At 67.0% G+C, this 57,327-nt stretch carries 46 protein-coding genes and 1 tRNA gene (2 of these 47 cut by a window edge); 16 read left to right on the plus strand and 31 right to left on the minus strand.

All coding sequences use genetic code 11. From position 1 onward, the window contains the following. A protein-coding gene (locus KK131_RS13975; protein ID WP_214557308.1) for a phospholipase crosses the window boundary here: on the minus strand, positions 1-377 show its 5' portion. It extends 1,063 nt beyond the left edge of the window; the window shows 377 of its 1,440 coding nt (coding positions 1-377); its start codon is at positions 375-377; the stop codon falls past the left edge of the window. A gap of 132 nt (positions 378-509) precedes the next feature. Here KK131_RS13975 and KK131_RS13980 point away from each other — a divergent pair, with 132 nt between their 5' ends. Continuing rightward, entirely contained in the window at positions 510-1,271 is a 762-nt protein-coding gene (locus KK131_RS13980) for a YdcF family protein (RefSeq protein ID WP_214557309.1), read from the plus strand. Here the strand turns inward: KK131_RS13980 and KK131_RS13985 are convergent, their stop codons facing one another. From KK131_RS13985 to KK131_RS14000, 4 genes are all read right to left on the minus strand, one after another. Next, positions 1,272-2,702: an aldehyde dehydrogenase family protein gene (locus tag KK131_RS13985; RefSeq protein WP_214557310.1), complete on the minus strand. Its 1,431-nt coding sequence runs from the start codon at positions 2,700-2,702 to the stop codon at positions 1,272-1,274. A gap of 13 nt (positions 2,703-2,715) precedes the next feature. Then, positions 2,716-4,359, minus strand: a complete 1,644-nt coding sequence (locus KK131_RS13990; protein ID WP_214557311.1) for an acetolactate synthase large subunit — start codon at positions 4,357-4,359, stop codon at positions 2,716-2,718. Positions 4,360-4,426: 67 nt separating this feature from the next. Further along, positions 4,427-5,776 carry an exodeoxyribonuclease VII large subunit gene (xseA, locus tag KK131_RS13995; RefSeq protein WP_214557312.1) on the minus strand — a complete coding sequence of 450 codons (1,350 nt, stop codon included), beginning with the start codon at positions 5,774-5,776 and terminating at the stop codon, positions 4,427-4,429. 97 nt (positions 5,777-5,873) lie between these two features. Beyond that, positions 5,874-7,340, minus strand: a complete 1,467-nt coding sequence (locus KK131_RS14000; RefSeq protein ID WP_214557404.1) for a phospholipase D-like domain-containing protein — start codon at positions 7,338-7,340, stop codon at positions 5,874-5,876. A gap of 66 nt (positions 7,341-7,406) precedes the next feature. Between KK131_RS14000 and KK131_RS14005 the strand changes: the two genes are divergently transcribed. Next, on the plus strand, positions 7,407-9,350 hold the full coding sequence (locus KK131_RS14005) for an acetyl-CoA hydrolase/transferase C-terminal domain-containing protein (protein WP_214557313.1): 1,944 nt from the start codon (positions 7,407-7,409) through the stop codon (positions 9,348-9,350). 15 nt (positions 9,351-9,365) lie between these two features. Here the strand turns inward: KK131_RS14005 and ccoS are convergent, their stop codons facing one another. From ccoS to ccoN, 7 genes are read right to left on the minus strand one after another with little or no spacing between them, the layout of a single operon-like run. After that, positions 9,366-9,560: a cbb3-type cytochrome oxidase assembly protein CcoS gene (gene ccoS / locus KK131_RS14010; RefSeq protein WP_214557314.1), complete on the minus strand. Its 195-nt coding sequence runs from the start codon at positions 9,558-9,560 to the stop codon at positions 9,366-9,368. After that, on the minus strand, positions 9,557-11,818 hold the full coding sequence (locus KK131_RS14015; protein ID WP_214557315.1) for a heavy metal translocating P-type ATPase: 2,262 nt from the start codon (positions 11,816-11,818) through the stop codon (positions 9,557-9,559). Before KK131_RS14015 ends, ccoS begins: the two co-directional genes overlap by 4 nt. Beyond that, entirely contained in the window at positions 11,815-12,054 is a 240-nt protein-coding gene (locus KK131_RS14020) for a hypothetical protein (protein WP_214557316.1), read from the minus strand. Before KK131_RS14020 ends, KK131_RS14015 begins: the two co-directional genes overlap by 4 nt. Further along, positions 12,038-12,946 (minus strand): cytochrome-c oxidase, cbb3-type subunit III, encoded by a 909-nt coding sequence (ccoP, locus tag KK131_RS14025; protein WP_214557317.1) that lies wholly within the window; start codon positions 12,944-12,946, stop codon positions 12,038-12,040. Before ccoP ends, KK131_RS14020 begins: the two co-directional genes overlap by 17 nt. After that, positions 12,943-13,140, minus strand: coding sequence for a cbb3-type cytochrome c oxidase subunit 3 (locus KK131_RS14030; protein WP_214557318.1), 198 nt, complete (start codon positions 13,138-13,140; stop codon positions 12,943-12,945). Before KK131_RS14030 ends, ccoP begins: the two co-directional genes overlap by 4 nt. Then, a complete protein-coding gene (gene ccoO / locus KK131_RS14035; protein ID WP_214557319.1) occupies positions 13,137-13,787 on the minus strand; it encodes a cytochrome-c oxidase, cbb3-type subunit II in 651 nt (216 codons plus the stop codon). The genes KK131_RS14030 and ccoO overlap by 4 nt, the downstream gene beginning before the upstream one ends. Positions 13,788-13,800: 13 nt before the next feature. After that, positions 13,801-15,267 carry a cytochrome-c oxidase, cbb3-type subunit I gene (gene ccoN / locus KK131_RS14040; RefSeq protein ID WP_214557320.1) on the minus strand — a complete coding sequence of 489 codons (1,467 nt, stop codon included), beginning with the start codon at positions 15,265-15,267 and terminating at the stop codon, positions 13,801-13,803. 228 nt (positions 15,268-15,495) lie between these two features. Between ccoN and ispG the strand changes: the two genes are divergently transcribed. Next, entirely contained in the window at positions 15,496-16,755 is a 1,260-nt protein-coding gene (gene ispG / locus KK131_RS14045) for a flavodoxin-dependent (E)-4-hydroxy-3-methylbut-2-enyl-diphosphate synthase (protein WP_214557321.1), read from the plus strand. 105 nt (positions 16,756-16,860) lie between these two features. Then, positions 16,861-17,661, plus strand: coding sequence for an HD domain-containing phosphohydrolase (locus tag KK131_RS14050; protein ID WP_214557322.1), 801 nt, complete (start codon positions 16,861-16,863; stop codon positions 17,659-17,661). On the opposite strand, the gene aat is transcribed toward KK131_RS14050, so the two are convergent. The 3 genes from aat to trxB form a co-directional block, all read right to left on the minus strand. After that, a complete protein-coding gene (gene aat, locus KK131_RS14055; protein WP_214557323.1) occupies positions 17,642-18,391 on the minus strand; it encodes a leucyl/phenylalanyl-tRNA--protein transferase in 750 nt (249 codons plus the stop codon). The two genes, KK131_RS14050 and aat, sit on opposite strands and share 20 nt — an antisense overlap. After that, on the minus strand, positions 18,388-19,548 hold the full coding sequence (locus tag KK131_RS14060; protein WP_214557324.1) for a GNAT family N-acetyltransferase: 1,161 nt from the start codon (positions 19,546-19,548) through the stop codon (positions 18,388-18,390). Before KK131_RS14060 ends, aat begins: the two co-directional genes overlap by 4 nt. Positions 19,549-19,624: 76 nt before the next feature. Next, the gene (gene trxB / locus KK131_RS14065; RefSeq protein ID WP_214557325.1) at positions 19,625-20,590 is read right to left on the minus strand and encodes a thioredoxin-disulfide reductase; all 966 of its coding nucleotides are present in this window, start codon (positions 20,588-20,590) and stop codon (positions 19,625-19,627) included. 212 nt (positions 20,591-20,802) lie between these two features. Between trxB and KK131_RS14070 the strand changes: the two genes are divergently transcribed. The 4 genes from KK131_RS14070 (at position 20,803) to KK131_RS14085 (ending at position 25,714) form a co-directional block, all read left to right on the plus strand. Further along, positions 20,803-21,867: an alanine dehydrogenase gene (locus KK131_RS14070; RefSeq protein WP_214557326.1), complete on the plus strand. Its 1,065-nt coding sequence runs from the start codon at positions 20,803-20,805 to the stop codon at positions 21,865-21,867. A 26-nt stretch (positions 21,868-21,893) separates the two neighbouring features. Further along, the gene (locus KK131_RS14075) at positions 21,894-24,218 is read left to right on the plus strand and encodes a DNA translocase FtsK (RefSeq protein ID WP_214557327.1); all 2,325 of its coding nucleotides are present in this window, start codon (positions 21,894-21,896) and stop codon (positions 24,216-24,218) included. A gap of 130 nt (positions 24,219-24,348) precedes the next feature. Then, positions 24,349-25,014 carry an outer membrane lipoprotein chaperone LolA gene (gene lolA, locus KK131_RS14080; protein ID WP_214557328.1) on the plus strand — a complete coding sequence of 222 codons (666 nt, stop codon included), beginning with the start codon at positions 24,349-24,351 and terminating at the stop codon, positions 25,012-25,014. 7 nt (positions 25,015-25,021) lie between these two features. Then, positions 25,022-25,714: a YoaK family protein gene (locus KK131_RS14085; protein ID WP_214557329.1), complete on the plus strand. Its 693-nt coding sequence runs from the start codon at positions 25,022-25,024 to the stop codon at positions 25,712-25,714. A gap of 12 nt (positions 25,715-25,726) precedes the next feature. Here KK131_RS14085 and KK131_RS14090 read toward each other — a convergent pair whose 3' ends face one another. Continuing rightward, the gene (locus tag KK131_RS14090) at positions 25,727-28,783 is read right to left on the minus strand and encodes a ligand-binding sensor domain-containing diguanylate cyclase (protein ID WP_214557330.1); all 3,057 of its coding nucleotides are present in this window, start codon (positions 28,781-28,783) and stop codon (positions 25,727-25,729) included. 198 nt (positions 28,784-28,981) lie between these two features. Between KK131_RS14090 and KK131_RS14095 the strand changes: the two genes are divergently transcribed. The 5 genes from KK131_RS14095 to KK131_RS14115 all read left to right on the plus strand — a co-directional run bounded on the left by KK131_RS14095 (position 28,982) and on the right by KK131_RS14115 (position 32,916). Then, positions 28,982-30,319: a replication-associated recombination protein A gene (locus KK131_RS14095; RefSeq protein ID WP_214557331.1), complete on the plus strand. Its 1,338-nt coding sequence runs from the start codon at positions 28,982-28,984 to the stop codon at positions 30,317-30,319. Positions 30,320-30,397: 78 nt separating this feature from the next. Next, positions 30,398-30,976 carry a hypothetical protein gene (locus KK131_RS14100; RefSeq protein WP_214557332.1) on the plus strand — a complete coding sequence of 193 codons (579 nt, stop codon included), beginning with the start codon at positions 30,398-30,400 and terminating at the stop codon, positions 30,974-30,976. Between the two features lie 143 nt (positions 30,977-31,119). After that, positions 31,120-32,400: a serine--tRNA ligase gene (serS, locus tag KK131_RS14105; protein WP_214557333.1), complete on the plus strand. Its 1,281-nt coding sequence runs from the start codon at positions 31,120-31,122 to the stop codon at positions 32,398-32,400. Beyond that, on the plus strand, positions 32,397-32,780 hold the full coding sequence (locus KK131_RS14110) for an LrgA (protein WP_214557334.1): 384 nt from the start codon (positions 32,397-32,399) through the stop codon (positions 32,778-32,780). Before serS ends, KK131_RS14110 begins: the two co-directional genes overlap by 4 nt. Before the next feature lie 46 nt (positions 32,781-32,826). Next, positions 32,827-32,916, plus strand: a tRNA-Ser gene (locus KK131_RS14115). Positions 32,917-32,998: 82 nt separating this feature from the next. Here the strand turns inward: KK131_RS14115 and KK131_RS14120 are convergent. Beyond that, entirely contained in the window at positions 32,999-33,415 is a 417-nt protein-coding gene (locus KK131_RS14120) for an addiction module antidote protein (protein WP_214557335.1), read from the minus strand. Between the two features lies 1 nt (position 33,416). Continuing rightward, positions 33,417-33,710, minus strand: coding sequence for a type II toxin-antitoxin system RelE/ParE family toxin (locus KK131_RS14125; protein ID WP_214557336.1), 294 nt, complete (start codon positions 33,708-33,710; stop codon positions 33,417-33,419). Positions 33,711-34,310: 600 nt separating this feature from the next. On the opposite strand from KK131_RS14125, the gene KK131_RS14130 reads away from it, so the two are divergent. Next, complete coding sequence (locus tag KK131_RS14130) at positions 34,311-36,974, plus strand: TonB-dependent receptor (RefSeq protein ID WP_214557337.1); 2,664 nt, start codon at positions 34,311-34,313, stop codon at positions 36,972-36,974. Between the two features lie 124 nt (positions 36,975-37,098). Here KK131_RS14130 and KK131_RS14135 read toward each other — a convergent pair whose 3' ends face one another. The 3 genes from KK131_RS14135 to KK131_RS17755 all read right to left on the minus strand — a co-directional run bounded on the left by KK131_RS14135 (position 37,099) and on the right by KK131_RS17755 (position 40,141). Beyond that, on the minus strand, positions 37,099-38,109 hold the full coding sequence (locus KK131_RS14135) for an NAD-dependent epimerase (RefSeq protein WP_214557338.1): 1,011 nt from the start codon (positions 38,107-38,109) through the stop codon (positions 37,099-37,101). Positions 38,110-38,124: 15 nt separating this feature from the next. Further along, entirely contained in the window at positions 38,125-39,402 is a 1,278-nt protein-coding gene (gene tviB / locus KK131_RS14140) for a Vi polysaccharide biosynthesis UDP-N-acetylglucosamine C-6 dehydrogenase TviB (protein ID WP_214557339.1), read from the minus strand. 616 nt (positions 39,403-40,018) lie between these two features. Continuing rightward, on the minus strand, positions 40,019-40,141 hold the full coding sequence (locus KK131_RS17755) for a hypothetical protein (RefSeq protein ID WP_284731481.1): 123 nt from the start codon (positions 40,139-40,141) through the stop codon (positions 40,019-40,021). Positions 40,142-41,130: 989 nt separating this feature from the next. Between KK131_RS17755 and KK131_RS14145 the strand changes: the two genes are divergently transcribed. Continuing rightward, the gene (locus tag KK131_RS14145) at positions 41,131-42,159 is read left to right on the plus strand and encodes a polysaccharide biosynthesis/export family protein (RefSeq protein ID WP_214557405.1); all 1,029 of its coding nucleotides are present in this window, start codon (positions 41,131-41,133) and stop codon (positions 42,157-42,159) included. Positions 42,160-42,763: 604 nt separating this feature from the next. Further along, positions 42,764-43,966 (plus strand): undecaprenyl/decaprenyl-phosphate alpha-N-acetylglucosaminyl 1-phosphate transferase, encoded by a 1,203-nt coding sequence (locus KK131_RS14150; protein ID WP_214557340.1) that lies wholly within the window; start codon positions 42,764-42,766, stop codon positions 43,964-43,966. A 58-nt stretch (positions 43,967-44,024) separates the two neighbouring features. On the opposite strand, the gene KK131_RS14155 is transcribed toward KK131_RS14150, so the two are convergent. From KK131_RS14155 to KK131_RS14200, 10 genes are all read right to left on the minus strand, one after another. Then, positions 44,025-45,521 (minus strand): glycosyl hydrolase family 28-related protein, encoded by a 1,497-nt coding sequence (locus KK131_RS14155; RefSeq protein WP_250887263.1) that lies wholly within the window; start codon positions 45,519-45,521, stop codon positions 44,025-44,027. Between the two features lie 90 nt (positions 45,522-45,611). Next, entirely contained in the window at positions 45,612-46,769 is a 1,158-nt protein-coding gene (locus tag KK131_RS14160) for a glycosyltransferase family 4 protein (RefSeq protein WP_214557341.1), read from the minus strand. A 49-nt stretch (positions 46,770-46,818) separates the two neighbouring features. Further along, on the minus strand, positions 46,819-48,786 hold the full coding sequence (asnB, locus tag KK131_RS14165) for an asparagine synthase (glutamine-hydrolyzing) (RefSeq protein ID WP_214557342.1): 1,968 nt from the start codon (positions 48,784-48,786) through the stop codon (positions 46,819-46,821). Beyond that, a complete protein-coding gene (locus KK131_RS14170) occupies positions 48,786-49,871 on the minus strand; it encodes a glycosyltransferase family 4 protein (RefSeq protein ID WP_214557343.1) in 1,086 nt (361 codons plus the stop codon). The genes asnB and KK131_RS14170 overlap by 1 nt, the downstream gene beginning before the upstream one ends. After that, positions 49,868-51,187 carry a hypothetical protein gene (locus KK131_RS14175; protein ID WP_214557344.1) on the minus strand — a complete coding sequence of 440 codons (1,320 nt, stop codon included), beginning with the start codon at positions 51,185-51,187 and terminating at the stop codon, positions 49,868-49,870. The genes KK131_RS14170 and KK131_RS14175 overlap by 4 nt, the downstream gene beginning before the upstream one ends. Then, a complete protein-coding gene (locus KK131_RS14180) occupies positions 51,184-52,461 on the minus strand; it encodes a glycosyl transferase (RefSeq protein ID WP_214557345.1) in 1,278 nt (425 codons plus the stop codon). The genes KK131_RS14175 and KK131_RS14180 overlap by 4 nt, the downstream gene beginning before the upstream one ends. A gap of 126 nt (positions 52,462-52,587) precedes the next feature. Beyond that, positions 52,588-54,045, minus strand: a complete 1,458-nt coding sequence (locus tag KK131_RS14185) for an oligosaccharide flippase family protein (RefSeq protein WP_214557346.1) — start codon at positions 54,043-54,045, stop codon at positions 52,588-52,590. Positions 54,046-54,077: 32 nt separating this feature from the next. Then, positions 54,078-55,298 carry a glycosyltransferase gene (locus KK131_RS14190; protein WP_345777255.1) on the minus strand — a complete coding sequence of 407 codons (1,221 nt, stop codon included), beginning with the start codon at positions 55,296-55,298 and terminating at the stop codon, positions 54,078-54,080. A 77-nt stretch (positions 55,299-55,375) separates the two neighbouring features. Further along, entirely contained in the window at positions 55,376-56,479 is a 1,104-nt protein-coding gene (locus KK131_RS14195) for a hypothetical protein (RefSeq protein WP_214557348.1), read from the minus strand. Then, on the minus strand, positions 56,476-57,327 hold the 3' portion of the coding sequence (locus tag KK131_RS14200; protein WP_214557349.1) for a DegT/DnrJ/EryC1/StrS family aminotransferase. 270 nt of this gene lie beyond the right edge of the window; the window shows 852 of its 1,122 coding nt (coding positions 271-1,122); its start codon lies beyond the right edge, outside the window — the gene reads right to left on this strand; its stop codon occupies positions 56,476-56,478. Before KK131_RS14200 ends, KK131_RS14195 begins: the two co-directional genes overlap by 4 nt.

Below are 57,327 nucleotides of genomic sequence, written 5' to 3' on the forward strand. Positions count from 1 at the left end.
CCCAGTTGCGCCAGCGCCGAGCCGAAGTTCGCCGGCGTCAGCATCACCAGGTGGCTGAGCTTGATCGTGCTGTGTGTGGCCGGCTTGTCGCGCTGCGCACGCAGCCATTCGCGCACTACCGGCCCGCCGGTGGAGTGGGTGATGCAGGCGAAGCTGGCGTCGAGCAGGTGCAGGTCGCGCAACGCATGGTCGAACGCGCGCACCAGGTCGGGCATGGTCACCGCATCGTCGAAGCTCACGTATTCGGACAGCCAGATGTCGGCCAGGCTCAGCGTGAGGCCGGCGGCGGCCGCCTGCTGCTGCAGCTGCTGCGGCAGCTGGCCGTAGGTCGAGGTGTTGGTGACGCTCCAGCCGTGGACGAAGACGAGGGTGGTCATGGCTCAGCTCCCGTGCAGTGGCCCGGTCCGACAAGGGGCCGCGCGGCAGCGGCTGAGATGCATGGCGATCCTGCCCGTGCGGCGCATCGGCATAATGGCACCAGCGTCCCGCCATCTCCACCGGACTCGCCCATGACCGTGAACGTGCTGCTTGTCCTGATCGTGCTCGCCCTCGTACTGGCGCGGTTGAAGCGGCGCCGCTGCAGCCGCGCGCTGTGGGCGTTGGCGCTGATCCTTCTGCTGGCCGCCGGTTGCGGGCCGTTGCCGATCTGGCTGCTGGCGCAGCTGCAATCAGGCTACGCAACCCCCGCGCCGGTCAGCTGGGGCCAGCGCAATGCGATCGTGTTGCTGGGCGCCGGCAGCGTGCGCCTGGCCGGCAGCAGCGAGGTCGAGGCGAGCCTGTTTGCCTATGGGCGCATCAGCAAGGCCGCGGAGTTGTATCGCGAGTGCCGGCGAGCCGGGCGCGAGTGCAAGGTCGAGGTGAGCGGCGGCGATGCGCGCTGGCTCGGCCAGCCGGAGGCGGCGATCTACGCCGGCGACCTGCAGCGGCTCGGTGTCGATGCCGCCGACCTGCTGTTGGAACCGCGCAGCATGAACACCTGGCAAAACGCGCAATTCAGCGAACCGCTGCTGAAGACCTACGGCGCCGACCGCGTGCTGCTGGTCTCGTCCGGCTTCCACCTGCGCCGCGGCATGCTGTACTTCGCGCACTTCGGCATCCATGCCGCGCCGGTGCGCGCCGACTACGTCGGCGGCGAGCTGTCCTGGCTGCCGCTGTCGTACAACCTCGCCATGGCCGACCTGGCCCTGCACGAATACACCGGCATCGTGCGCTATCACGTGTACAACGCGCTGGGCTTGAACGTGCAGGCGACGCGCGCCGGTGCGCCCTGATTACGCTTCGCGCATCACCATCAGGCGGATCTCGCTCATGTCCTCGATCGCGTAGCGCACGCCCTCGCGGCCCAGGCCGGACAGCTTGACGCCGCCGTACGGCATGTTGTCCACGCGGAAGCTGGGGATGTCGTTGACGATCACGCCGCCCTGTTCCAGTTCGTTCCACGCGCGCATCGCGTGGGCGAGGCTGTCGGTGAAGATGCCGGCCTGCAGGCCGTAGTCGGAGTCGTTGACCATCGCGATCGCCTCGTCGAACCGCCGGAACGGCGCGAGCAGGGCGAACGGGCCGAATGCCTCCATGCGATTGGCCTTCGCGTCGGCAGGCACGTCTTCCATCAGCGTGGCGTCGAGCATGTTGCCGTTGCGCTTGCCGCCGCAGAGGATCCTGCCGCCGGCCTTCTTCGCGTCCAGGATCCAGCCGTGCAGGCGCTCGGCGGCAGCCTCGTCGATCATCGGGCCGAGGAATACGCTCCTGTCTTTCGGATCGCCGGCCTTGAGTTTCTTCGTGGCGGCGACCAGCTTGCGCTTCAGCGCATCGTAGATGTCGGCATGCGCGTAGATGCGCTGCACGCCGATGCAGCTCTGGCCGGACTGGTAGAACGCGCCGAAGATCAGCCGTTCGACCACGCGGTCGAGCTGCGGATCCTGGTCGGCGTCGACGATGCACGCGGCATTGCCGCCCAGCTCCAGCGTCACCTTCTTGTGCCCGGCGCGGGCCTTCAGGTCCCAGCCGATCTGGCCGCCGGTGAACGAGAGCAGCTTGAAGCGCGGGTCCTCGACCAGCGGACCGGCGTGTGCGCCGTCCAGGGTGAGGATCGAGAACGCGCCTTTCGGCAGGTCGGTCTCGGCCAGCACCTCGCCGATGATCAGCGCGCCGATCGGGGTCTTCTCCGATGGCTTCAGCACGAACGGGCAACCGGCGGCGATCGCGGGCGCCACCTTGTGCGCGACCAGGTTCAGCGGGAAATTGAATGGCGTGATGAACGACACCGGTCCCAGCGGCACGCGTTTCGTGTAGCCGTGATAGCCGTCCAGACGGCTGGCCAGTTCCAGGTTGATCGTCTCGCCGTTGATGCGCACGGCCTCCTCGGCGGCGATGCGGAAGGTCTCGATCAGCCGGGTCACTTCGCCGGCCGCATCCTTGATCGGCTTGCCGGCCTCGATGCACAGCGCCTCGGCCAGTTCGTCGCGGCGCTCGGCGAAGCGCTGCGCGCAATGCTGCAGCACGGCCTGGCGCGCCCACGGCTTGTACTCGCGCATCGGCCTGGCCGCCTTCACCGCGGCGGCGATCGCCTTCTCGGTGGCCTTCGCGTCCGGCACGGCGACGCGGGTGGCGAGCTGGCCGCTGTACTTGTCGCGCACGTCGAGCATGTCCTTCGACGTCTGCGGCTGGTTGGCGAGGTAGTAGGGGTAGGTCTTGGCGAGCATGGGAATCTCCGGGTCAGACAGCCGCGCTCAGTCGACGGATTTCCTCGTCGAGGATGCGGTGGTTGTCGCTGTAGTCGATGGCAAGGTCGATCAGGTGCACGCCGCCTTGCGCATAGGCGCGCTGCAGGGTCGGCAGGAACTCGTCGGCGCTGGCCGGGCGGTGGCCGTGCGCGCCGTGTGCCTGGGCGAACAGCACGAAATCGGGGTTGCCGAACTGCATGCCGTAGTCGGCGTAGCCCATCTCGGCCTGCTTCCAGCGGATCATGCCGTAGGCGTCGTCGCGCAGCAGAAGGATCACCAGGTCGAGCTTCAGCCGCACCGCCGTCTCCAGCTCCTGCGCATTCATCATGAAGCCGCCGTCGCCGCAGATCGCCAACACCTTGCGCTGCGGGTATGCCATCTTCGCCGCCATCGCCGAGGGCAGGCCGGCGCCCATGGTGGCCAGCGCGTTGTCCAGCAGTACGGTGTTCGGCTGGCGCGCACGGTAATAGCGGGCGTACCACAGCTTGTACATGCCGTTGTCCAGGCACAGCACGCCGTCGTCCGGCATGCAGCGGCGGGTATCGGCGACGATGCGCACCGGGTGCATCGGGAAGCGTGCGTCGTCCGCGTGCTCCCTCAGCTGCGCGTGGAAGGCCTCGCGCACCTTGTCGAACCTGGCGAAGTCCCAGTGCGGCTGCGGCTCCAGCGCGTCGGTGAGCCGTTCGACCGTATGCGCGATGTCGCCGACCACCTCGATCTGCGGGAAGTACACCGTGTCCACCTCGGCCGAGGCGAAGTTGATGTGGATCACCGTGCGCCGGCCTTTCTGCATGAAGAACGGCGGCTTCTCCACCACGTCGTGGCCGACGTTGACGATCACGTCGGCGGCGTCGATCGCGCGATGCACGAAGTCGCCGTCGGACAGCGCGGCGTTGCCCAGCCACAGCGGATGGTCCTCGTCGACCACGCCCTTGCCCATCTGGGTGGTGAAGAACGGCAGGCCGAGCTTGTCGATGAACGCGCGCAGCGCCACCGCGGTGCGCTGCCGGTTGGCGGCGGCACCGATCATCAGGATGGGTTTTCTCGCATTGCCGATCGCCTCGGCTGCCTGCACCAGCGCGGCGTCGTCGGGCGAGGGGCGCCGCGCGTATTCGGTGGGCAGCAGGATCGCGTCCTCGACCTCGTCGCGGGCGATGTCCTCCGGCAGCTCCAGGTGCACCGCGCCGGGGCGTTCCTCCTCGGCGCGGCGAAACGCCTCGCGCACGCGCGCCGGGATCGTCGGCGCGGAAACCAGCTGGCGCGTGTACTTGGTCAGCGGCTGCATCATGTCGACCACGTCGACCAGCTGGAACAGGCCCTGCTTGTGCGTGCGGATCGGTTTCTGGCCGGTGATCATCAGCATCGGCATGGCGCCGAGCTGGGCGTAGGCCGCCGCGGTGACCAGGTTGGTGGCGCCGGGCCCGAGCGTGGCCAGCGCCACGCCGGCTTCGCCGGTCAGGCGGCCCCAGGTCGCGGCCATGAAGCCGGCGGCCTGTTCGTGGCGGGTCACGATCAGCCGGATCGAGGACTCGCGCAGGGCTTCCACCAGGTCGAGGTTTTCCTCGCCGGGCACGCCGAAGATGCAATGCACGCCCTCGGCTTCGAGGGCCTTCACGAACAACGCCGCCGCCTTCATGCATCGCCTCCGCGGGAAAGGCGTGAAGGATGCGTGCCGCGACGTTCAGTTTGCGTGAGCGGAGCGGTCAGTCGTCGCTGACCCGCAGCGGCAGCTCGCCGTCGGCGAGGCGCGCGCGCAGCCGCGTGTCCACGGCGACACCCTGGGCCGAGCGCAGCACCTGGCCATCCGCGTCGAACAGGATCACGTAGCCGCGCTCGAGCGTGGCCAGCGGGCTGACCGCGTGCAGCGCATGACCGGCGTGGCGCAGCGTCGTCTGCCGGCGTTCGAGGATGTGCGTGATCGCGCGGCGCAGGCGCTGATCCTGTTCGACCAACTGGCGTGCCAGCAGCGACAGGCGCGCGCGCGGATGTTGTGCCAGCAGGCGTGCATGCAGGCGCTCCAGCCGCGTGTGGCGCCGCTGGCTCTGTTCGCGCAGCACCACCGTCAGGCGGCGTTGCAGGTGCTGCAGCCGTTCGCGGTCGCGCTGCAACCGGGCCTGTGGCCGCTGCGCCTGCAGTCGCGCCAGCAGGTGGTCGACGCGCTGCGCGTGCGCCTGCAGGCGGCGTTGCTGCAAGGTGGCCAGGCGCTGCTGCAGCTGCCGCAAGTGGCGATCGACCGCCACCGCGTCGGGCACCAGCAATTCGGCGGCGGCCGACGGCGTGGGCGCGCGCAGGTCGGCGACGAAGTCGGCGATGCTGAAGTCGATCTCGTGGCCGACCGCGGAAACCACCGGCACCGCGCTGGCGTGGATCGCCCGCGCCACCGCTTCCTCGTTGAACGCCCACAGATCTTCCAGCGAGCCGCCGCCGCGGGTCAGCAGCAGCACGTCGTAGCGCGCGCTGGCCGATGCCTTGCGCAGCATCGCCACGATCGCCGGCGGCGCCTCGCGGCCCTGCACCGGCACCGGCAGCACCTCGACGTCGGCCAGCGGCCAGCGCCGCGCCAGCACGCTCAGCACGTCGCGAACCGCCGCGCCGGTGGCCGAAGTGATCACGCCGATGCGCCGCGCGTAATGGGGCAGCGCGCGCTTGCGCGCCGGGTCGAACAGGCCTTCGGCGTCGAGCCTGGCCTTGAGCTGCTCGAACTCGCGCTGCAGCGCGCCTTCGCCGGCCGGTTCCATGTACTCGGCGACCAGTTGGAACTCCCCGCGCGGTTCGTACAGGCCGACCTTGGCGCGCAGCAGCACCTGCATGCCGTCGACGGGGCGGAAGCGCAGCGCGGAAGCTTTCAGCTTGAACATGGCGCAACGCACCTGGGCGCCGCTGTCCTTCAGGGTGAAGTACAGATGCCCGGAGGTGGGCCTGGCCACGTTCGAAAGCTCGCCCTCGATCCACACCTGCGGCAAGGCGTCGCCCAGCAGGTCGCGCACCAGCCGGTTGAGCAGGGTGGGGGTGAGGACGTGGCGCGGCGTGGCGTTGTCGAACGGCTCGGGCATAGGGGCGCGAGCCTAGCATGCGGCTGGTATCAAGTTGTGAGAAAACATCCGCTTGAGGCTGGAAGCGCATGAAAAGCATCAACAGGAAAAACCGGCTTCACTCGTCGCCTGCATCGCGCAGTTCGCGCCAGCGGCGTTTGCGCACGCGCCAGCTGCGGATGCCCAGGTTCAACGCGAACCAGGCGGCGATGGCGCCGAACGGCCAGCCGATCCACGCCGGCCACAGGAACGCGACCACGGCCAGCGCGGCAAGCGCCACGGTACCGATCACCAGCGGACCGCCGCTGGTGTCGCCGAGCACGCGGCGATTGCTCAGCGCGGCGCCGACGCTGTTGGCGATGCGCAAGGCGCCGGCGGCGGCGCGGCCGGAACTGCCGCCGGCGTGGCGCACGCGCGGCGGTCTCACCTCGCTGCTGCGTACTCGCTCGCGGCTGCCGTTGCCGTGCCGGCGGCGACGCGAAGCCAGCACGATCTCGGTGGCGTTGCCCAGGTCTTTCTCGTATTGCGCGGCGAGCTGGCCGGCGAAGCCGGCGTCCTCGACCGCCACGTCGAGTTCGCGGTTGCCGAGCCAGCTGGCGATGTTGAGGTTGGACGAACCGACCCGCGCCCATTGGCCGTCGGCCACCGCGGTCTTCGCGTGCAGCATCGAACCGTTCCATTCGAACACGCGGATGCCGGCCTTCAGCAAGGGCCGGTAACCCGAACGCGACATGCCGGCCACGATCGGGATGTCGCTGCTGCCAGGCACCAGCAGGCGCACGTCCACGCCGTCGCGCGCCGCTGCCACCAGCGCCTGCACGTACGGCGCGAGGCCCACGAAGTAGGCGTCGGTGAGCCACAGCGTCTTGCGCGCCATCGCGGCGATCAGCTGGTCGAGCCGGTACATGCCGGCGGTGGCCGGCTGGGTGGCGATCAGCCGCAGCGCCACGTCGCCGGCCGGCGCGGCCGGTTCCGGCATGGCCGAAAACGGCCGCAGTGCGGTGCCGATCTCGCCCCAGCTTTGCGCGAACGCGGCTTCCAGCTCGGTCACCGCCGGGCCGCGCAGCGCTACGCCGGTGTCGCGCCAGGGCGGCACGCCGCGCTTCGGGTTGCCCAGCCATTTGGCGCTGATGCAGACGCCGGACAGGAAGCCGAGGTTGCCATCGACCACCAGCAGCTTGCGGTGGTCGCGGCTGATCCAGCCGAACGGCTGGCCCAGTTGCGGCGGATTGAATACCCGCACCTCGCCGCCGGCCGCACGCAGCGGCGCCCAGAACGCGCCGCGCGACTGGGCGAGGCAACCGAACCAGTCGGCCACCACCGCGACGAACACGCCCGCCTGCGCACGTTCGACCAGGGCGTCGCGAAACGCGCGGCCCACCTCGTCGTCGCGGATGATGTAGTTCTCCAGCAGCACGCGCTGCCGCGCGCCGCGGATCGCGGCCAGCCAGGCGTCGTAGTGCGCGGCCGCGTCGATCAGCAGCTCCACCGCGTTGCCGTTGAGCAGCGGAGCGCCGGCGGCACGGCTCAAGGCCTGTTCCGCGAGCAGGCGGCTGGGGGTGGTCGGGATCAATGGCGTGGGCATCGGTCGAGTGTAGGCGATGGCCTGTGCGCGCGCCGTCATCACGGGGCTTCTGGCATCATCCGGCGCATGCCGATCGAGCACCGCTACGCCGACACCGATGCCTGCGCGCGCTACCTTGCCGACGAGCTGGGGCCGGACCTGCGCATCGCCGCGCCGCTGGGCCTGGGCAAACCGCACGGGTTGCTCAACGCGCTGTATCGGCTGGTTGCCGCCGACAGCGGGCGTTCGATGCGCCTGTATACCGCGCTGTCGCTGACCCGGCCGCAACCGGCGCCGGGGCTGGAGCAGCGCTTCCTCGGGCCGTTCCTCGACCGCCACTTCGGCGCCGATGCGGTCGACCTGCACTATGCGCTGGACCAGGCGCGCGATGCGTTGCCGGCGAACGTCGAGGTGCACGAGTTCTACCTGCAGTCCGGCGCGCTGCTGCGTTCGGCCAGCGCGCAGCGCAGCTACATCAGCCAGAACTATACCCACGTGGCGCGCGACCTGGCGGTGCAGGACATCAACCTGCTGGTGCAACTGGTGGCGCGCCGCGAAGGAGCGGACGGCGTGCACTACAGCCTGTCGTGCAACCCGGACCTGACCCTGGATTTCCTGCGCCAGGTGCAGCTGGCCGGCCGGCCGCGGCCGACGTGCGTGGCGGTGGTGCACCCGGACCTGCCGTACCTGGGCGGCGATGCCGAGGTGGCGGAAGCGTATTTCGACGTGGAACTGCGTCCGGACGCGTCGCCGCCGCTGTTCGCGCTGCCGCGCTCGCCGGTGGGTCTGGCCGAATACGCGCTGGGCCTGCACGCCAGCGCGCTGGTCAAGGATGGCGGCTGCCTGCAGATCGGCATCGGCGCGCTGTCCGACGCGCTGGTCAAGGCGCTGCTGCTGCGCCAGCAGGACAACACCCCATGGCGCCGCGCGCTGGTGGCGCTGGACCCGGCCGGCGCCACGCACGCACTGGCCGGCCAACTGGGCGGCCTGGCACCGTTCGAGGCCGGCCTGTACGGCGCCAGCGAGATGGTGATGGACGGCTTCATGCACCTGCAGCGCGGCGGCATCCTGAAACGACGCAGCTGGGACAACCTGGCGCTGGAACGCGCCGCCGCCAGTGGCCGGTTGAACCCCGCCACGCCGGGCGGGCATTACCTGCGCGGTGCGTTCTTCCTCGGTTCGCGCGAATTGTACGAATGGCTGGACGCCACCGAAGCGGCCGATCCGGATGCGATCGACATGTGCGCGGTCTCCAACGTCAACCAGCTGTACGGCAGCCATCAGGCGCTGGCGGCGCTGCAGCGGCGTGGCGCGCGTTTCTTCAACACCTGCATGATGGCGACCCTGCTCGGCGCGGCGGTGTCCGACACGCTGGAGGACGGCGCCGTGGTCAGCGGCGTCGGCGGCCAGTACAACTTCGTGGCGATGGCGCACGAACTGCCGGACGGCCGCTCAGTGCTGCTGCTGCGCGCCACCCGCAGCCACCGCGGCGGGATCGAGAGCAATATCCGCTGGAACTACGGCCAGACCACCATCCCGCGCCACCTGCGCGACATCGTGATCACCGAATACGGCATCGCCGACCTGCGCGGCAAGAGCGACGGCGAGTGCGTCGAGGCGATGCTGGCGATCGCCGACGCGCGCTTCCTCGACGCGCTGTGTGCGCAGGCGAAGGCCCACGGCAAACTGGCCGCCGATTTCGCGATACCGGAAGCCTGGCGCCGCCACCATCCAGGCCACCTGCACGAGGTGTTGGCGCCGTTCCGGCACAAGGGCCTGCTGCCGAAGTTTCCGTTCGGCAGCGATTTCACCGAGGTCGAGCAGCGCCTGCTGCCGGCGCTGGAGTGGCTGAAGGCCGGCAGCAGCAACTGGCGCGGCAAGCTGCGTCTGCTGCGCGCGTTCTGCCGGCCCGGGGCAGCGGTGCCGGGCGAGGCCGAGGCGTTGGCACGCATGGGACTGGATGCGCCGACCGCGCTGGCCGATCGCCTGCAGCAGCGCCTGCTGCAGGCCGCCTTGCGCCGAAAGCCGTAGGAGCCGGCCGGCGGGCTATGGCGTGGAGCGGTCGGTTTCGCCGGACGAGTCGGGGGCAGGTTCTGCCGGCGCGGGGTCGTCCATCAAGGGCAGCACCGACGGGCTGTCCAGGTCGTCGAACTGCTGGTGGTTGACCGCCCAGAAGAACAGCCACACCGCGACCACCACCACCAGCAGGGTGACCGGGATCAGCACCAGCAGGATGTTCATGCGCGCAGCTCGCGCGGGCGGGCTGCCGGACCGGAGGCGTCGGAGCGGTCGGGTGCCGCGTCGCCGCCGACGCGCAGCGCGTTCAGCACCACCACCAGCGAGCTCAGCGACATGCCGATGCCGGCCAGCCACGGCGGCACGAAACCGAACGCGGCGAACGGCACCGCGCACAGGTTGTACAGCAAGGCCCAGCGGCGGCTCTGTGCCATCACCCGCTGCACCTGGCGGGCGACCGTGCGGGCGTCGACCAGGCCGTCCAGACGTCCATCCAGCAACAGCAGGTCGGCGTGCGCCTGGGCCAGCTCGGTGCCCGACGCCAGCGCCGCGGAGACGTCGGCGCCGGCCAGCACCGGGGCGTCGTTGCTGCCGTCGCCCACGGCCAGGGTGGTGTGGCCGTGCGTGCGTGCCGTCCGCAGCCGTTCGAGCTTGTCGGCGGGCGACTGCCGCGCATGCCAGTCGTCGATGCCGAGGCGGGCGGCGAGCGCGGCGACGCGGGTTTCGCTGTCGCCGCTGGCGATCGTCGCGGCGATGCCGTCGGCGCGCAGCGCGTCGAGCGTGCGATGGGCATCGACGCGGGGTTGTTCGTCGAGATGGAACGCGGCGATCGCGCCTTGCGCGTCGGCCAGCAGCAGTGCGCCGGCCAGCTCGGACGGAACCGGCTGACTGCCGGAAGCCAGCGCGAAGTCGGCACGGCCCAGGCGCAGCTCGCGGCCATCGACCTCGCCGCTGATGCCGGCGCCGGCATGCACCTGCAGCGACTGCGCGTGCAGCGGCAGCACTTGCTGGCGGGCCGCATCGGCGAGGGCGCGGGCCAGCGGGTGCGAGCTTTCGTGGGCCAGCGCGGCGGCCAGCTGCAGCACCTGCTCGGGCGTGTCGCCGCGCAGCGGCTCGACCGCGCGGCGGTCCAACTGCGGCACGGTCAGCGTGCCGGTCTTGTCGAACAGCGCATGGTCGACCCGCGCCAACGCCGTCAACGCCGCACCGTCGGCGACCAGTACGCCGCGGCCGGCCAGCACGCCGAGCGCGCGGGTCAGCGTGGCCGGGCGGGTCAGCGCGAACGCGCAGGGGCAGGCCACTACCAGCACAGCCACCGCGGCCTCGAACGCGCGACCGGGATCGACCAGCAGCCAACCCAGCGCGGTGAGCACGGTGAGCACCAGCACGCGGGCGACGAAGCGGCCGATCTCGCGATCGCTGGCGGCGATCAGCGAACGCGCCTGCCGCGCGCGGGTGGCCAGGGCGCCCAGCCGCGCCACCGTGGTGGTGGCGCCGCCGTGCTCCACGCGCAACTCGGCCGGTCCGGACAGCAGCACGCTGCCGGCGACCAGCCGCTCGCCACGCTCACGCTGCAGCGGGTGCGACTCGCCCGACAGCAGTGCCTCGTCCACCCGCACGCCGGCGCTTTCCAGCACGCCATCCGCCGGCACGGTGCCGCCTTCGGCGATATGCACGCGGTCGCCGGGCAGCAGGGCGATCGCAGCCACCGTTTCCAGCTCGCCATCGGCGCGGCGTCGCTGCGCCAGCAGCGGCGTGGCGTCGATCGCGGCGTCGCCGAGCGCGCCGCTGCGGTGGCGCGAGCGCAGTTCAACGTAGCGCCCGCCGAGCAGCAGGAACACGAACATGGTCACCGAGTCGAAATAGATCTCGCCGCCGCCGCGCAGCGTGTTGAACGTGCTGGCCAGGAACACCAGCCCCACCGCCAGCGCCACCGGCAGGTTGATGCCGAGCCGGCGCTCGCCCAGTTCGCGCGCGGCGCCGCTGAAGAACGGCTGCGCCGAGTAGAACACCACCGGCAGGGTGGTCAGCAGGCCCAGCCAGCGGAACAGGTTGCGCGTGCTGAAGTCGACGAAATCGACCACGCCGATGTAGATCACGAACGCGTACGTCATCACCTGCATCGAGCACATGCCGGCGACCAGCAGGCGCTTCAGCGCGTCGTGCTGCTCGTGCGAGCGGGCGTCGTCGATGCTGTCGTGCTGCAGCGGCTGCGCCGGGCAGTCCGCGGCGGCGAAGTTGTCGAGCAGGCCCGGCAGCGAGGTGCGTTGCGCGTCCCACACCACCCGCACGCGCCGCGCCGGGCGATCGATGGCGACACGCCGCACGCCGGGCAGGGCGCGGATCCGCTGTTCCAGCCACAGCACCTGGCGCGCGTCGTTGAGCGACTCGACCCGCAGTGCGATTTCGCTGCAACCGTCGCGGCGCGGGCGCAATACCTGCGCGGCGAGTTGCGGATGGGCCCACGCCGCGTAGGTGTTCATCGCGGCGGATCGGTCGAAGGGTGGGGCGGCGGGCTGGTGCTGCTGTGCGCGCTGACGGGCACGCCGAACACGGTGTGCGAGGTATCCAGCGGCGTGTCGGCTTGGCTCGCGCCGAGCACGATCATCCACACGCAGCCGGCCAGCGATGCCATGAAGATGAACACGCCCAGCCACAGCACCGGCTGGCGATACCAGGCCGATGCCGTGCGGGCGGCGATGTCATTGCCTGCTTTCATCGGCAGGGTGCGACAGGTGATAGACGTAGGCCGCGACCACGCGGATCTGCTCCTCGGACAGACGCGGGCTCCACGCCGGCATGTGGCCCTGGCGGCCCTCGCCGATGCTCTTCTCGATGTCGGCCACGCTGCCGCCGTGCAACCACACCTTGTCGGTGAGGTTCGGTGCGCCCAGCGCCGGGTTGCCCTTGCCGTCGGCACCGTGGCAAGCGGCGCAGGTGGCGAACAGCGGCTGCCCGGCAGCGGCCTTGGCCGCATCGTGCGGCGCGCCGGACAGGCTCAGCACGTACTGCGCGAGGTTCTTCACGCTGTCCGCGCCCAGGCTGGCCCACGGCGGCATCACGCCGCTGCGTCCGTCGCGGATCGAGGTGGTGATGTCGCTGCCGCTGCCGCCGTAGAGCCAGTCGCCATCGCTGAGGTCGGGTGCGCCGAGCGCGACGTTGCCCTTCGCGCTGCGCTGGTGGCAGGCGGCGCAGTTGTCCTCGAACAGCACCTTGCCCATCTGCAGCGCGGCGGGGTCGCCGGCCAGCTGCTCGACGGGGTACAGCTTGAAGCGCTCCATCAGCGGCGCGAGCGTGGCTTCGTTGACGGCCACGTTGTGCGCCAGCTCGCCATGCGAGGTCCAGCCGAGCAGGCCCTTGAAGCTGCCGAAGCCGGGGAACAGCGCCAGGTAGACGAAGCCGATCACGAACATGGCGCCGGAGAACAGCACCCACCACAGCGGCAGCTTGCGCACGCCTTCGCGCAGCACGCCGTGAGCCCAGACGTGACCGCTGGTGCCGTCGGGCAGGGTGGGGATCTTCGCGCGCGGGCCCCACAGGTACAGGAAGAACGTGATGCCCATGTTCAGCACCACCAGGAACATCACCCACAACGACCATCCCGTGCTCATGGGCGGTCCTCCCTGTTGTCGAATTCGGATTCGTCTTCCACAGGCTCGTCTTCCATCGGCAGGCGCGCCATGCGGTTGAACGTGGGCTTGTGGTACTTGCGCCACGCCCAGAACCAGATGCCGAGGAAGGTGAACATCATCAGCAGGATGAACACGCCGGCGACGTGGCCCCAGACCGGGTTCATCGGAGTCATGGCGCACCTCCGGTGCTGGCCGGCACACCTGCGGCGTCAGGTTCGTTCTTGATGCCCAGGCCCTGCAGGTACGCGATCAGCGCATCCATCTCGGTCTTGCCTTCCACCGCGGCCGGCGCGCCGGCGATGTCCGCATCGCTGTACGGGTCGCCCAGCCTGCGCAGGGTGCGCATGCGCGCCTGGACGTCGGCGGCATCGAGCTTCTTTCCCGCCAGCCACGGGTAGCCGGGCATGTTCGACTGCGGCACGACCTGGCGCGGATCCAGCAGGTGCATGCGCTGCCAGTCGTCGGAGTACTTGCCGCCGACGCGGGCCAGGTCCGGGCCGGTGCGTTTGGAGCCCCACTGGAACGGCCGGTCGTAGACCGATTCGGCGGCGGTCGAGAAGTGGCCGTAGCGCTCGGTCTCGAAACGCAGCGCGCGGATCATCTGCGAGTGGCACAGGTAGCAGCCCTCGCGCACGTAGATGTCCTTGCCGGCCAGCCGCAGCGGGTCGTACGGATGCACGCCGGGCGGCGCCTCGAGCTTGTGCGCCTCGACGAACAGCGGGGTGATCTCGGCCAGGCCGCCCAGCGAGACCATGATCGCGATGCCGATGCCGAGCAGGCCGGCGTGTTTCTCGATCGCTTCGAAATGTTTGTAGGCCATGGTATGAGCTCTTTCAACCAACAGCAGGCAGCGGGGCCGGAACCTGGTGCGGCACCGGCTCGGGGACCGGCACCGGGATCGGCTTGATCAGGCGCGCGCGCGCATCCGCCGCGGTATGCCACAGGTTCCAGGCCATGACCCACATGCCCGACAGGATCAGCACGCCGCCGAACCAGCGGATCACGTACATCGGCTTGATCGCGATCAGGCTGTCCAGGAAGCCGTAGGTGAGCGCGCCGTCCGGGTTGGTGGCGCGCCACATCAGGCCTTCGGTGACGCCGGCGGTCCACATCGCGCCCACGTACAGCAGGGTGCCCATGATGTGCAGCCAGAAATGCACTTCCATGCCCTTGCGCGAATACATCTCCGGGCGACCCAGCGCGCGCGGCGCCATCGCGTAGAGCGAGCCGATGGTGATCATCGCCACCCAGCCCAGCGAGCCGGAGTGCACGTGGGCGATCGTCCAGTCGGTGTAGTGCGACAGCGAGTTCACCGTCTTGATCGCCATCATCGAGCCTTCGAAGGTCGACGCGGCGTAGAACACCAGCGACATCACCATGAACTTGGCGGCGGGGTCGGTCTTCAGCCGCCACCAGGAGCCGTTGAAGGTGAGCAGGCCGTTCGCCGCCGAACCCAGACTGGGCATCAGCAGCACCAGCGAGAACGCCATGCCGACCGACTGCACCCAGTCGGGCAGGGCGGTGTACATCAGGTGGTGCGCGCCGGCCCACATGTAGACCGAGATCAGCGCCCAGAAATTGACGATCGAGAAGCGGTAGCTCCACAGCGGCTGCTGCGCCTGCCGCGGCACGAAGTAGTACATCATGCCGAGGAAGCCGGCGGTGAGGAAAAACGCCACCGCGTTGTGGCCGTACCACCACTGCACCATCGCATCGACCACGCCCGAGTAGATCGGGTAGGACTTGAACAGCGACACCGGCAGGGCGAGGTTGTTGACGATGTGCAGCAGGCCCACCGCGATGATGAACGCGCCGTAGTACCAGTTCGCCACGTAGATGTGCTTGATGCGCCGGCGTGCCAGGCTGCCGAAGAACACCACGCCGAAGCTCACCCAGACGATCGCGATCAGGATGTCGATGATCCATTCCGGCTCGGCGTACTCCTTGCTCTGGGTCATGCCCAGCGGCATGGACACCATCGACAGCACGCAGACCAGCTGCCAGCCCCAGAACGTGAACGCGGCCAGCTTCCTGAACGCCAGCCGCGCGTGGCCGGTGCGCTGCACCACGTAGTAGCAGGTGCCCATCAGCGCCGAGCCGCCGAACGCGAAGATCACGCCGAAGGTGTGGTCGGGGCGGAGCCGGCTGAAGGTCAGCCAGGGGATCTCGAAATTGAGCGCCGGCCACATCAGTTCGGCGGCGACGTAGACGCCGACCGACATGCCGATGATGCCCCAGACCGCCGCAGCCAGCAGGAACTGGCGCACGACCTTGTCGTTGTAATACTCGGTATTCGGCATGGGGTTCCCCGGCTGGATAACTGAACAATTTTAAGCGAAGCATGCGGCGCTGCATTGACCCCGATCAAGTTGCTGCGGCAATCCGTCCCCGTGCCGATGACGCTGGGCGGCGCTGTGCAACCGGTCGGCCGCCAGCGTGCGCCGATTTGCCACAGGGCGGCAGGCCTGATCGGGTATCCTTGGCACTATCGCCGCGAACCATCGCGGCCTGTCATCCCGGTTGATTCCATGAGTGAGATTGCTGCACAGAAACCGCGTCCGGCTGCGCCGGCGTCACGCCGGCCCAGCGTGGCCGTGCAGATCGGCAAGGTAAAGGTCGGCGGCGGCGCGCCGGTGGTGGTGCAGTCGATGACCAACACCGATACCGAGGACCCGGCCAGCACCGCGAAACAGATCGCCGAGCTGGCCCGTGCCGGCTCCGAGCTGGTGCGCATCACGGTCAACACGCCGGCCGCCGCCGCCGCGGTGCCGCGCATCGCCGAGCGGCTGGCGATGATGGGCGTGGACGTGCCGATCGTCGGCGACTTCCACTACAACGGCCACCTGCTGCTGGAACGCGAGCCGGCCTGCGCCGAAGCGCTGGCGAAGTACCGCATCAACCCCGGCAACGTCGGCTTCGGCAAGAAGCACGAAAGCCAGTTCGCGTCGATCATCGAGAAGGCGCTGCGCTACGCCAAGCCGGTGCGCATCGGCGCGAACTGGGGCTCGCTGGACCAGGGCATGGTCACCGCGCTGATGGACGAGAACGCCCGCCGCGCCGACCCGTGGGACGCCTCGCACGTGGCGCGCGAGGCGCTGATCCGCTCGGCGCTGGACTCGGCCGCGCTGGCCGAGAAGATCGGCCTGCCGCGCGAGCGCATCATCCTGTCGTGCAAGGTCTCCGGCGTACAGGAACTGATCGCGGTGTACCGCGACCTCGCCGCGCGCTGCGACTACGCGCTGCACCTGGGCCTGACCGAAGCCGGCATGGGCTCCAAGGGCATCACCGCGTCCAGCGCCGCCCTGGCGGTGCTGCTGCAGGAAGGCATCGGCGACACCATCCGCATTTCGCTCACCCCCGAGCCGGGCGCCTCGCGCACCGGCGAGGTGATCGTGGCGCAGGAACTGCTGCAGACCATGGGCCTGCGCTCGTTCACGCCGCTGGTCACCGCCTGCCCGGGTTGCGGTCGCACCACCAGCGAGTTCTTCCAGGAACTGGCCAAGACCGTGCAGGAACACGTGCGCGAACAGATGCCGACCTGGCGCATCAAGTACGACGGCGTGGAGAACCTCACCCTGGCGGTGATGGGCTGCATCGTCAACGGGCCGGGCGAGTCCAAGCACGCCAACATCGGCATCTCGCTGCCGGGCAACGGCGAGGCGCCGGCAGCGCCGGTGTTCATCGACGGCGAGAAGGCGATGACCCTGCGCGGCGACAACATCGCCAACGAATTCGTGGGCATCCTCGACGACTACGTGGCCCGAAAGTATGCGGCGCGAACGGGCTGAGGCTCCGATCACACCGTCACGGCACGCGCTGGTTCATACTCCCGCCCGCCCGCAAGAGGCGTGGCGTGCATGTCGTGGGCGGGATGATCTCGCCGGGGAGCCGTCGTGAGAATCAGCCCTCAGTCCCGCACCGTCCTGCTCTACGTGCTGTTGTCCGCGTTGTGGATCTGGTTGTCCGATCGTGCGCTGGACGCCCTGGTGCACGGCCAGGCCGAGCTGACCTTCCTGCAGAGCGTCAAGGGCTGGCTGTTCGTGGCCAGCACGGGTGCGTTGCTGTACTGGATGATCGGCCGTGATCTGCGCCGCCTGCAGGCTGCCAACCGGAGACTGCTGGACGGGCATGCCCAGGCCTTGCGCGTGCTGGTCTCAGCGATGGACATACGCCACCGCGAGACCGGCGACCATTCCGACCGGGTGATGCGCATGGCCACTGGCCTGGCCCGTCTGGCCGGCGTGCACGGCGAAGCGTTGCGCAACCTGACCTTCGGCGCCTTGCTGCACGACATCGGCAAGCTGGCCTTGCCCGATGCGGTGCTGATCAAGCCGGGCAAGCTGGACGACGAGGAAATGGCGGAGATGCGCCGCCATCCGCAACTCGGCTACGAGCTGCTGCAGCGGGTGGACTTCCTGCGCGATGCCGGCGAGATTCCGCACAGCCATCACGAGCGTTGGGATGGCGGCGGTTATCCGCAAGGCTTGCGTGGCGAGCAGATCCCGCTGGCCGCGCGCATCTTCAGCGTGGTCGACGTGTGGGACGCGCTGATCACGGCGCGCGTGTACAAGCCGGCGTGGCCGGAGCCCGAGGTGCTGGATTATCTGCGCGAGGCCGCCGGCAGCCAGCTCGATCCCCACTTGGTGGCGCTGTTCCTGGAAAATTACGACGAACTCAAGGCGCTCGGTCGCTGAAACCGGTTCCCGCGCAGGGCTGGATCAGCCGCGGCGTGAAGGCGGCCCAGCTGCCGACCAGCCCGGGCAACTGGCCGAGCCGGGCCACCTGGCGCAGGAATTCCGCACGGGGCATCTCGACAGCGCCCAGGCCGAGCGTATGCGGGTTGCTGACCTGGGTGTCGATCAGCGGGAAATCCATGTCGCACAGCAGGCGCGCCAGCGCGGCCAGGGCGAGCTTCGAGCCGCCGCTTTCCGCGCTGAACATCGACTCGCCGCAGAACAGCCGGCCGATCGCCACGCCGTAGATGCCGCCGACCAGGCGCTCGCCGTCCCACACCTCCACGCTGTGCGCATGGCCGAGCCGGTGCAATTGCACGTAGGCGTCGATCATCGCCGGCACCAGCCAGGTACCGGTGTCGTTGGCGCGCGGCGCGGCGCAGGCGCGGATGACCTGGTCGAATGCGTGGTCGACGGTCAGCCGCCACGACTTGCCCTTCAGCCGGCGGCGCAGGCTGCGGTTGATCCGCGGGGTTTCGGCATGGAACACGCAACGCGGGTCGGGCGACCACCACAGGATCGGCTCGTGCTCGCCGAACCACGGGAAGATGCCGAGGCTGTACGCGGCCAGCAGCCGCCGGGGCGACAGGTCGCCGCCGAACGCGAGCAGGCCATTCGGTTCGGCCAGCGCCTGGCGCGGGTCGGGGAAGCGGTCCCAGAGTTCGGCATCCAGCAGCGGTAGCCTGTTCATCGTTCGACCTTGCCGTGATCGGCATAGGGGCTATGGCTTTGCAGCTCGGCGGCATAAGCGTCGACCGCTTCGGCCTCGCTGGCAAGCGCCATCGCCACCGCGGCACGGAAACCGGGGTTCGCCAGGTAGTGGCGCGAGTGCGTGCGCACCGGCAGGAACCCGCGCGCCAGCTTGTGTTCGCCCTGCGCGCCCGGCTCGAAGCGTTCGAGCCGGTGTGCAATCGCGTGCTCGATGCCGCGGTAATAGCACAGCTCGAAATGCAGACCGGGCACGTCCACCGACGCGCCCCAGTAGCGGCCGTACAGCACGTTGCCGCCCTGCACGAACAGCGCCATCGCCACGATGGCGTCGCCGTCGCGGGCCAGCGCGAGCTGCGCGGTCGATCCCAGCGTGCCGAGCTGGCGGAAGAACGCGGCGGTCAGCGCGGCGTGGTTGCCTTTCATGTCGAAGGTGGCTTCGTACAGCGCATGCACGCGCCGCCATTCGTCGGGGCTGAGCGTGTCGCCGCTGCGCCACTCGATGGCCAGCCTGCTCGCCGCCACCTGGCGGCGTTCGCGCAGGATGTTCTTGCGCTTCTTGTGGTTGAGCGCGGCGAGGAAATCCGGGAAGTGGCGGTAGCCGCGGTTGTGCCAGTGAAACTGCACGTCCGAGCGCGCCAGCCAGCCTTGATCGGGAACGTCGTCGTCGAACGCGGCGAGTTCGGCCGGCTGCAGGAAATTCGCGTGCACCGACGACAGGCCCAGCCGTTCGGCTTCGCGGCGCATCGCCTCGACCAGTTCGCGCTGCAGCGATGGCGTACGCGCATGCTTGCCGGCCAGCAGGCGCGGGCCGGGCACGGGCGAGTAGGGCACGCCGTTGAGCAGCTTCGGGTAGTACTCGCCGCCGGCGCGTTGCCAGGCGCTGGCCCAGCTCCAGTCGAACACGAACTCGCCGTGCGAATTGCCTTTCAGGTACAGCGGTGCGGCGGCACGCAGGCGGCCGTCTTCGTACAGGGCCAGGTGATGCGCCTGCCAGCCCCAGTCGGGGCGGATGCAGCCGCTGCGCTCCAGCGCGTCCAGGAACGCGTGCGACACGAACGGGTTCGCGTCGGCACGCAGGGCATCCCACTCCGCGGCTGGCAGTTCGGCGATCGCGGCATGGAAGCGGATCTCGTGCATGGCCGTGGAGAGTGGGGGAAGCGGTACGGTCCTGCCACCACTCGCTTCTCGCTCCTCTCCACTCACTCCCGCTTCATCAGCCCGCCGGGGTCTGCTGGTCCAGCCAGCGCTCGGCGTCCAGCGCGGCCATGCAGCCGAAGCCGGCCGAGGTGACCGCCTGGCGGTAGATGTGGTCGGCCACGTCGCCGGCGGCGAACACGCCGGGCACCGAAGTCATCGTGGCCATGCCGTGCTGGCCGCTGCGGATCCTGATGTAGCCGTCGTGCATGTCGAGCTGGCCTTCGAAGATGCCGGTGTTCGGCGTGTGGCCGATCGCCACGAAGAAGCCGGTCGCCGCGATGTCGCGGGTGGCACCGGAGTTGACGTCCTTCACGCGCACGCCGGTGACGCCGGAATCGTCGCCCAGCACTTCGTCGATGGTGTGGTTCCAGACCAGCTCGATCTTGCCCGCGGCGGCCTTCTCGAACAGCTTGTCCTGCATGATCTTCTCGGCGCGCAGCTTGTCGCGGCGGTGCACCAGGTAGACCTTGCGGCCGATGTTGGCCAGGTACAGCGCCTCCTCGACCGCGGTGTTGCCGCCGCCGATCACCACCACGTCCTGGTCGCGGAAAAAGAAGCCGTCGCAGGTGGCGCAGGCGGACACGCCCTTGCCCTTGTACTTTTCCTCGCTTTCGATGCCGAGGTACTTGGCGGTGGCGCCGGTGGTGATGATCAGTGCGTCGGCGGTGTATTCGCCGGAATCTCCCTTGAGCCGGAACGGACGCTGTTTCAGGTCGGCCGTGTGGATGTGGTCGAAGATCATCTCGGTGTGGAAGCGCTCGGCGTGCTCGGCCATGCGCCGCATCAGCGCCGGGCCCTGCAGGCCCTCGACGTCGCCCGGCCAGTTGTCCACGTCGGTGGTGGTCATCAGCTGGCCGCCCTGTTGCAGGCCGGTGATCATGGTCGGCTTGAGGTTGGCGCGAGCCGCATACACCGCAGCGGTGTAGCCGGCGGGGCCGGAGCCGAGGATCAGCAGGCGGCTGTGTTTGGGGGCAACGCTCATGGTTATAATCCTTGGGTTTTCGGGTGACTTGAGTGGTTGTTCGCTCCAACCCCTGCGGCGGTTTCCCTTGGGGCCGCATCGGGCGATGGCGACGGAGCGCACGATCCCCGAAGAATGGGGAATATGCGGCACCGATTCAAGGCATCGGCAGATCGGCGGCACGACTGCGGCGACTGCGCGATGGATTCACACTTCCACAGGACCCATTCTTCATGCGCATCGGCATTCCCTCCGAAACCAAGACCCTGGAAGGTCGCGTCGCCCTCATCCCGGCCGCTGCCGCCGACCTGGTGCACCGTGGCCACGACGTGTTCATCCAGTCCGGCGCCGGCCTGAAAAGCGGCTTTGCGGACGATGCCTATGCAAGGGAAGGCATCCCGGTGGTGGCGGACGCCGCCGCGCTGTACGAGGCTGGCGAGTTGATCGTTAAGGTGAAGGAGCCGATCGCCGGCGATCTCGCCTTGCTGAAAAAACACCACCTGCTGTTCTGTTACCTGCACCTGGCTGCCGAACCCGAACTGACCCGCAGCCTGCTCGGCATCGGCCTGACCGGCGTGGCATTCGAGTCGGTGACCGAGAACGGCATGCTGCCGCTGCTGCTGCCGATGTCGGTGATCGCCGGCCGCATCGCCACCCAGATCGGCACCACGCTGCTGCACCGCCCGCAAGGCGGCAAGGGCAAGCTGCTTGGCGGCATGGCTTCCACCCCGCGCGGCAAGGTCGTGGTGCTCGGCGCCGGTGCCGCCGGCGGCAATGCCGCCGCACTGGCTGCGGCCGCCGGCGCCAACGTGGTGGTGTTCGACAAGCGCCAGGACCGCCTGGCCGAAATGATGACGATGGGTCCGAACGTCACCGCGCTGTATGCCTACGAGTCGTCGGTAGCCGAAGAGGTGCGCGACGCCGACATCGTGGTCGGCGCGGTGCTGATCCCCAGCGCCCGGGCGCCGCACGTGGTCAGCGAGGCGATGGTCAGGACGATGGAGCCGGGCAGCGTGCTGGTGGACATCGCGATCGACCAAGGCGGCTGCTTCGAGACCTCGAAGCCGACCACCTGGGAGAAGCCCACCTACGACGTGCACGGCATCACCCACTTCTGCGTGACCAACATGCCGGGCGCGGTGCCACAGACTTCCTCGCTGGCGATCTCCGCCGCGATCCTGCCGTACGTGCAGCGGCTGGCCGCGGGCGATGAGTGGCGCGCGTTCGAGCCGCTGAAGGTCGGCATCAATGTCGATGGCGGCAAGCTGGTGCATCCGGCGCTGCAAGGTATGCTCTGACCTTGGGCCGGAAAGGAACACCACGCGTGGCGCGCAACACGAATACAAGGCAACCATCGAAGGAAGGCCTCAGCGAGGAGCTGAAGCGCCGGCTGCGCGAAGCCGGTGCCCTGCTGCTGTTGCCGCTGGCGCTGTACCTGCTGGTGTGCCTGTTCAGCTACGACCCGCACGATCCCAGTTGGACGAATGCCGGCCAGTTGGAACACGCGCGCAATTTCGGCGGCACCGTCGGCGCCTATATCGCCGACCTGCTGCGCTGGATCTTCGGCCTGGTCGCCTACTGCTTCCCGTTGCTGCTGCTGTTGCTGGGCGTGCAGGTGCTGCGCCAGCGCGGCGAGCAGGTGGTGCATCCGTGGGAGCCGGCGTTGCGCCTGATCGGCTTCGTGTTCTTCTTCATCACCGGTCCGGCACTGCTGTACCTCAATTTCCACGACGAGCCGGTGCTGCCCCAGGGCGTGGGCGGCATCATCGGCGTGTGGGTCGGCGACGCCCTGCTCAGCGCGTTCGGCGACAAGGGCGCGCCGCTGCTGTTGCTGGCCCTGTTCCTGGTCGCGGTAACCCTGGCCACCGGGTTGTCCTGGTTCAAGGTGATGGACCTGACCGGGCATGGCGTGCTGAAGCTGCTCGACTGGCTCAAGGGCAAGCTGCGCGAAGCGCCGCAGGCGCTGGCCGCACGCCAGGCGCGCACCGAGCGCGAGGTGGTGAAGAAGGCCGATGCGGTGCGCCAGGCGAAGCGCGAGCCGGTGCGCATCGAGGCGCCGCCCGCGCCGGTGGCCAAGAGCGAGCGGGCCAGGCTGGAAACGCAGATCCCGTTGTTCGTCGGCGCCGCCACGCCGGGCGAACTGCCGCCGCTGTCGCTGCTGGACGAGGCGCCGCCGCAGGGGCCGGGCTATTCCGAGGAAACCCTCGAAGTGCTCTCGCGCCAGGTCGAGTTCAAGCTGAAGGACTTCAAGATCGACGTGAAGGTGGTCGGCGCCTATCCGGGCCCGGTGATCACCCGCTTCGAGATGGAGCCGGCGCCGGGCATCCGCGGCTCGCAGGTGTCCAGCCTGGACAAGGACATCGCGCGCGGCCTGTCGGTGGTCAGCGTGCGCGTGGTCGACGTGATCCCCGGCAAGAACGTGATCGGGCTGGAGATCCCCAACACCCACAAGCAGATCGTGTATCTCTCCGAGATCCTGCGTTCGGACAAGTACGACCAGCAGAAATCGCCGCTGGCGCTGGCGCTGGGCAAGGACATCGGCGGCAAGCCGGTGGTGGTCGACCTGGGCAAGATGCCGCATCTGCTGGTGGCCGGCACCACCGGTTCGGGCAAGTCCGTGGCGGTCAACGCGATGGTGCTGAGCCTCTTGTACAAGGCCAGCCCGAAAGACGTGCGGATGATCATGATCGACCCGAAGATGCTGGAGCTCTCGGTGTACGAGGGCATCCCGCACCTGCTGGCGCCGGTGGTCACCGACATGAAGGAAGCCGCCAATGCGCTGCGCTGGTGCGTGGCCGAGATGGAGCGCCGCTACAAACTGATGGCCGCCGTCGGCGTGCGCAACCTGGCCGGCTTCAACAAGAAGGTGAAGGACGCCGAGAACGCCGGCCAGCCGATGCTGGACCCGCTGTTCCGGCCGAACCCGGACATGCCGAACCTCGCCGCCGAACCGCTGGAACCGCTGCCGTACATCGTGGTGTTCATCGACGAATTCGCCGACATGATGATGATCGTCGGCAAGAAGGTGGAAGAGCTGATCGCCCGCCTGGCGCAGAAGGCGCGCGCCGCCGGCGTGCACCTGATCCTGGCCACCCAGCGCCCGTCGGTGGACGTGATCACCGGCCTGATCAAGGCGAACATCCCCACCCGCATCGCGTTCCAGGTCTCCAGCAAGATCGACTCGCGCACGATTCTCGACCAGAGCGGCGCCGAGACCCTGCTCGGCCACGGCGACATGCTGTACCTGCCGCCGGGCACCGCCACGCCGGAACGCGTGCACGGCGCCTTCGTCGACGACCACGAGGTGCACCACGTGGTGGCCTGGCTGAAGTCGCAAGGCGCGCCGAACTACATCGAAGGCGTGCTGGAGGAAGTCCAGGCCACCGGCGACGGCAAGTTCATCAACGACTCGGGCCTGCCGCAGGAAGGCGAAGAGGGCGGCGACGCGGATACCCAGCTGTACGACAAGGCCGTGGCGATCGTCACGCAGACCCGGCGCGCCTCGATCTCCGGCGTGCAGCGGCACCTGCGCATCGGCTACAACCGCGCCGCGCGGCTGGTCGAGCAGATGGAGCAGGACGGCGTGGTCAGCGCCCCGCAGCACAACGGCAACCGCGAGGTGCTGGCGCCGCCTCCGCCGAAGAACTGAAGCCAGCCTTGCAGGGCGGGCACTGCCCGCATCCCGCGAAGCCCGAAGAACATCACCCGCTGCTCCCTACCGATCCGTTAAGCCGGCACTGTCCACAATCCACCGCCACCGCCACGTTCCGGGGAACCCGATGAAACGCTTCATGCTTGTCCTGTCCGCCGTCGTGCTGACGCTGTCGCTGAGCGCCGTGGCGCAGGCTGCCGCTGGTCCGGCGCGCGCGCGGCTGGATGCATTCGCCACCGGCCTGCATTCGCTCACCGGCCACTTCAGCCAGACCCTGACCGACCTCAACGGCCACACCAGCAAGAACAGCTCCGGCACCCTGGCGCTGCAGGCGCCGCGCCAATTCCGCTGGGACACGCTGGCGCCGTACAAGCAGACCATCGTCGCCGACGGCAGCCGGGTGTGGATGTACGACCCGGAACTCGAACAGGTCACCGTGCGCGTGCAAAGCAGCGAAGAGGCGCACAGCCCGCTCACCGTACTGACCGACCTCAGGCAGATGGACAAGGACTTCAAGGTGGTCGAGCAGGGCGAGCACGACGGCCTGGCCTGGCTGCGGCTCAGCTCCACCGCGAAGGACCCGCAGTTCGACTACGCCGACCTCGGCTTCGACGCGAACGGTCTGGCCCGCATGACGTTCCGCGACCAGCTCGGTTCCACCACCGACATCCGCTTCTCCGGCTGGCAGCGCAACGCGCCGATTCCGCCGGCCACCTTCAACTTCGTGCCGCCGAAGGGCGCCGACGTGATCGGCGATGCACCGGTGATCGACGTGCAGCCGCTGAAGGACTGATGCCGCCATGACCGTGCTGCGCAGGTTGCCGCGCTGGGCCTGGATCGGCGGCGGCATACTCGCTTTCATCGCCGGCATGGTCAACGCCGCCGGCTACATGGGTTTTCGCCATCAGTCGATCACCAACCTGACCGGATCCACCAGCCTGCTCGGCATCGCGGTGGGCACCGGCGACGGCGGCGAGACGTGGCACTGGCTGTTGTCGATCGGCGCATTCGTGATCGGTGCCTTGCTCAGCGGCCTGATCGTGCAGCAGCACACGCTGAAGCTCGGCCGACGCTACGGGGTGGCGCTGGTGCTGGAGTCGTTGCTGCTGTTTGCCGCGGTGCCGCTGCTGGACGCCGGCAGCTCGTACGGCCTGGACCTGGCCGCGATGGCGGCCGGGCTGCAGAACGGCATGGCCAGCACCTACAGCGGCATGGTGTTCCGTACCACCCATGTCTCGGGCATGTTCACCGACCTGGGCATCTACATCGGCCAGCGCCTGCGCGGGCTGGAAGTGGATACCTTGCGCATCCGCGTCTGCCTGCTGGTGGTCGGCACCTTCACGTGCGGCAGCGCGGTCGGTGCGTTGCTGTTCCGCGTGCTCGGCGAGCGCACCCTGCTGATCCCGGCCGTGCTGACCGGCTTGTGCGGCGTGGGCTACGGCGTCTACCGCCAGTACACGCTGATACGCGGAATCGACGCCGACGCGGCTTGACCGTCGCGCGGCTCAGCTGGCGATGGCGCAACGGTTGCGGCCGGCACGCTTGGCCTCGTACAACGCCTTGTCGGCGCGCGACAGCCATTGCTCGATCGACTCGCCCGGACGCAGCGCGGCGACGCCGATGCTGGCGGTCACCGGGATCGAGCGCCCGTCGTGGTTCACCGTGGTGGCGGCCAATGCCGTGCAGATGCGCTCGGCGATGTCCCGTGCCAGAGGCAAGCTGGTGTCGGGCAGGCACAGCACGAATTCCTCGCCGCCGTAGCGGCCCACCAGGTCGCCTTGCCGGCAGTGCTGCTTGATCACCTCGATCGCGCCGCGGATCACCGCGTCGCCGGCCAGGTGTCCGTGGGTGTCGTTGATCAGCTTGAAGCGGTCCAGGTCGAACAGCGCGATGCAGGCCGATCCGCCCTGTGCCCGTTCGCGCTCGAGCCCGGCCAGTTCCAGGAAGCGGCGGCGGTTGTAGACACCGGTCAGCCCGTCGGTGCTGGCCAGTTCGTCCAGGCGGCGGTTCGCGACGAGCAGATCGCGCGTGCGCTCGTCGACCTGCCGCTGCAACTGGACCGCCTGTCGCCCCAGGTACAGGGTGCGCAGATGCACCAGCGCGGCGATCAGCGCCGCCAGCAGCAGGGCGGCGACGATCCGGCTGAGCGTGGTTTCGTACCAGCGCGGCTTGACCGTGACCGCCAGGTCGGTCTCGACCGTGTGCGGCTGCAGGCCACGGGTGGCGGCGCGCAGGCGCAGCCGGTAGTTGCCGTGCGGCAGGCTGGTGTAGATGGCGCTGGGCAGGTTGCCCTTGGGGATGACCGTCCAGTCCTCGTCGAGGCCGTCCATGCGATAGCTGTAGGCGGTCTCCATCGGCGCCTGATAGTCGAGCAGGGCGAAGTCCAGGCGCAGGTTGCGGTTGCCCCGGTCCAGCCTGATCTTCGCGTTGCCGGCGGGCAGCTTGCCGAACGGCATCGCCACGCCGTTGACCACGGCATGGGTGACTGCCAGCGGTGCGGCGGCGCTCGGCAGCGGTTGCCAGTGCGGGCGGATCACGGTCAGCCCGCCCAGCCCGCCGAACAGCAGTTCTCCGCCGGGCGCGCGGGCCGCGGCGACGTTGACGTAGCTGGCGATGTGCAGGCCGTCGCGGGTGCCGAGGTTGGCCACCTCGTGCGTATCGCCGTCGATCCTGGCCACGCCGCTGGACAGGCTGGCCCAGAGCCGGCCGCGGTCGTCGGCCAGCACCGCGTTGACCTTGTCGCTGGACAGGCCTTGCGCCAGGCCTATCGTCTGGAATTTCCACGCTTCGCCGCCGGCCGGGGGATCGACCACGCCCAGTCCGCCGAATGTGCTGACCCATACCTGCCCATGCGGGCCCCTGCTGATCGAACCGATCAAGTCCTGCGGCAGGCTGGTGGCCTCGTCGGCGCGGTGGCGCAGGTTGGTGAAGTGGCGCGGCAGGCTGTCGCCGCTGGCGATGCTGAGGCCGCGGCCGGTGCCGTACCACCAGTCGTTGCCCACCTTTGCGATGTGCCGCACGGTGTCGCTGGCCAGGCTGGCCGGGTCGTCCGGCACGTGGCCGGCGTGCTCCAGCACGCGGGTGCGGATGTCGTAGCGGTAGATGCCGTCGTAGGTGCCGATCAGGAGGCGCGGGCCATCCGGCTGCAGGCTCAGCACCGGCTTGTCGTGCAGCGCCGGCAGCACCGAATCCTCGATCGCCAGCGTATCCGGGTCGATCCGCGCCAGCCCCTGGGTGCCGACCCAGATCGAACCGTCGGCGGCTTCGGCGAGGCTGCGCACGTCGCGTTGCGTCTGGCTGCCGTCCAGGTGAAGGTGGCGCATGCGGCCGGCCTTCAGGTCGATCACGTCGATGTGGCCGGCGCCGAGGCCGAGCCAGATCCGCCCGCGCGAATCGACGAAGATGCTGTGTACGTTGGTGTCGGACAGCGCATTCTGTTCCAGCGGCGAAGGCAGCAGCGAGAACGCGGTGCGCGCCTGCGGATTGTGGCGGGCGACGCCCAGGTCGGTGGCTGCCCAGATATTCCCCGAGCGGTCGCGCAGCAGTGCGCGCACCGAGTCGCCGGGCAGGGACGAGGGCACTGCCGGGTCGTGGTCGATCCATTGCACGCCGGGCTCGCCGGGCGCGTACTCGAGCACGCCGCCGCCGTCGGTGGCGATCCATACCTCGCCGGCGCTGGTCTGCAGGAAGTCGCGCACGGTCGAGTGGCGTGCGCTGTCCGGGTAGCCGCTGAAGCCCGGCACGCCGTGCCAGCGGCCGTCGGTATCCCGGTACGCCGCGCCGGCCTGGCCGCTGCCGGCCCACAGGCGGCCTTCGCGATCCTGCATGATCGCCCAGATCTGGTTGCGCAACACCGTGGCGGCGGGCGTGTCCGGTGTCGCGGGCCGCACGAAGGCATCCGTGCCTGCGCGGCGGACGAACAGGCCGTCGTTGTTGCCCAGCCACAGGTTGCCGTGCCGGTCCTGCATCACGCTGAAGTTGCGCGGCGCGGGATCCGCTCCGGTGTCCACCCGGCGGATCTTGCCGGTGCGCAGATCGAGATGGTCCAGTCCGTCCTCGGTGGCGATCCAGACGCCGCCGGCGTGATCGTCGTCCAGCGCGAAGACCTTGCGGTCGGAGAGGCCGTCGGCGCCGACCGGATAGACATGGAAGCTGTTGTCCGCCGGCTCGAACCGGGCCAGGCCGCCGGCATTGGTGCCGATCAGCAGGCTGCCGTCCGGCAGCGCGAGCAGGCTGCGCACGTAGGCGTCGGGCAGGCCGGGGGCCTTGCCGCTGCTGGCGCCAAACACCTGCAGGCGGTAGCCGTCGTAGCGCACCAGGCCGCCCATGGTGCCGATCCAGATCAGGCCATCGCGGTCCTGCGCAATCGCGGTGGTGATCGAATGCGGCAGGCCGTCGGAAATGCCGACCTGGTCGAACCAGGGCGCGTCGAACGGAGCCCAAGGATCGCCGCTGCCGGCGCTGGCCGGGGTGCACAGGAAAAACAGCAGAAACAGGCCGGCAAGACGCAGGCCGGCAAGACGCAGGCAGAAACGGCGGCGACGGAAGCGCGCGCCGGTCATGCGTCGCGCAACCTGCCCGGCAGGCGTGCGCCGGCACGGCCTGTCGCGATCATCCATCCGGAAGGAAACTGCCCCCTTGCCTTCACCTGCGTCCTGTCCCCGACAGCGCGTAGCGGGCCAAGCACCGCTGCGTGGCGGGATCATACCGGCAATCGGCGGCGGCCAGATGAACCGGCAGGCATGGCTTATCATGCCCGGATGCCCCGTCCTGTCTCGCCATCCACCCCCGGCCTGTTCGCCGAACCCGATGCGCTCAAGCCGCTGGCCGAGCGCATGCGCCCGCGCAGCCTCGATGAAATCGTCGGCCAGCAGCGGCTGGTCGGTCCGGACAAGGCGCTGCGCCGCGCGCTGGAGGCCGGCAAGATCCATTCGATGGTGCTGTGGGGCCCGCCCGGCTGCGGCAAGACCACGTTGGCCTTGCTGGTGGCGCGTTATGCGGACGCGGATTTCCGCGCGATCTCGGCGGTGTTGTCCGGCTTGCCGGACGTGCGCAAGGCGCTGGCCGAGGCCGAGGTGAACTTCGCCCAGGGCCGGCGCACCGTGCTGTTCGTCGACGAGGTGCACCGCTTCAACAAGACCCAGCAGGATGCCTTCCTGCCGCACATCGAACGCGGCGTGATCATCTTCATCGGCGCCACCACCGAGAACCCCTCGTTCGAGCTGAACTCCGCGCTGCTGTCGCGCTGCCGCGTGCACGTGCTGGAACCGATCTCCACCGACGACATCGTTGCCGCGCTGAAGCGCGCGCTGGCCGACGGCGAGCGCGGCCTTGGCGAGTTGCAGCTGCAGGTTTCCGACGAATCGCTGGACTCGATCGCCCAGGCCGCCGACGGCGACGTGCGCCGCGCGCTGACCCTGCTGGAAATCGCCGCCGAATTAGCCGACGACAAGCGCATCGACGAAGCCACCCTGGCCCAGGTGCTGGCCGACCGCACGCGCCGCTTCGACAAGCAGGGCGAGCAGTTCTACGACCAGATCTCGGCGCTGCACAAATCCGTGCGCTCGTCCGACCCGGATGCGGCGGTGTACTGGCTGTGCCGGATGCTCGACGGCGGCGTCGACCCGCTGTACCTGGCCCGGCGGCTGACTCGCATGGCGGTGGAAGACGTCGGCCTGGCCGAGCCGCGCGCGTGGCGCATGGCGCTGGACGCGTGGGATACCTACGAACGCCTGGGCAGCCCCGAAGGCGAACTCGGGCTGGCCCAGCTGGCGATCTGGCTGGCCATCTCGCCCAAGAGCAACGCCGCCTACATGGCCTACAACAAGGCCCGCGACGCGGTGCGCAGCGGCGGCACGCTGGAAGTGCCGATGCACCTGCGCAACGCGCCGACGAAATTGATGAAAGGCCTCGGCTACGGCAAGGGCTACCAGTACGACCACGACGCCGAAGGCGGCATCGCGCTGGACCAGCAATGCCTGCCCGACGAATTGGCCGGCAGCGTGTTCTACGAGCCGGTCGAGCGCGGCCTGGAGCTGCAACTGCGCGAAAAGCTGCTGGCCCTGCGCGCCGCCCGCGCCAAGGCCCGCGGCAAGTAATCCCGGCTGCTGCGCGCGCCCTTGCCGCCGTCCCGGTGCCCGGCATAGATTCGCCGCATCAACCGGGGAGGGTGAGCCATGCGCGTACTGATAGCAGGTCTGATCGGCGGCATCGTGATGTTCGTGTGGGGCGTGGCGGCGCACATGGCGCTGGGGCTGGGCGAGACAGGCATCCATCTGCCGGCCAACGAAAACGCCGTCTTGAGCAGCCTGCATGAAGGGCTCGGCAACCAGTCCGGCATCTACATCCTGCCGTCGCTGGATCCGAAGAAGATGGGCGACGAGGCGGTGCTCAAGGCCTACTCGGAAAAGGCGGCGACGTCGCCGTATGCCTTCGTGGTCTACCTGCCGCAAGGCGAGGACATGATGCAGATGGGGCCGCAGATCGGCCGGCAGTGGGCGTCCGACACGCTCGCTGCGCTGGCACTGGCCTTCATGCTGGGGCTGGCCGGGCTGGGTTTCCGGCGACGCGTGGCGCTGGCAGCCGTGGCGGCGGTATTCGCCTGGCTGTGCACGATGGTGCCGTACTGGAACTGGTATCGCTTCCCGCTCGATTTCACACTGGCTGCACTGGTCGAGCAACTCGTCGGCTGGCTGCTCGCCGGCGCCGCGATGGCCTGGTGGCTGGGTCGCAGCGAACGCAGGCTGGCCAGCTGAGCCGCCTCGCTCTTTCCTCGCGGAGATGCCTTTCTCTCTCCCCCTGCGTGTAGCAGGGGAGGGGTGAAAGCGTGCGTTGCATTGCGGGCATAGCCACCCGGCAGCGATAATTCACGGTTCAAGCCTTCACCTGGACTTTGATCATGCTGGATCCCGCCCTGCTGCGTTCGCGCCTCGCCGAAACCGCGGCACGCCTCGCCGAAACCCGTGGCTACACGCTCGACGTGTCCCTGGTCGAGTCGCTGGAGAGCCGCCGCAAGCAGCTGGCGATGGAGACGCAGGAGTTGCAGAACCTGCGCAACACGCGCTCCAAGGCGATCGGCCAGGCCAAGGCGAAGGGCGAGGATGTGGCGCCGCTGATGGCCGAGGTCGCCGGCATCGGCGACAAGCTCAAGGCCAACGAGCTGGCACTGGCCGATGCGCAGGCGAAGCTGGCCGAGATCGCGCTGGGCATTCCCAACATCCCGCACGAGTCCGTGCCGGTCGGCAAGGACGAGCACGACAACGTCGAAGTCAGCCGCTGGGGCACGCCGCGCGATTTCGCGTTCGCGGCAAAGGATCACGTCGAACTGGGCGAACGCCACGGCTGGCTCGACGGCGACGCCGGCGCCAAGCTGTCCGGCGCGCGCTTCACCGTGCTGCGCGGCCAGCTCGCGCACCTGCATCGCGCGCTCGGCCAGTTCATGCTCGACCTGCACACCGGCGAGCATGGCTACCTCGAATGCAACGTGCCGGTGATCGTCAACGCCGACAGCATGCAGGGCACCGGCCAGCTGCCGAAGTTCGAGGAAGACCTGTTCGCCACCGACGTCGGCGAGACGAAGCGCTACCTGATTCCCACCGCCGAAGTCTCGCTGACCAACCTGGTGCGCGACACCATCCAGGACGCCGACGCGCTGCCGCTGCGCATGACCGCGCACACGCTGTGCTTCCGCGCCGAGGCCGGCAGCTACGGCCGCGACACCCGCGGCATGATCCGCCAGCACCAGTTCGAGAAAGTCGAGATGGTGCAGATCGCCCGCGCCGGCGACTCCTACGCGCAGCTGGAGGAAATGGTCGGCCACGCCGAGAAGGTGCTGCAGAAACTCGGCCTGCCGTACCGCAAGCTGTTGTTATGCACCGGCGACATGGGTTTCGGCTCGACCAAGACCTACGACCTCGAAGTGTGGCTGCCCAGCCAGCAGGCCTATCGCGAGATCTCCAGCTGCTCCAACTGCGAAGACTTCCAGGCGCGCCGCCTGCAGGCTCGCGTGCGCAACGCCGATACCGGCAAGCCCGAACTCGTGCACACCTTGAACGGCTCCGGCCTCGCCATCGGCCGCACCCTGATCGCGGTGATGGAGAACTACCAGAACGCCGACGGCTCGATCGACGTACCCGACGCGCTGCGCCCGTACATGGCCGGCCTGGACCGCATCGCATGAACACGCCGGCACCCGCGCGCGGCAGCTGGGGCAGGGTGGAGTTCTACACCAGCTTCTTCCTGCTGGCGGTACTGGCCACGGTGATCGGCATGCGGCTCGGCTTCGAAAGCGTGTGGCGCCTGCCCACGCTCGACCTCGACCTGTCCGTGGTCGCGCTGGCGCTGGTCCTCGCCAGCTTCTGGCTCGCCCGCCACAGCCGCCGCTGGCGCCTGGCCATCATCGCCTTCGCCAGCGCCACCCAGCTGGTGCCGATGGTCGTGCGCGAACCCATCCTGCTGCTGCCATTGCTGGGTGCGCTGGTCCCGGTGGGAATCCTAGTGGGGTGCCTGGTGGCGTTGTCGAAGAAAGATTCCGGCACCCGTCCGCCGCAGGGTTCCTGATAAACTTCCACGCCTGCTGGCAACCCAATCTGCCGGCGATAGTCATGGAGAGATGGCCGAGCGGTTTAAGGCAGCAGTCTTGAAAACTGCCGTAGTGGTAACACTACCGTGGGTTCGAATCCCACTCTCTCCGCCAGAAAAGCAAAACGCCCCCACGTGGGGCGTCTTGCTTTTCTGATGGTGACGACTGGATGAGAACCCGTGGTGGAGCGCCGAACCTACGCTCGCGCGCGTGTTCCTTTCAAGCGTCCAGCTCCAGCCGCGGCGCTCTTCGCCTTCTTGGCGGCAGTAACTGCGACTGACGTTTTGGGCTTCGCTGGCTTCTTTGTTGCTGCCGTGGCCTTCTGCTTGGTTACCGGTTTCACCGCCATCCGCAACCCAAGCGCGCGCACCACTTTCCCCACAGTGGCATATCCGGGTGTTGCGCCTGGCTTCAGCGCCTTGTAGAGGCTCTCGCGGCCAACTCCGGCATCCTTGGCAAGTTGCGACATGCCGCGGGCTTTGGCTACGTGCCCAAGGGCCCGAAGGAACTCGTCGTCGTCGCCATCGGCCATCACCTGGGATAGATACTCGGCAATGGCTTCCTCGCTGTCCAGGTAGTCGGCAACATCGAAGGTCGTAAGTTGAAGGGCCATGTCAGACCTCCTTTGCAAGCTGAGCGGCGCGCTTGATATCGCGCTGCTGGGTTTTCTTGTCGCCGCCGCATAACAGAATAACGATGGCGTTGCCCCGCAACGTGAAGTAGGTGCGGTAACCGGGGTCGACGTCGATCCGCATTTCAGAGACGCCCTCGCCAACGGGTTTCACATCACCCAGATTGCCGGTGGCAGCGCGATCAAGACGGCGTGCGATGGCGATGCGCGCCTTCAGGTCGCGCAAGCTCTTGTGCCAGACAGCGAACTCTTCCGTGAGCTGGACGATGTAGGGCATGTCGTCGATTGTATCCGATCGGATACAGTTCGCAAGGACTTCGAATCACGCTAACCGGAGCTAATCAGGTCCGCGTCACTTTCCTGGCTCCATTCTGCAGATCGGCGCTATCGGCTCAGACCCGCGGGCACGGTGGCCCCATCGACGCCGATATCCCAACAATCTCCGCCGACCGAAATCCTCCCGGCATGGATATCCAGCGACCCGGCGCCGACCAAATTTCACTCGGCGGGGGCATCCGGATACTCGAAGTGGATGTCTGGATACCCCGGCGGGAATATCCGCCACTCGGTGCCGACTGACATGCCGTCGACGGGGATATCCCGGTACCTGGCGTCGACTGAAATCCAGTCGGCGGTGACGTTCCGACACCTGGCGGGGATGCGCGGCTACCCGACGCCGACTGAAATCCAGTCGGCGCCGATACGCCGCCCGGTCAAGACGATCGGTGGTGCGGCTGACGGCGTGCCGCAGAGGCCCGCCGGTCGCCGGCAGGGTGATTTCACGCACGCAATCCCAACAAGAGGCTTTTTTGGCGAAAAAAGTCGGAGTAGCTTGCCGAAGGGGGATACAGAGGCCAATGAGAGGGGGGGAAAGAAGATGCTCAACCATACAGGTGTCAACGTAGTGCTTTTGCGCGCGGTGCGGGCGGCGCTTGCCGCCGCCACGCTGCTCGCGTGTTCGGCGCAGGCGCAGGATCCGGGAGCGTCGGACAGCAGGCAGGCCACGGCCCGCCAGGCGAGCGGAACGCAGGAACGCAGCAATGCGGAGAAAGAAAAGTCGACCACCAACCTGCAGGAGGTCGTGGTGACCGGCACGCATCGGGCCGGCCTGTCGCCGACCGAGTCCATCTCGCCGATCGACGCGTTCAGCGGCAGCCAGATCGCGAACCAGCCATCGGCGGATTTGACCGATGCGCTGACCAATATCGTGCCGTCGCTGACCACCCAGCGCTTTCCCATCGCCGACGGCACGGCGTTCGTGCGGCCGGTGTCGTTGCGCAACCTGTCGCCCGACCAGACCCTGGTGCTGGTCGACGGCGTGCGCTTCCATCGTTCGGCGTTGGTCAACCTGCAGATCGATCCGCTCGGCACCTTCAACCAGGGCGCGCAGGCGGTCGATTTCTCGGTGTTTCCGTCCAACGCGATCGAGCGCGTCGAGGTGCTGCGCGACGGTGCCTCGGTGCTGTACGGATCGGATGCGATCGCCGGCGTGGTCAACGTCATCCTCAAGAAGGCACCCACGGGCGTGACGGTCAGCGCGGAGCTGGGCAAGTACGGCAAGGGCGATGGCAATCTGCGGCGCTACGACGCCGACGCGGGGCTCCCGCTCGGCACCGACGGCTTCGTGCACGTGAGCGCCGAGCGCGAGACGACCGACCCCACCTCGCGCGGCGTGCCGCAGGGCGGCGCGGCGGCCGTCGCGGCGGTGGTGGGCGCGAACCTGGTGCCGTACGACGGCCTCGGCCAGCGCTGGGGTGACCCGCAGACCAAGACGAACAAACTGTTCGTCAACGCGGGCCTGCCGCTGACCGGCGATGTGCAGCTTTACGGTTATGGCAGCTTCATGGACAAGAAGGTGTTGTCCAGCTTCTTCTATCGCAACCCGGTACTGTCGCCGCAGTACGGCATCAGCGGTCGTTCGACGCTGGTCAGTTATGCCGACGGCACCCTGACACCCGCAGACGCGCCGCAGTCGCTGGTGGACAGCATCGTGGCGGGCGGCGGCAACCCGGCGAATTACCTGACAGCCAACGCCGCGAGCCCGAGTGGCTGGGTGCTGCTCAATCCGATCTACACGAAGTTCCCTGGCGGCTACAGCCCGCTGTTCGGCGCCGACATCGCCGATCACCAGCTGGTCGGCGGCGTGCGCGGCGGCGGGCAGAGCAATCTGCAGTGGGACGTGCACTACCGTACCGGCAGCAACGAGGTCGACTACCGGCTGCAGGGTTCGATCAACCCGAGCCTGGGCAGCCTTTCGCCCACGAGCTTCCGCCCCGGCAAGCTGACCCAGCGCGAGCAGGGTGCAGGCGCGGATTTCGTCCGTTCGTTCGACAACTCGCCGCTCACGCTCGCCTTCGGCGCGCAGTGGCGCCAGGAAACCTACATCATCCACCAGGGCGATCCGGGTTCGACCGAGGTGGGGCCGACCGCGTCGGTGTTCGGCGTGGGGTCGGACGCCTTCCAGGGCTTTCCGGCCAACGCGGCGGGGAGGTTCACGCAGAACAGCGATTCTGCCTACTTCGACGCCGAGACGAACCTCACCGACAAGTGGTCGGGTGCGGCGGCGGTGCGCTACGAGCATGCGGACGGCTACGGTTCCAAGGTGGTGTACAAGCTTTCCAGCCGTTACGCGTTCACCGACGCGTTCGCGCTGCGCGGTACGTACAACACCGGCTTCCGCACACCGACCCCGGGCCAGGCAAACACGCTGAATGTCACCACCACGGCGAACGCCCAGGGCGGCCTGATTCCCAGCGGCACCTATCCGGTCGACAACCCGGTGGCGCGCGCGCTCGGCTCGACGCCGCTGAAGACCGAAACGTCGAAGAGCCTGTCCGTGGGCGCCGTGTGGACGCCGGTCGACAACCTCACGACCACCCTGGACTACTACCGGATCAGGATCGACGACCGCATCGGCCTGGTCAGCAACAGCGTGACCCAGGCTACCGTCGACCAACTCGCCGCCGGCGGTTACCCGAACGCGCAGCTGCTGCTCGGCAGCGACGCCAGCTATTTCGGCAATGCGTTCGGATCCGACATCCACGGCATCGACTTCGTGGTCGACACAAGGCACCAGCTGGGCAACGGCACGCTCAACGTCGACTTCCGCTACAACCGCAATACGCAGAACGTGGTCAAGGTACAGCCGGACACGCTCAACAACGATTTCGTGTACGACCTCGAACACCAGGTGCCCAAGAGCCGGTCGGTGCTCAGCTTCGACTACGGGCTGCACCGGTTCGACGCCATCGCGCGGATCAACCATTACGGCGGCTGGAGCACCACGGTCGGTTTGTTCGGCAGCAACAATCCGCCGGACGACGTGAATCACTACAGCGGCAAGACGCTGCTCGACCTGGAGGCGCGTTACAAGTTCAACGACACCTTCTCGGTGGCGGTCGGAGGCAACAACGTCTTCAACACCTACCCCGGCAAGGAGCAGAACGGCACGCTGCAATTCCTTGGCGTCAAGTACGCGCTCACCTCGCCATTCGGTTTCAACGGCGCGTTCTGGTACGTGCGCATGACGGCCAGCTTCTGACCGGCCATCGCCTGCTGAGGTCATCCCCCCGGGCGCGCCCGGGGGGATGGCGGCCGGTGGAGCCTGCGCGCGCCATCCGGCGTGGCTTGCCCGCCATTCGGCTCATCGCCTTGCGCGCCTTCAGCTACACGCCGTAGTACTCCCGGTACCAGCTCACAAAGTTGGCAATGCCCGTGCCTACCGAAACCTTCGGGGCATACCCGACCGCCCGGATAAGTTCCGACACGTCCGCCTCGGTATCGGGCACGTCGCCCGCCTGCAGGGGCAGCATCTCCATTTGCGCCTTGCGTCCGAGGCACTCCTCCAGCACCGCGATGTAGCGCAACAACTCCACCGGTTGCGCATTGCCTATGTTGTACAGCCGGTAGGGAGCGACGCCGCTGCTGGCCGGGTCGGGAAGATTTCCATTCCAGTCGTTGTCCTTGCCCGGCAGCGTATCCAGCGTACGGATCACGCCTTCCACGATGTCATCCACGTAGGTGAAGCTGCGCCTGTGCCGGCCATGGTTGAACACCTTGATCGGTTCGCCGGCCAGAATCGCCCTGGTGAACAGGAACAGCGCCATGTCCGGGCGCCCCCATGGACCGTAGACCGTGAAGAAGCGCAGCCCCGTGCACGGGATGCCGTACAGGTGCGCATAACTGTGCGCCATCTGCTCGTTGGCTTTCTTGGAAGCGGCGTAGAGGGTCAGCGGGTGCTCGGTGGGCTGGTGCTCGGAAAACGGCATGGCGGTGTTGGCGCCGTATACCGAACTGGTGGAGGCAAAGACCAGGTGTTCCACGTCATGCTGGCGGCAACCTTCCAGGATGTGCAGAAACCCGGTGACGTTGCTGGCCACGTAGATGTGCGGGTTTTCGGCCGCGTAGCGCACGCCGGCCTGGGCAGCCAGGTTGATCACGCGCCGCGGCTTGTGCGTGGCGAAGGCGCTTTCCACTGCCGCGCGATCGGCCAGGTCGGCATGAATATGCGTATAGCCCGGGTGCGCCATGAAACGCGCCAACCGCGCTTTCTTCAGGTTGACGTCGTAGTAGTCATTGAGGCTGTCGAAACCGACGACTTCGTCGCCGCGTTCGAGCAGTTGCAGCGCGACGTGTGAACCGATGAAACCGGCGGTGCCGGTAACCAGCACTTTCATGGCAGGAAATCCTGTTCAAAGGCGACCGTCGACCGCCTCGCGCGGCAGCAGGCATTTCACGTCGTAGATCACCGAGGCGGCCTTGCCGAGCGCGCGGATGCCAGAAGGGCCCATGTCGACAAATTGCTGATGGCCGACGGCGACGATCACCGCGTCGTAGCTGTCGGCCTGCGGCTGCGCGACGGGCGTGATGGCATATTCGTGCTCGGCCTCGGCGGCATTGATCCATGGATCGTGGACATCGACATGGGCGTTGTAACCGCGCAATGCCAGCACGATGTCGACCACGCGGGTGTTGCGCAGGTCCGGGCAGTTCTCCTTGAACGCCAGGCCCAGGATCAGCACACGCGCCTGCACCGGGTTGATGCCTTTGCGCACCATCAGGCGAATCACTTCGCCTGCGATATACGGCCCCATGCCGTCGTTGGTGCGGCGGCCCGCCAGGATCACGTCCGAGTGGTGGCCTACCTCCTGCGCCTTGTGGGTAAGGTAGTACGGATCAACGCTGATGCAGTGACCGCCCACCAGGCCCGGACGGAACGGCAGGAAGTTCCACTTGGTGCCGGCCGCCTGCAGCACCTCCAGCGTGTCGATGCCCAACTTGTTGAACAGGATGGCCAGATCATTGACCAGGGCGATGTTGAGATCGCGCTGGGTGTTCTCGATGACCTTGGCGGCTTCGGCCACCTTCAACGAACTGGCCTTGTACGTGCCGGCGGTGATCACCGAACCATACAGCTGGTCGACAAAATCGGCGATCTCCGGCGTGGAGCCGGAGGTGACCTTGCGGATACTGGTGACACGATGCTGCTTGTCGCCCGGATTGATGCGCTCGGGGCTGTAGCCGGCAAAGAAATCGCGGTTGTAGGCCAGGCCGGAACCTTTTTCGAGTATCGGAATGCACACTTCTTCCGTGCAACCGGGATACACGGTGGACTCGTACACCACCACGTCGCCGGGCTTGAGCACCCGGGCCAGGGTTTCGCTGGCCTTGATCAGCGGCGTCAGATCCGGGCGCTTGGCGATATCGATCGGGGTGGGCACCGTGACGATGTAGAAGTTGCGATCCCGCAAGTCTTCGAGTTCGGCGCTGAAACGAAGATGCGTGGCTTCGGCAAGCTCCGCGGCGTCGACTTCCAGCGTATTGTCGCGGCCGACGGCCAACTCGCCGATCCTGGCCTTGTTGATGTCGAAGCCGACGGTGTCGTAGCGCTTGCCGAACTCCACTGCGAGCGGCAATCCGACATAACCGAGACCCACGATGGCGAGCTTGGTGTTTTCCAGTTTTCGCATACAGTCATCCCGAGTTGATTTGGATAGCCATCTTGGATGTGCATGGTGTTCGGGCGAATATAGATCCTGATCTGGCCGCGAATCAAAGCGCCGGTAATGCGCAAACAGCCTGAATGGCGGTGAAAGTGCGCTTTGTGCGCCCCTGCGATGAATCGCAGTGAATTTCTCTCGGCCGATGCACGGAGTTCCGTCCGCAGGCGACTCTGTATCCGCATGCCGTAATGGCCACGCGCAGTTGGAATTGCGTGCGCATGCAGCGTGAGTCAGCGTTCTTGACGTGGGCTAACCCTTGCGTTTGCGCCAACGCATCGCGGACTATGCCAAGGTATGGCGTGCACATACCGTGCACGTTTCCAGGCGGCGGATACGCAACTGTCTCGGGTCGAAACGAGTGACGGCGGGCGTCCCGAAGTATTGCGGGCGGCTCATGTTTTACCTCGCCGCGGGCCGATTCGGCGTGACGCGTTTTCCATGGCGAGCGGCGGGCGAGCGGCGGCTTGAGATACGGCGACACGGCTGGCCGCGGCGCCATCAGAAGGCTGTCTTGTAGCGGGGCAACGTCCGTGCCGGGCCAAACCCGGCCGGCGGATGTTCTGCAGCCGGATCGTTCCCGGCGTCAGTGCAGAATGTTCAGATGGAACATCAGCCAACCGGCCAACGCACTGAGCACCAGACAAACAGCAAGCCAGAATCCTCGGGAGTTTTTATCCCAGGCAGGCTTTTTCTTGTCGTTTCCCATGTTTTTTTCGCACCAGACAGGTGGCAGCCGAACACGACGTGGATGGTTGCTAACGAGGGCTAGTATCGTGCCAAACCAAGGTGCAGACGCTGTTGGACATTGAATATGGCGACTCCAGGTACCGATTTGCGATGGATGCCGCAGTTTGACTCGAGTGCCAAAGTGGGACAGTGCGTGGCGGGGCGCGCTGGTTTGCATAGAGTGTAACGGCTCAGCGCTTTCTGCACAGGCAGGCCGCAAAAGTACCGCGATGGGCGGCATGGTTCCTCGGACATGCGTATCTGGCGTTCGGCCATGCCGCGCTGCCGCGCATGGCCCTCGGCGTGGGAACTCCTGCTCCGTCCGCCAGCGCGGTGCAGCGGCGGCCGGTGAGCATCCGGCCGTTTGTTCGGGCGAAGAAGGAACGATCAGGCAGATGCCCCCTCGTGATTCTTCATGGGCCGACGGCCTTCTTCGACTTCATTGCGAATGGCCTTCCATATCTCATGGTGTTGTGGCGACACTCGATCACGTCGGCCATGCGATGACTGGAAAGATCAGCCTGTGCGTGGCGATTCCATCGTCGTTGATTCCGGGTCGGATGTCGCCAACTCATGCCGATTTCACTTGCTGGCAGATCCCAGGCTGCGCGTTTTGTCGTGTTATCCATAATCAATCAACGTCGCCATATATTCGATGGCTCGTGATGTTTCCTTCACACGGCATGTGGCATCCACTGATCCATTTTCATGTCTGATTCTCAATCCGGTTATTGAACCGCGGGGTTCGGGAAGCCCGGCCGCAGAAAAATGAATTTACGCTTTACCGGGCGCCGACTGCCTGGTCGAAATCCCGGATTTACTGCGTTACGTGTTGTTTAATGTCGATTCCAGGATGGCCTAGTGGATTGTAATCTTCGAGGCCTATTAACCATGAAAAAAAGTCGCGCCTTTATCATTCTGAGTTTCGCGTTGCTCGTTAACGGTTGCGTGTTGGCGCCGGGACAACGCATGTCTGGCGAAGGGCTGGTTCGCGGTACACCGACGGACAGCAGCCAGGTCCAGTTGGTGACGATCACTCCGCAACTGTTGACGCAGGACAATGCAGCGGTATTGAGCGCCACGGTGCCGCAGGCGCTGTTGTCGTACAAGCCGGAGCCTTACCGCGTTGGCCCCGGCGATACGCTCTACATCACGGTCTGGGACCATCCGGAACTGACATCGCCTGCCGGATCACAGCAGCAGACGGCAGCCAATGGCCGCTTGGTTCGTTCGGATGGCACGATGTTCTATCCGTACGTGGGTTCCGTGAAAGTCGCGGGAATGACGATCGAAGAGGTGCGCCAGGACATCAGCACGAAGATCGCCAAGTATGTGGAGAGGCCGCAGGTGGATGTCGGCGTCGTCGGCTATAACAGCCAGCACGTGCTGCTGCAGGGTGCTTTCAAGAATACCGCTCCGCAGCCGATCACGACGGTTCCGCTGACCTTGGGGCAGGCGCTTGGCACGGCAGCGGTCAATGCCGATCAGGCCAACATGTCCGATCTGATATTGACCCGCGACGGGCAGGATTACCACCTGGACCTGACTGCCTTGGGCAACGGCCACGGCATTGCGCAGGATATTTACCTGAAGCCGGGAGACCGCCTGCTGCTTCCTTTCAACGACACCCAGGAGGTGTACGTGATGGGAGAGGTGCTGCATCCCCTGGCCGTCACCTTCAGGAGCGTTTCCGACATTTCGCTGACGCAGGCGCTGGGTCGCGCGGGCGGCCTCAACCCCGTCACTTCCGATGGCAGGGAGGTGTACGTCATTCGTGGTGCGAAGAATCTGGAAAACGCTCCGGCCAAGGTCTTTCAGCTTGATGCCCGTTCGCCCACGGCGTTCGCACTGGGAGACCAGTTCAGGGTAAAGCCCGGCGACGTGGTGTTTGTCGGCGCGGCTGGCGTGACTCGCTGGAACCGCGTGTTGAGCCAGTTGTTGCCATCGGCCACCCTGCTCAGCAGCGCAGCCGCTGCAAACTACAGCGCGACCCACTGAGGCGATTCAGCCACTCACAGGTGAAGCGAAACCATCGGCCGGCAGCGAGCGCGCTGTCGGTCGATGTCGTGCGAGTGGCCCGCCCCGAAGGGGATGTGCGTAGCCATCCGGTATGCGTATTACTACGGCCTGGCCGTTGCTGCTGCGGGCGGCCAGTCCCTGTCGTTTCGCTCCATGGCGGGCAGGCAGTCGAATTCGCGGTCCGGAAGTCTATTCAGCGCGTGGACAGGCTCCGTTCAGTCCATGAAAATCAGGCCGATTATCGTGGAACGCAATTTGAACAAATGATTGACGAAATGGTCATCTAAGGCATGTGGGGCTGAATAAATGGTTTGCACTACGTAAGCACCAGCACCCAAAGATGGTAGGTTCCTAAGTCTGAGATTAGAACAAGTTCGTTTTTCCTAGCAATGACTGTCGGATTATCCCATGGGCGTCAACTTGTTTTTCCATCGGGTAAAACGGCGATTCGCCAATCATCAATCCACAGGTCCATAGGCGCAGACCGTCGGGGTTTTCACGGCTCGATGTCTGCATCACTCACAATTTGAGCTCGGCTGGAATCAGGGGGATCCACTCGAGGTTGGTCGGAGGTAGAGATGCCATGCACGAACCACGGCTAGTCGTTGATTGTCTGGTTGCTGCATGCACATCGGCCCTGGCCATTGTCGTGCTGCGCCGGTTCGCTGTCTCGCTGGGACTGGTGGATCACCCCGATCAGCGCAAACAGCATATTGGTGACGTGCCGCTGGTTGGGGGACTCGCAATCTTCATGGGAGTGGCCGCAGGGGCGGCTGGCCACGGCCAGTTCCAGGAATTCGAGATGGTTCTGTTGGGCACTGCCGCCGTGCTTGTCATGCTCGGCGCGCTGGATGACCGCTTCGACCTCAGCGTGCGGGATCGACTGCTGATTCAGACCATCGTCATCCTGACGGTCATCGCCAGCACCGGCGTTTACATCCACACGCTGGGGACTCTCTTTGGCCATAAAGTGGCGTTGGGCTGGACCGGCGTTCCGTTGACGGTGATCGCCGTCATCGGCCTGGTGAATGCGTTCAACATGATGGACGGCATCGACGGCCTCGCCGGCAGCCTGGAATTGGTCAGCATCGCCGCCATCATCCTGTTTGCCGATCCCACGCCCTTGCATGGAGTCATCGCGTTGCTGGCCTTGCTGGCCGCCGCGTCGTTGCCTTACCTCGTCGCCAACCAGGGTTTCATGGGCGGAAAGATCTTCCTGGGTGATGCCGGAAGCATGTTGATCGGCTATCTGTTGGCCTGGGCGCTTATCCGCATGAGCCAGATACCCCAGACGCAGTTGTCGCCCGTCAATGTGCTGTGGTGCGTGGCGCTGCCGGTCTTCGACACTTTTGCGGTGATGTATCGGCGCATGCGCCAGGGCAGGTCACCGTTCAAGCCAGATCGTGGGCACATCCACCATATCCTGCTGGGAACGGGCCTTGGACCTCGTACGACCTTGGCTGCACTCGTCGCACTCGCTTCCAGCCTCGCGCTCATCGGTGCATTCATCAGCAGCGCAGCCCACTCGGCGGGTACGAACCTGGCCACATTCTGCGTGGCCATGGGCGTGTACGCGGTGACGGTCACACATGTATGGCTGCGCCAGGAAGCCCGCCAGCGCGGGGCGCCCGATTCGCAACATGCCGTCGACGCGGCCATCAATTCGTCGAACGCCGTCCGGGAATCCGATTCGGATGAGCTTGCCGGGCAGAAGGATGGGCTCATGCTTGAGGAAAGCGACAAAACCGAGGCGTACGGTCCGGCGCGACGATCATCCCGTCGTTGACCCACGGCGGAATGATCCACGGCAGGCACGTCACGCTGGAGAGGATGATTTGCAGGTCTCAGGATCGGGGCCGCCTGACTCCGCGGAACTCGATCGTCGCGCCATTGGCGACCTTCTTTACGCTGCCCTCGACGTCGTTCGCGTACTCGAAAGAGTGTTCCAGCATCAGATGGCCCTTGCTGATGCGCATCTCGTTGCTCGTGCTCAGGAACGACATGGAAGCAGCGCGTGCGCCATGCTTCACCACATTTCCGGAAATGACCACCCGGTCGATCTTCCGTGCATTGTCGGGCGACTTGTCTTCGGCGAAGTTGATGCAGGTCGCGTGGATGTCGGCGAACACGTTGCCCGCGCATACCAGACCGTTCGCGCCAAGCACGCCGATCACGCCCATCTGCGGCCGTATGCCGATGAACGTATTGCCGGTGACCACCGTGTTGATGGCATTCCGGCTGGTTCGGGAAGCGATGGCGCCGAGGCGTATCGCATCGCCGCCTGGCCCGGACCCCGGCGGCGAGCGCTGAAAGGTGCAGCCACTGATCTGCGTGCCGCTCAAGCCCTTGACCGCCACGTCGACGCGTATCGAGTTGAGGAAGTGGCAGTTCAGCACGCTGAGATTGTCCGGCCTGTCCGTGGCGGTCTTGGCCTTGGTCGAGGTGTCGATGCCCCAGTAGCAGTTCGTGAACTCGCAGTCCGACACGACCCAGTCGTGGATGTTGTCGCCGACCTGATGTCCGTTGAAGAACGTGATGCCCGCTGTGTTCACGGAATCGATGTCGACGAATCGGCAACGGGCGATGGTCACGTGGCGGTACACGCTCCAGTTGTGGTCGGGCTCGAAATCGATGCCGCCCACCGAACGGGAAAGTTTCGCGTTGCCGATATTCCGGAAGACGCAGTTCTCCACCGTAAGCCCGTCGCAATCGATGACGGACAACCCGTTGCGGTTGTCCTTGACCGCGCCGTCGAACACGCAGTCGCGCACGGCGATGCGCTGGTTGTGGCGTTCGGTGCTCGCGAGCGTCCCCGAACCGACATACATGCCGTCCCCGCGAAAGCCGTAAAACATCACCCGTTCGACGGTCAGGTCCGAGGTGGCATTGACGGCGAGCAGGTAGAAGTACTGCTCGTAGCCGAATTCGGCCACCCGCCCGTCGAGCTTCAGATCGTGCAGGTGGATGTCGCGCATGTTGTCCGCGACGCGGCGGCTGCCGCCGTCGCGTATGTGGGTGACGAGCATGAACTCGCTGGCCAGCGTCTTGTCGTATGCCTTCAGCTCGCTGGCATGTCCCTCGCCGTACAGCTCGAAGCCGGACTTGAGGTTCAGCTGTTTCACGGGATAGACCCCGGCGGGCACGAACACCTTGCCGGCAGCGGCAATCGCGGCCTGGATGCCGCCTGTGCAGTCGTACGTGCTGTGGCCGGCACGGATGGCGGCATGTTCCGACGCGGGGATGAAATCCAGTACGTTCGCCTTTTGCAACGAGGATGGCATGGCGCAGCCTCCGGTTGTGTAGGACTTCTGTGACGGGAGTGATGGCTCCAGCGGAGCCATCGGTCGAGTCTAACGCGGGAGAAGTTCTGGCTCTGAACCTTACATGACTTGCGTCACGGGAAGGTTCGTCGTGCTGTTTCATATGGACGCCTAAATGGACGATTCGGCGGATGCCTCAGGCAGGTTGCACAGCTCCGCATAGACTGCCATGGTGCGCTGGATGACGATGCGTTCATCGAACTGCGTCCGTGCCTTGCGGCGCGCCGCTTCGCCCAGTCGACGCGCGAATTCGGGGTGGTCCTGCAGCCGCGCGATCGCCTGCGCCAGCGCGTCGCTGTTTCCCAGCGGAACCAGCAGTCCGTCGACGCCGTCGGATACCACTTCGCGACAGCCCGGCACATCCGTGGTGATCAATGGAAGCCCGCAGGCGGCCGCCTCGACCAGGGTCCGCGGCAATCCTTCTCGATAGCTCGGCAGCACCACGATATCGACCGATCCGAGCAGGCCGATCATGTCGTCGACGTGGCCGAGCCAGGTCAGCAGGCCCTCGTCGACCCATCCGCGTATCGTCAGCTCGGGCACCGCGGCGGGGTTGCCGGGATCCGGCGTGCCGGCGAGCAGGGCATGGAGCGTGCGGCCCTGGCGGCGCAGCTGCCGGATCGCGGCGACGTATTCGCCGACGCCCTTGTCCCAGAGCAGGCGGCTGGCCAGCAGCACGCGCGGGCATCCATCGTCGGATGCCTGCCGGGATATCCCGGCGAATTGCGCGCAATCCACGCCCGAGCCGCGAATCAGGCGGATATGTGCCGGGTCGACCAGTCCGGCCCGCCGGAACAGTTCGGCGTCGTCCGCATTCTGCAGGATGAGTCGTGCGCCACGGCCGCCGAGTGCCAGCCGCAGCAAGCCGCGCACCACCGGCCGCAACAGCCGCGCCTTCAAGTGCGAGCTGGTGAATACGTAGCCCATTCCCGCCACGGCATTCACCCTGGCGGGAATGCCGGCCAGCCGCGCCGCCAGCGAGCCGTACACGGCGCACTTGATGGTGAAGCCATGGACCAGCGTGGGCCGTTCGCGCCGCAGCAGGTGCGTCAGGTGCCACAGCAACGCCAGCTCGCGCAGCGGGTTCAAGCTGCGCCGCTGCATCGGCAACGGTTCCCAGCGCAGGCCCAGGGCGCGCAATCTGTCGCCATACGGTCCGGGTGGAGAAATCAGCAGCACGTCGTAGCCGGCCCGCTGCAACGACGTCGCCAGCGCGCGCCGGAAGTTGTAGAGGTACCAGTCGGTGTTGGCGAACAGGACGGCTTTCATGTGCACGCCCCGCGCGCAGCCATGGGTGCATGACCACAGGCGCCGGTCGTCATGCCGATGCCCTCCGGTTTTCCTCCAGCCAGGCCTGGAACATCAGCACCGTCCACAGTTGATGCTGCCAGTTGCGCCGGCCGCTCAGGTGCTCCTTCCACTTCTGCCGGATCGCGGCCGGCTGGAAATAGCCCTCCTGGCGCAGGCGGCTCTCATCGAGCAGGGCTTCTGCCCAGTCGCGCAAGGGGCCGCGCAGCCAGCTGTCCAGCGGAATGCCGAAGCCCATCTTGGGCCGCTCGACCAGCTCTCTTGGCACATGCCGATACAGCACCTGGCGCAGCAGCCATTTTCCTTGCCCGTCACGGATCTTCTGCCGCAGCGGCACGCGCCAGGCCAGCTCCACCACGCGGTGGTCGAGCATCGGCACGCGGGTCTCCAGGCTGTTGGCCATCGCGGCGCGGTCGACCTTCACCAGGATGTCGTCGGGCAGGTAGGTTTGCGCATCCATCGCCATCATCCACTGCGCAAGGTTGCCGGCGTGCGGCCACGCTTCGGGAGTGGTCAGCACAGTCGGCGGTTCCTGCGCGCCAAGCACGATCCCGGCCGGGTCCTGCCACTGGCTGGCGAGGTTGAGGAAGAATGCCTGGCCGCTCGACAGCGTGAGCACGTCCGCGAGCTTCTGCGCCTTGTCGCCCGGCGTGGCCAGGTGCCAGCGCTTCGGCAGCAACGGCTTGACGCGCTCGAACAACCTGTCCCACGCCGCCGGGGCCACGACGCGCAGCGCGCCCGCCGCGGCACGACGTGCCAGCGGCGGCAGGCGCTGCGCCTTCTCCCAGGTGGTACGCGCCGCCAGGTAGCGGTTGTAGCCGCCGAACAGTTCATCGCCGCCATCGCCGCTCAGCGCCACCGTCACTTCGCGACGGGTCAGCTGGCTGATCAGGAAGGTGGGGATCTGCGAGCTGTCGCCGAACGGCTCGCAGAAAATCGCGGGCAGCCGCGGGATGGCGGCCAGCGCATCCGCGGGATGCACGTACAGTTCGGTGTGCTCCGTGCCGAGATGTCTCGCCACCGCCTTGGCGTGCGCGGCCTCGTCGTAGCCGTTTTCGCTGAAGCCGATGGTGAATGTCTTGATCGGCCGATCGCTTTGCGCCTGCATCAGCGCCACGACCGTGCTGCTGTCGATGCCGCCGCTGAGGAACGCGCCCAGCGGCACGTCGGAAAGCATCTGCGCGCCGACGCTGGCGCCCAGTTGCGCTTCCAGAGCGTCGGTGGCTGCGGCGTCGGTAGCGATCAGCGGTTCGCCCAGGCCCGCGCTTACCGCTTCGTTGTAGCGCCAGTAGGGCGCCGGTTGCGCCTCCCGCGGCACATCCGCCGGCATGCGCAGCAGGTGTCCGGGACGCAGCTTGAACACGCCGCGGTAAATGGCATGGGGCGCGGGAATGCAGTCGTGGCGCAGCAACAACGCCAGTGCGCCGCGATCGATATCCGCCTGGAAGGCGGCATGCGCCTTCAGCGCCTTCAGCTCCGAACCGAACAGCAAGGTGTCGCCCTGCCAGCCGTAGTACAGCGGCTTTTCGCCCATCCGGTCGCGCGCCAGCGTGAGCGCGCGCTGCTGGCGATCCCACAGGGCGAACGCAAACATGCCGACGCTGGCCTGCAGGGTTCGTTCGACGCCCCAGGCGACGAAGCATGCGAGCAGGGTTTCGGTATCGGAATGCCCGCGCCACGCCGGCGCGGCATGTTCCGCATGAAGACGCTCGCGCAACTCGAGATGGTTGTAGATCTCGCCGTTGAACACGATGACATGGCGCCCGTCGCTCGAATGCATGGGCTGGTGGCCGGCGGGAGAGAGGTCGAGGATCGACAGGCGCCGCTGCGCCAGCGCGATGCCGGCGGCCTCGTCGCACCACGCGCCGCTGTCGTCGGGGCCGCGATGGCTGAGCCGGGCCGACATCGCCTGTACCTGTGCCAGCAGCGCGTCCCGTGCGCCACCGTGGCGTTGCCAAAGGCCGGTCATGCCGCACATCACGCATGCCCCGCACGGCGCAATATGTCCGCGAGCCGCGGCACCTGCGCCACCAGGCTGTATTCGGCCTCGACCCGCGCGCGACCCGCGCGGCCCATGCGCGCGCGCAGGGACGGGTTCGCGATCAGGCGTTCCAGAGCGTCCCGCCATGCGGCATCGTCCGCTGCCAGAAAACCGTTCTCGCCGTGGCGCACGATGTCGACATTGGCCCCGACCGGGGAGGCCACCACCGGTAGGCCGCACGCCATGTACTGGATGATCTTGTAGCCGCACTTGCCGCGCTCCCACGGGCTGTCGAGCAGCGGCATGATGCCGATGTCCATCCGCGCGATCATGGCGGCCTCGCTGGCTTCGGACCATGCCACCACTTCCGGCGTGATGCCGTCGAACTGGTTCGCGGTCTCCGCTCGCGCGCCGACCAGCAGCAGACGCGCATGGTGCCCGGCGCAAACCTGCTCAAGCACCTGGCGGATATCCAGCATGTAGTGTTCGGTGGCGGGCGAGCCGACCCAGCCGATGACCGGTGGCTGCTCATCGGCCGGGCTAGTCGCCGCATAGCGCAGCTCGTCCACCACCGTCGGGATGATTTCGATCCGCGCGGCACCCGCCTGCCTGGCCCGTGCCGCTAGGTACCGGTTGCCGGCGATCACGCAGGCGGCGCCATGCATGATCCGGTCGATCTTGCGGCCCAGCATGCGGCGTACCAGCGGGTTGGCGGACTGGTCGTATTTGTGGAACAGCGCATCGTCGTAGTCGACCACGTACGACTTGAGCGAACGTGCCAGCGCTGCCTCGATCCAGTAGGGCAGGTAGGGAAACAATTCGCCCTCGATCCAGGCGAGGTCGTGTTCGCGGCGGCGCAGGAGCTGCATGAGCCGCCGGCTGAAATAGCCCCATGCGCGGTATCTGGCGGCCTCGGGGTGGCCGCCGTAGAGCGCTTCGAGATAGGCATCCGGGAACAGTGCATGCACCTGCACGTCGATGCCGTGATCGCGCAGCGGAGCGAGGTACTGCAGGCTGCGCAATCGCGAACTGGGGCCACGTCGCGAATATTTGGAAAACAGCAGGACCTTGAGACGCTTCATTCCTGGCCCTTCCTCAACGCCATCGGGTACTCGATGGACAGCGCCACCAGCGGGACGACGTACATCCACTGGAAGACGAAGGCCTCGATGTAGGGGTTCGTATTGGTTCCGAGGAAGGCGCAGACGAAGCCGCAGAACATGAACTTGTGCCGGGGCGGCAGCCGACGGCCATAGGCCAGCCGGATCACGGCAACGATGTAAAGCAGGAACGGCAGGGCGTAGATCAGCGTGCCGAGTATCCCGACCCGATAGAGCGTGGCCAGCCACACCAACTCGTAGCGCCAGGGATGAACCGTATCGCTGATGAAGTCCACGCCGACGCCGTGGCCGGCGCCCAGGCCATCGTTGGCAAGAATGCCGGCGAACAGCGAACGGGTCATCTGCACCCGCGCGCTGCCGCCGCCCGAGGCGAGTTTGGTCGAGACGGCGTCGAGCACCGTCGACAGGCTGATTTGCGTGTAGGCCTGCAGCAGGACGAGTGCCGTTGTCACCGCGATCAGCATCGGCAGGCCATAGCGGATGATGCGGAAGATCGGCGATTTTTGCCGGCGGCCGGTCGTGCGTGACGACAGCAGCAGGCCGAGAAACCAGCCGAGCGGCACGGCGAGGATCAGCGCCGTGCGGCCGGAGGTCAACGCGCAGACCAGCAGCATCGCCAGCAGCGCGAGCCGCATCAGCCGGTTTTTGATGAGTTCGGGCGAACCGAAGAAGCCGCCGCACAGGAAGATCAGCGAGCCGTAGACGTGCATGGTGGCGCCGGCAAACCCCTCGTTGAGATTGACGTTGGCGCCTTCGAAGAAGAACGTCACGGCTGCCGCGCCATATCTGAGGTACAGATAGAAGAACAGGGCGACGCTCAGCGCGCACAGCAGGCTGAGCACGGCGAACCAGTCGATCAGCCGGTCGGTTCCCAGCTGTCTCAGCAGGCCATCGGCAATGATGGTCCACAGCAGAGGTGAAAGGATGTAGATCGCCACCACCTGGATCTCGGCCTCCTGCGGCGCATCGTGCATGCCGCCCACGACCATGTAGACGAGGGTGACGATCACCGTGCAGGCATATAGCGCCAACAGGGTCCTGAAGCCGGGGCCGATGCGCAGCCCAGGCAACGCCAGCATGAAGGCCAGCCCCATCGCCGCTGCGCTGGTGACGGGGAGAGAGTTGGGCACGACCACCGTCAGCAGGAGCAGCGCAAAGGCCACCCCCAGGAACATGTGGCGCACGGTGAACCGGTACCTGCCGGTGAAGGACTGCGGTTCCGGCGACAGGAATACGGACATCGGCGGCACCGGCGCGGGTTCGTTGCCGGGGTTCATGGCTGCACCATGTTCGAAATCCAGCGGTCGAGCATACCGGCCTGGGCGACCCTGCTGTAGGCGGCGATGTCGTGCCGCGCACCGACGCCCGAAGGCGATAGCGCGATCCGCAGCGCATCGCTTCCCGATGCGCCCGCGCTGGTCAGGATGGTTTGCCCCGCGCCTGTCTGGTCGAGGATGGCGGTGGCTTCGTTGCGCACTCCCGAAATGCATACGATGCCTGCGCCGGCGGCGAGGTATTCGAACAGCTTGCCGGTGGCGCAGCTGGCACGCGAGCCGGTCAGCAGCAGCAACTTGTCGCAACGTTTCATGAGCTGCAGCGCCAGCGTGCGCTCGACCGGCCCGAGCACGCTGACGGAGAAGCTGGCACGCCGGAGCGAGGCCGTCTCGGCCTCCGTCAGTTCGCCGACGAACATCAGGTGCCTGTTCACGCTGGCTTCGATGGGCTCGTTCAACGCATCGACGAGGTAATCGAGGCTCTTCGATGCCGACCCGTCGCTGGCGCCGATGCGCCCGAAATGCCCTATCAGCAGCGCGTTGGCCGGCACCTGCCGGGCGAGAATGGCCGCGGCGCGGGTGCTGCCTTCGAAATCATTGTCGAGTGAGGCGAAGTCGGCCGGATCGTAGCCGTTGGGCAGGATTGCCGTGGCCTTGCCTGGATAACGCCGCTGGAAATCGTCGACGAGGGGGTGGCTTACGGACGTGACCAGGCTGCTGGCGGCCACCACGCGCCCCTCGATCAGCTTGCGCATCCATTTTCGCAGCCAGCCGGGCCTGCCTAGCGGTTCGAAAACCAGCCCGTCGCGGAAGTCCTGCAGGCAGCCGATGCGGTGTTTGCTGGCCAGGGCCGCAGCAGCGACCAGGGCGTCGACCGGCGAATACGTGCCGATGGCCACGCATCGCTCGCCCGCAACCAGCTTCTCGGAGCACAGCCGGTTGGCCTCGGCCAGCGCGTGGACGAACCAGGGTCGCGTGCGCGCATGGCCATCGGCCAACAGGAACGGCAGCGGGCGAATGAAGGCCGCCGCCAGGGTCAGCAGCGACGCCATCGCGGAAGACTCGCTGCCCACGCAACGCCCGGGCAGCGGAAAGACCGTGATGTCCGTGTGCGGCGGCGCCGTGGCCTCGACCATGGCCAATGCCGGCTCCCGCGCGAAGACGAATACGCGGTATTTCGCCGGGTCCAGGTATTTCAGCAGGCTCTTGAATCGCTGCGCGGCAATATTGCCGGACAAGTGATGCGCCGCGAAGACAAACAAATTGATTTTCTTCATCGCTGGATCCTCAATCTGTCGGCAGCGTCATCATCGGGCGCGACGATGGACTCCTTGTTCCGGCATGCGCAGGCGCCTTCCGTGGATCGGGCGGCGTGGGCGCGGTGGCGGCAGGGCATCGACTGCTCATGGCAGGGCACCAGGTCCTCCCTCGGGTTCCGGGCAGATGGGCTGCGGCTTGATCGCCGCTTGCAGGGAGCGGTACATGCCCATCCATTCGGTACGGAAACACCCGATGGCGATCGGTAGCATGGCCAGCCAGACCAGGCTGAAATGAACGGGAGCGCGCGGACCGAATACCAGCGTCGCGATGGAAAGTCCCACGCAGGCGGTGACGAACACGTACAGCCGGACCCGGGGGAAGGGGCGCCAGACGTAGGCCGACGCTTCGGTTCGGGCCACGAAAAAGACGAGGAACGCAATGGCGTTGGCCACCACGGCGCCGGCCGCGCCGTGCGCGGGCACCAGCCACACGCTGAGGGCGATATTGACGACCAGTGCGGCGACGGTCGACCACAACGACAGCATGGACCGGCGCGTGATGCCGATGCCTACGCAAGTCACCTCGGAGAGGGTGTAGAGCAGCGGCTCGCCGATGCAGCACAGCATCAGGTATTTCACCTGGATGTAGCGTGCAGGCAGCACGAAATCGGCCAGCCAGGAGAAGGTGCCGCTCAGCACCCAGATGGCGCACACCACGGCCAGGGCCTGCTGGGCAATGTTGTCGACCCGCCGCATGTCCACGCCGTGGGCAACCCATTTGTAGACGAGTGGCGCCCACAGCACGGTGAAAATCGTCTGGAAGACGACGCCCACGCCGGCGAAGCTCATGGAGACCGAATAGACCGCCAGCTCCGAAAGGCTGGACAGCGAGCGCAGCGCCAGCGTGCTGGTGGCATCCAGCCCCCAGTAGGCCACGCCGGCGAAGATCAGCGGCGTCCCGTAGCCGAGCACGAATCGCACCTGCGCGGGGGAGACGGGCGCGCGAACTGCCGGCGCCCATTCGCGCCACGTGTTCCAGCCGTAGGTGAGCAGCACCGACAGCAGCGAAACGAGATATGCCGCTTCCAGTTGCGCGAACGACTTGCGGAAGGTCGACGCGGCCATCACCGTCACGACCAGCAACAGCAGCACCTTGGGCAGGATCTGGCTCATCGAGAACGCCACGCCGCGATCCTGCATGCGCAGGATCAGCGAAAGGAACCGCGAGATGAAACTGGTCGCCACGCAAGCGAGAAGCATCCAGTAGTAGGCGACATGCCCCACCCCGAACAGCCAGCCGGCGACGTGCTGGTCGAACGGCGCGGTCACCAGCATCGCCAGCAGCAGCAACGCGCAGCCGGGCGCGAAACAGGCTTTCAGCAGGGCCGCGCGATCGGTCGATTCGTGGTACTCCCGCACGTAGGCGCGATCGAGCCCGAGGCTGAAAAGCAGCACGCCGAACGAGACCGCGATCTGCACGATGTTCAGGCGGCCGACGTCGGCCGGCGGGAATACCCAGGCAATGACCGGCACTGTCACCAGGCCGAGCGCGGCGGTGGCGATGGGGCCAACGGCAAATGCCAGAGCAGTGCGTATGTTCATCCGTTGATCAGTCCGGTGGAGCCATGTCGCAACTACCTTCCTGTCGCTTGCCGAATCCTCGATGCCGCCTGGCGTCGGTGTCGGACCGGGTTGTCGTCGGACGCTCCGATGGCGACGACGCTTGCAACGAAATCGCGGTAATTCCTGGCGGCGTCGAAGCCGGCCTCGATCGCCTGTCGTGCGTTGGCGCGCAAACGCTCGTGCCCGTCAGCGAAGGCGACCCGGTCCATCGCGTCGGCGATTTCCTTCGCGTCCGGGTGCGGGCCCAGCAACACGCCGCAGCGGTCGGACACCAGGCTGGAGATACCGCCCACGTCGGGCGCGACGACCGGCACGCCCGCGCTCATCGCTTCCATGATGGAAACCGGAACGCCTTCGGACTCGCTGGTGTTGACCAGCATGTCCACCGGAGCGTCGAGGTAACGCGCCTTGACGGCGTGGTGGGGCAACTCGCCGGTAAACGTGCAGTCGAGGTTGTCCAGGCCGGACAGTTTCAGCTTTGCCAGCGCCATGATCTCTTCCAGCAGCGGACCGCCGCCGACATGCGTCCACGTCATGCGGATGTTCCGGTGCCGGTCGGCGAGCAGGCGCAGTGCGTCGACCACCCTGTCCAGCCGCTTCACGCGCAGGCAAAAGGAAACCGACACGACATGCAGGAACCCGGCGCGGCTCGGGCGCGCGAGGGCGCCTGCCAACGGCACGCCCAGCGGGCTGATGCGGATGTTTTCCGGCGGCGCGCCGTAAGTCCGTTGCAGGTAAGCCCTGGCCTCGCGGGACAGCGCGAAGATCGCGTCGAAGGCGGCGATGAACTGCCTCTTGAGCGGCATGTAGCCGTGATCGCGCCGCGCTTCGTACAGGTCGAAGCCATGCACGCGGGAGACGACCTTGCGCACCACACCCGTTTCCCTGGCGAGCACGGCGGCGCAGGCTTGCGTGTCGTTCCAGTAGCAGTAGGCCACGTCGATCCGGCCGTGGGCCTTGGCATGCCGTTGCAGCTGCGCGGATTGTTCGAGCGCCTTGGACGTATGCAGCAGGGCACGCGCGATGGTGCGCGGGTGGATCTTTCGCGACTGCCGCAAGTAGCCCAGCTCGCGCCGGAAGACCGCGGAGCACAGTGCGGCCAGCATGAACCACAGGCGTCCGGCTCCGATGGTGCCGGCCATATCCAGGCCGACCGCGATGCGCGCCGGCACGGGCCGCGGTTTTCCCGCGGCCAGCGCGGGAAGCAGCGTCACGCTGATGCCGTCGTGCATGGCCCAGTAGCCGATCTCGTCCTCGATGAATTGCTCACCGGGAAGGTAGGGGTAGGCATTGGTCAGGATGACGATTCTCACGATGGCGCGGCCATGCCCGAGGTAATGATGTCGGTCACGCTGTCCTGGTAGATGGCGTGATCCACCTTCAAGGGAATGCTGATCTTGAAACAGCCGACCGCGGCGAGGCTGGTCGAGAGCACCCGGCGCCAGTTCGCGGTCACGTCGTCCATCGTCAGCATGGCGGTGCGCGCCGTGGCCAGCGCGTTGTATTCCTCCCAGTAGAGGTGGTCGTGGAAGATGCTGTATTCGGCGCTGACGACGGCGATCGTCATGTCGACGGCATTGGCCAGGTCCAGCGCGGACACGCGGATACCGGGCACGTCCTCGCGCACCACGTAGTACAGGCGGGACAGCGGGGCCGACGCGGACTCCACGTGCTGGTAGAGGCGGTCGGGCGACATCTTGCGTCGCACGCTGGCGGAGTTCACGCGGTTCTTGATGTTGAAGTGGGCGCGGTCGATCCACCCGCGCCCCGCGAGAAGCTCGCTCTTCATCTCGTTGCCGGCGCAGTTGTAGCCGTAGATCTTCGGCCAGGCCATGTTGCCGTGGACGCGGGCGGTGGCTGACATGACCACGATGTCGTCGCTGATGAAACTCGCGTCCTCGTTGCTCCGCAGCGCGAGCATGGCCGACGACTTGCCGGCGCCGCCGGTGCCGGCGAGCAGGCAGGCGCTGTCGCCGATCGTCACCGCTGCCGCATGGATCGGCACCATGTCATCGAAGAAGTAGACCGACGGCACCAGCACGAACTCGTGCAGGAGCTGCTCGAACGCCTCGGTTTCGCGCGAGTACTCCATCGACAGCAGCTTGTGGATCGTGCCGCGTATCCCGCGGCGCAGCTTGATGGCGACCTCGACTTCCAGGCGCCCGTCGCTGGAACGCTCCCAGTAGACGTCGACCGTGGGAAACGAGGTCCGCATGCCGTGCTCGAATGCCTCGTGCACGCGGGGATTGACCGAAGAAGGCCTGCGCGCGGTGATGGTGTGGCCGATGCGGATGTTCACCTCGGGCTCCCGATCGTCGGCATCCGCGTACAGGCTCAGGCTTTCCGCGAGCAGCTCCTGCAGGCTCGCCTCGCTGGAAAAGGCATAACACTTCCCGAAAATGATTTTCTTCATGCGGAACGAACCCGGTGCGGCGGTAGACGAGAGAGGACCGACGCCAGCGCGGCAACGATGGGATGCTGCCGGCTGGCGTCCAGATACGGCGACATGGGCAGGCTGATGACCTGTTCCGCGACGGCGTCGCCCACCGGCAGGCGTACCTTGCGGTCGGCCACGGCCGGCTGCCGGTTGAGCGGAAGCGGGTAGTGCACGGCGGTCGGAATCCCGGCTTCCTTCAGGCGGGCCCGCACGGCGTCGCGGTCGGGTACCTGTACGGTGTACTGCGCCCATGCGCTGCGGTTGTAGGTTTCGACGACGGGCGCGATCGCGAGTTCGGCCTCGGCGAGCAGCCGGCCATAGGTCTGCGCCACCTGCCGGCGCAGCGCGATCTCGTCGTCGAGAATGTCGAGCTTGGGCAGCAGGATCGCTGCCTGCAGCGTATCCAGGCGGCTGTTCACCCCCACGCGCACGTGGTGGTAGCGCCGGTCCTGGCCATGCCGGGCGATCTGGCGCACGAGGCGGGCCAGCTCCGCGTCGTCGGTCAGGACGGCGCCACCGTCGCCGTAGCAGCCGAGCGGCTTGGTGGGGAAAAAACTGGTGCACGCGAGGGTGCCGAGGCTGCCGCTCTTGCGGCCCTTGTAGCTGGCGCCGAAGCTCTGCGCCGCATCCTCGATGACCGGAATCCCATGTTTCGCGGCGATGGCGTTGATGGCGTCGAAGTCGGCGCACTGGCCGTAGAGCGAAACCGGGATGATGGCCCGGGTGCGCGGCGTGATGGCCGCTTCCAGCAGCTCGGGGTCGAGGTTGAAGCTGCGCGGGTCGATGTCCACGTACACGGGCCTGGCGCCGAGAAGCGCCACGGT

It is taken from the genome of Rhodanobacter sp. LX-99, from assembly GCF_018599185.1.
Lineage (GTDB): Bacteria > Pseudomonadota > Gammaproteobacteria > Xanthomonadales > Rhodanobacteraceae > Rhodanobacter.

What these genes read in the sequence shown, in the direction of transcription:
- KK131_RS13980 (WP_214557309.1), top strand. Translation starts at nt 510, where the DNA reads ATGACCGTGAACGTGCTGCTTGTCCTGATCGTGCTCGCCCTCGTACTG.
- KK131_RS13985 (WP_214557310.1), bottom strand. Translation starts at nt 2,702, where the DNA reads ATGCTCGCCAAGACCTACCCCTACTACCTCGCCAACCAGCCGCAGACG.
- KK131_RS13990 (WP_214557311.1), bottom strand. Translation starts at nt 4,359, where the DNA reads ATGAAGGCGGCGGCGTTGTTCGTGAAGGCCCTCGAAGCCGAGGGCGTG.
- xseA (WP_214557312.1), bottom strand. Translation starts at nt 5,776, where the DNA reads ATGCCCGAGCCGTTCGACAACGCCACGCCGCGCCACGTCCTCACCCCC.
- KK131_RS14000 (WP_214557404.1), bottom strand. Translation starts at nt 7,340, where the DNA reads ATGCCCACGCCATTGATCCCGACCACCCCCAGCCGCCTGCTCGCGGAA.
- KK131_RS14005 (WP_214557313.1), top strand. Translation starts at nt 7,407, where the DNA reads ATGCCGATCGAGCACCGCTACGCCGACACCGATGCCTGCGCGCGCTAC.
- ccoS (WP_214557314.1), bottom strand. Translation starts at nt 9,560, where the DNA reads ATGAACATCCTGCTGGTGCTGATCCCGGTCACCCTGCTGGTGGTGGTG.
- KK131_RS14015 (WP_214557315.1), bottom strand. Translation starts at nt 11,818, where the DNA reads ATGAACACCTACGCGGCGTGGGCCCATCCGCAACTCGCCGCGCAGGTA.
- KK131_RS14020 (WP_214557316.1), bottom strand. Translation starts at nt 12,054, where the DNA reads ATGAAAGCAGGCAATGACATCGCCGCCCGCACGGCATCGGCCTGGTAT.
- ccoP (WP_214557317.1), bottom strand. Translation starts at nt 12,946, where the DNA reads ATGAGCACGGGATGGTCGTTGTGGGTGATGTTCCTGGTGGTGCTGAAC.
- KK131_RS14030 (WP_214557318.1), bottom strand. Translation starts at nt 13,140, where the DNA reads ATGACTCCGATGAACCCGGTCTGGGGCCACGTCGCCGGCGTGTTCATC.
- ccoO (WP_214557319.1), bottom strand. Translation starts at nt 13,787, where the DNA reads ATGGCCTACAAACATTTCGAAGCGATCGAGAAACACGCCGGCCTGCTC.
- ccoN (WP_214557320.1), bottom strand. Translation starts at nt 15,267, where the DNA reads ATGCCGAATACCGAGTATTACAACGACAAGGTCGTGCGCCAGTTCCTG.
- ispG (WP_214557321.1), top strand. Translation starts at nt 15,496, where the DNA reads ATGAGTGAGATTGCTGCACAGAAACCGCGTCCGGCTGCGCCGGCGTCA.
- aat (WP_214557323.1), bottom strand. Translation starts at nt 18,391, where the DNA reads ATGAACAGGCTACCGCTGCTGGATGCCGAACTCTGGGACCGCTTCCCC.
- KK131_RS14060 (WP_214557324.1), bottom strand. Translation starts at nt 19,548, where the DNA reads ATGCACGAGATCCGCTTCCATGCCGCGATCGCCGAACTGCCAGCCGCG.
- trxB (WP_214557325.1), bottom strand. Translation starts at nt 20,590, where the DNA reads ATGAGCGTTGCCCCCAAACACAGCCGCCTGCTGATCCTCGGCTCCGGC.
- KK131_RS14070 (WP_214557326.1), top strand. Translation starts at nt 20,803, where the DNA reads ATGCGCATCGGCATTCCCTCCGAAACCAAGACCCTGGAAGGTCGCGTC.
- lolA (WP_214557328.1), top strand. Translation starts at nt 24,349, where the DNA reads ATGAAACGCTTCATGCTTGTCCTGTCCGCCGTCGTGCTGACGCTGTCG.
- KK131_RS14085 (WP_214557329.1), top strand. Translation starts at nt 25,022, where the DNA reads ATGACCGTGCTGCGCAGGTTGCCGCGCTGGGCCTGGATCGGCGGCGGC.
- KK131_RS14090 (WP_214557330.1), bottom strand. Translation starts at nt 28,783, where the DNA reads ATGACCGGCGCGCGCTTCCGTCGCCGCCGTTTCTGCCTGCGTCTTGCC.
- KK131_RS14095 (WP_214557331.1), top strand. Translation starts at nt 28,982, where the DNA reads ATGCCCCGTCCTGTCTCGCCATCCACCCCCGGCCTGTTCGCCGAACCC.
- KK131_RS14100 (WP_214557332.1), top strand. Translation starts at nt 30,398, where the DNA reads ATGCGCGTACTGATAGCAGGTCTGATCGGCGGCATCGTGATGTTCGTG.
- serS (WP_214557333.1), top strand. Translation starts at nt 31,120, where the DNA reads ATGCTGGATCCCGCCCTGCTGCGTTCGCGCCTCGCCGAAACCGCGGCA.
- KK131_RS14110 (WP_214557334.1), top strand. Translation starts at nt 32,397, where the DNA reads ATGAACACGCCGGCACCCGCGCGCGGCAGCTGGGGCAGGGTGGAGTTC.
- KK131_RS14120 (WP_214557335.1), bottom strand. Translation starts at nt 33,415, where the DNA reads ATGGCCCTTCAACTTACGACCTTCGATGTTGCCGACTACCTGGACAGC.
- KK131_RS14125 (WP_214557336.1), bottom strand. Translation starts at nt 33,710, where the DNA reads ATGCCCTACATCGTCCAGCTCACGGAAGAGTTCGCTGTCTGGCACAAG.
- KK131_RS14130 (WP_214557337.1), top strand. Translation starts at nt 34,311, where the DNA reads ATGCTCAACCATACAGGTGTCAACGTAGTGCTTTTGCGCGCGGTGCGG.
- KK131_RS14135 (WP_214557338.1), bottom strand. Translation starts at nt 38,109, where the DNA reads ATGAAAGTGCTGGTTACCGGCACCGCCGGTTTCATCGGTTCACACGTC.
- tviB (WP_214557339.1), bottom strand. Translation starts at nt 39,402, where the DNA reads ATGCGAAAACTGGAAAACACCAAGCTCGCCATCGTGGGTCTCGGTTAT.
- KK131_RS17755 (WP_284731481.1), bottom strand. Translation starts at nt 40,141, where the DNA reads ATGGGAAACGACAAGAAAAAGCCTGCCTGGGATAAAAACTCCCGAGGA.
- KK131_RS14145 (WP_214557405.1), top strand. Translation starts at nt 41,131, where the DNA reads ATGTCTGGCGAAGGGCTGGTTCGCGGTACACCGACGGACAGCAGCCAG.
- KK131_RS14150 (WP_214557340.1), top strand. Translation starts at nt 42,764, where the DNA reads ATGCACGAACCACGGCTAGTCGTTGATTGTCTGGTTGCTGCATGCACA.
- KK131_RS14155 (WP_250887263.1), bottom strand. Translation starts at nt 45,521, where the DNA reads ATGGCTCCGCTGGAGCCATCACTCCCGTCACAGAAGTCCTACACAACC.
- KK131_RS14160 (WP_214557341.1), bottom strand. Translation starts at nt 46,769, where the DNA reads ATGAAAGCCGTCCTGTTCGCCAACACCGACTGGTACCTCTACAACTTC.
- asnB (WP_214557342.1), bottom strand. Translation starts at nt 48,786, where the DNA reads ATGTGCGGCATGACCGGCCTTTGGCAACGCCACGGTGGCGCACGGGAC.
- KK131_RS14170 (WP_214557343.1), bottom strand. Translation starts at nt 49,871, where the DNA reads ATGAAGCGTCTCAAGGTCCTGCTGTTTTCCAAATATTCGCGACGTGGC.
- KK131_RS14175 (WP_214557344.1), bottom strand. Translation starts at nt 51,187, where the DNA reads ATGAACCCCGGCAACGAACCCGCGCCGGTGCCGCCGATGTCCGTATTC.
- KK131_RS14180 (WP_214557345.1), bottom strand. Translation starts at nt 52,461, where the DNA reads ATGAAGAAAATCAATTTGTTTGTCTTCGCGGCGCATCACTTGTCCGGC.
- KK131_RS14185 (WP_214557346.1), bottom strand. Translation starts at nt 54,045, where the DNA reads ATGAACATACGCACTGCTCTGGCATTTGCCGTTGGCCCCATCGCCACC.
- KK131_RS14190 (WP_345777255.1), bottom strand. Translation starts at nt 55,298, where the DNA reads ATGCACGACGGCATCAGCGTGACGCTGCTTCCCGCGCTGGCCGCGGGA.
- KK131_RS14195 (WP_214557348.1), bottom strand. Translation starts at nt 56,479, where the DNA reads ATGAAGAAAATCATTTTCGGGAAGTGTTATGCCTTTTCCAGCGAGGCG.